Consider the following 53,756-nt stretch of genomic DNA (forward strand, 5'->3'; position numbering starts at 1 on the left):
ATCGACGTGACGCTGCGCGGCACGGCCGGCCAGTCGTTTGCGGCCTTCCTGGCCCGCGGCGTGACCTTCCGTCTCATCGGCGATGGTAACGACTATGTCGGCAAGGGCCTGTCGGGCGGCAAGATCATCGTGCGTCCGCCGGAAAATGCGAAGATCGTGGCCGCGGACTCGATCATCGTCGGCAACACGGTTCTCTATGGCGCGATTGCCGGCGAGTGCTACTTCAACGGCGTGGCCGGCGAACGCTTCGCCGTGCGCAACTCCGGTGCGGTTGCCGTTGTCGAGGGCGTGGGTGACCATGGCTGCGAATACATGACCGGCGGTGTCGTCGTCGTCATCGGCAAGACGGGCCGCAACTTCGCGGCTGGCATGTCCGGTGGCGTGGCCTATGTCCTTGACGAAGAGGGCGATTTCGCCAGCCGTTGCAACATGGCCATGGTCGAGCTCGAGCCGGTTCCGGAAGAGGACGACATGCTGGAGAAACTGCACCACCATGGCGGCGACCTCATGCACAAGGGCCGCGTCGACGTTTCCGGCGACATGACCCGCCATGACGAGGAACGCCTCTACCAGCTGATTGCCAACCACCTGCATTACACAGGTTCGGCACGGGCAAAGGCGATCCTCGACCATTGGGCAGACTACCGTCCGAAGTTCCGCAAGGTCATGCCGGTCGAATACCGTCGTGCGCTTGAGGACATGGAACGCATGAAGATGGGTGTCGCGGCTGAGTGAATTGTTGCAACTCCGTCTCTGTGATATGACATTGGCATATGACGTTGAACAGACACGGAGGCTGCGATGAACGATCAGTCGGATGTCGTGAAGATCGCCCAGGTTTTCAACAATGGAAGAAGTCGGGCCATCCGCATTCCAAAGGAGTTTGAGTTCGAAGAAGAGCGCGTTGAAATCCGCAAGGCCGAAAATGGCGATCTGATCATCCATCCCGTCCGGAAAAAGTCGCTTCTCGAAGTGCTTGATGAACTCGAGGTGCTGGATGAAGATGAGATGATGCCGGACATCGAGGACCCGCCGCCGGAGCCTGTTGATGTGTTTGACTGGCTTGACGACAAATGAGGTATCTCCTCGATACGAATGCCATGTCGGAATTGATGCGGGGGCCGGTGAACAAGGTGGCATCAGCCATTGCCACGGTTGGATCTGACGCGGTTTGCACGAGCATCATTGTTGCCAGCGAGCTGAAATTCGGGGCGGCGAAAAAACGGTCGGCGAAGTTGACGGCAAACCTTGAAAAGGTGCTGGCGACGATCGTGATCGAGGACTTCAAGGCGCCTGCGGACGCAGCTTATGCGGAACTCAGGGCAGCGCTCGAAAAGGCAGGAACGCCGATCGGGCAGATGGACATGCTGATTGCCGCACATGCGCTTGCGCTCGACGCAACGCTGGTGACGGCCAATGAACGAGAATTTTCCCGGGTGCCGGGGCTGAAGGTTGAGAACTGGATGAAATAGGCGCCGCGCGCGCCGCCAAGGGGACGCTGGAATGATCGTCACGACGACGAACACGATAGAGGGACGCGAGATCGTCGATTACAAGGGCATCGTCACCGGCGAGGCAATTCTTGGAACGAACGTGTTTCGCGACTTCTTCGCGAGCATCCGCGATATTGTCGGCGGGCGTTCGGGGTCTTACGAGCGGGTTCTGCGCGATGCGCGCGAGACGGCGCTGGCCGAGTTGCAGGGCGAAGCGTCCCGGCTCGGCGCCAATGCGATTGTCGGTGTCGACATCGACTATGAAACGATTTCGACCGGTTCCAGCGGGTCGATGCTGATGGTTTCGGCCTCCGGCACTGCCGTTGTGGTCCGATAAACAGGTGGGAGTAATATGGGCAAGGTAACAGGTTTTCTGGAAATCGACCGGCAGGTGGCGAAGTATCAGACGGCGTCTGATCGTATCCGTCATTTCCGCGAATTCACGATCCCCATGTCGGATGCGGAAGTGCAGAAACAGGCTGCCCGCTGCATGGATTGCGGCATTCCCTTCTGTCACGGCGATACCGGCTGCCCGGTGCATAACCAGATCCCGGACTGGAACGACCTCGTCTTTAGCGGCAAGTGGAAAGAGGCGATCGCCAACCTCCACTCGACCAACAATTTCCCGGAATTCACCGGCCGCGTCTGCCCCGCGCCTTGCGAGGAAGCCTGCACGCTGAACCTTGAAGACGCGCCCGTCACCATCAAGACGGTGGAACAGGCGATTGCCGACAAGGCCTATGAGCTTGGCTATATCGTGCCGCAGCCGGCAACGGTGAAGACCGGCAAGCGCATCGCCGTCATCGGCTCCGGCCCGTCCGGCATGGCGGCTGCCCAGCAGCTGGCACGCGCCGGCCATGAGGTTCATGTCTATGAGCGCGAGTCCAAGGCCGGTGGCCTGCTGCGCTATGGCATTCCGGACTTCAAGATGGAGAAGAACTTCATCGACCGCCGTGTCGAGCAGATGCAGGGCGAGGGCGTCACCTTCCATTATGGCTTCAACATCGGCGTCGATATCCCGACCGAGAAGCTGATTGCCGAGCATGATGCCGTGCTTTATTGCGGCGGTTCGGAAACGCCGCGTGAAGCGGGCATTCCGGGTGCCGATCTCGCCGGCGTGCATGATGCCATGCCCTATCTGGTGCAGCAGAACCGCCGCGTCGGTCGCGAAGACATCGACAGCGTCGGCTGGCCGTCCGATCCAATCCTCGCCGGCGGCAAGCATGTCGTCGTTGTCGGTGGTGGCGATACCGCGTCCGACTGCGTCGGCACGGCCTTCCGCCAGGGCGCCGTTCGCGTCACCCAGCTCGACATCCGCCCGCAGCCGCCGGAAAAGGAAGACAAGCTCGCCGTCTGGCCCTATTGGGCGACGAAGATGCGTACCTCCTCTTCGCAGGCTGAAGGCGCGGTTCGTGAATTCCAGGTCGGCACGCTCGAATTCGTCGGCGAAGATGGCATCCTGACGGGCGTGAAGTGCGTCCAGGTTGACGAGAAGCGCAAGCCGATCGCCGGCACGGAATTCATCATCAAGGCCGATCTCGCCTTCATCGCCATCGGCTTCCGTGGTCCCTTCACCGACAGCGTCCTCAAGGAACTCGACGGCAAGATGGCGGTTTCGACCGACAAGCGCGGTTCGCAGAACGTCATTGCCAATACGCGCGATTACAAGACCTCGGTCGACAAGCTGTGGGCTGCCGGCGACGTCCGTCGCGGCCAGTCGCTGGTCGTCTGGGCGATCCGCGAAGGCCGTCAGGCGGCTGCTGCCATCGACGAGTCGCTGATGGGCGTGACCAACCTGCCGCGCTGATCGCAGCAAGTTTCGCAGAATTTGAAGCCGCTCCTTCGGGGGCGGCTTTTATTTTGTCCTGATCTTGTAGTCGTCCACGCGGCCTTCCGGCGGCGTGCCGGTGTCGCCATGCAGGACGAGCCTGTCGCGGGCGTTGGGGGCGACAAGCGGGCCGGTCGCGTTGCTGGCGATGCGGGCGGCGAGTGCGTTGCTGCCGTCGAGCGACGGATCGGTCATGCTGATTGGTTCGGTGCGGGTGATGGCTGCCGGTGTCGGTGCGGCGGGCATCGCCAGATCGGGCAGGCCGTAATCCGAGATCGGCGGATTGGCGACGCCGGGCGGAAGCGGCGCGGCGGTGTCGCCGAGGACGCGGCGCAGCGGCTTTTCCACATAGAAGGCGGCCTTGGCGCGGCCGGCCTTGGTCAGGCTCACGCCGTCCGAGCCGCGCAGGCGGGCCTGCTGGCCGTCAACGCCGGAGCCGGTGGCGGTGAACTTGCCGTCGGCGTCGATAAAGCCTTCCCAGATGTCGATGAACGTGCCGCCGGCTGCTTCCACCTGTCGGCGGAGCATGAGGTTGATCGTCACGATATCGGCCGTCAGCGAGGGGGATTGGAAGGGCGGCGCGCCTACCCAGAAGACCGGGACCTGCCGCTTCGTCGCAAGCGACGTGAGTTCCGCGACGCGGCGCTCATATTCGGCGGTCCATTTGGGGGTATGGAATTCTTCGCGCGTGCCGTCGACCACCATCTTCTGGCGGTCGTTCGATCCGAGCGCGACGACGACTGCCACCGCCTTGGTTTCATCGAGAAGGCCGGGAAGCGATGTGATCCAGTCGCGGTGATCATTACGCACGAGGCCCGATGCGCCGTCGGTCTTTTCATCGATGACGACGCCCGGTTCGCCTGCAAAGGTATCCAGCAGTCCGTCGCCCACGGAGCCGGCCATGAAGTCGCCGATGACCAGCACATGCTTGGCAGTGTCGAGCTTCTGCACGGGCGCGCCGGGCTTGCTCGTGTCGATGTTCAGGATCGACGACGACTTGGGCTTCGGTTTGGGCTTGCGCTTGGCCGGTGCGGCGGGAGCCGCCTGTTCAGGCGCCTTGCGGCTGCCAAACAGGAGGTCGAAGAGGGTGCGGTGTCTTTCCTGCGCCAATGCCGGGCCGCCGCCGTAGATAGCTATGGCAAAAAGGCTGAGCAGGACCGCGGCTGCAAGCCGGGCGGGCGTCAATCGGGGCATGAAAAATCCGGCGCGTTTCATCGTGCCGGATGTCTTATCATGGAACAGTTTGCAATCAAACGGGAAGAGCTTGCGCGATCAACGCCGCAGATGCTGAAGCAGGGTCTTGGAGGGTTCGGGTTCGCCGCTCAGGCCCTTGCGCTTCATGAAGGCTTCGATGGCCGTCTTGGAGCCCGAGCCCAGGTTGCCGTCAACCTCGCCGCTGTAATAACCGAGCGCCTTGAGACGCGACTGGATTTCGAATTTCTCCTTTGCATCCAGCGCACCTTCCGGACGGGGCCAGCTCGTGACGAGGCCGGCGGATCCGCCCAGCTGGTCGGCGAGCATGCCGACGCCGAGCGCATAGTTGTCGGAGGCGTTATAGCGCTTGATGACGTAGAAATTCTTCGTCAGCAGGAAGGCAGGACCGCCGTCGCCGGCCGGCATTTTCAGCGTCGCGCGCTCATCCTTGAACTTGATGCCGCGGTCGCCGGGGCGGCGGAAGCCGAGCTTTTCCCATTCGGCGATCGTTTTCGTCTTGCCGGCAAGGCTGCTGGCGCGGCCGGGCGCCACGACCTCGTAGCCCCAGGTGCGGCCGTTCTGCCAGCCGTTCTTGTGCAGGAGATTGGCGGCGGTGGCCAGCGCATCGGGGATGGAGTGCCAGATGTCGCGCTTGCCATTGCCATCGGCATCGATGCCGTAGATGAGGTAGCTGGTCGGGATGAACTGCGTGTGGCCCATCGCGCCCGCCCAAGAGCCGGTCATCTCGGACGGCTTGATGTCGCCGGCCTGGATGATCTTCAGCGCGGCAATCAGCTGCTTCTTGGCATAGCCGGCGCGCTTGGGATCGGCATAGGCGAGCGTTGCAAGGGCCTGGGGCACATAGTGCAGCTTCTCGGTCTTGCTCAGCACGGCGCCATAGTTCGATTCCATCGACCAGATGGCGACCAGAATATTGCGATCCACCCCAAAATATTTCTCGATGTTCTGAAGCGAACGCATATTCTTCGCTTCGGCATCCTTGCCCATCTTGACCGTGTAGGGGTTCACCCGGCTGTCCAGGTAGTCCCAGATCTGCGTGGTGAATTCCGGCTGGTACTGGGCTTTCTGCAGCACCTCCGGATCGGGGCTGGTGATGCCGGAAAAGGCAGCGTTGTAGGTCTGGGAGGTGATCCCGGCCCGGGCGGCTTCCGGATAAAAGGCGCGAATCCATTTCTCGAAGCGAGCGTCAGCCAGGGCTGCCGTCGGGGCGAGGGCAAGAAAAACGGCTGTAATTCCACCAAGTATGGCGGATGTCATGGAATTGCCTTGTGCATGCTTCATTGGATCGCTCCTGTGTTTGGGACACCGGGTGAGACACACAAAGTTACAAACAGGACCTCAACAAATTCTTTACCATGCTGAAGATTTTTTGTTAGGTCTCGTTTTTAAGAGAGGGTTCAAATCCTGGTTTTTTAAACATGCAAGCTTATCGAGAGCTTGCAACTCGTATGATTCTTGCACAAGGCCACTTCATGACTCAGTCGAATAAAGTCCGCAAAGCTGTGTTTCCTGTCGCCGGTTTCGGGACCCGCATGCTGCCTGCCACCAAGGCCATGCCGAAGGAAATGATCACAGTCGTCGACAAGCCGGTTCTCCAGTATGTGGTTGACGAAGCGATCGAGGCCGGTATCGAACATTTCGTGTTCGTGACGGGACGAAACAAGGCGGCGATCGAGGATTATTTCGACATCCAGTTCGAGCTGGAGCGGACGCTGAAGGAACGCAACAAGAAGGCCGAGCTTTCGCTGCTGGAAGACCAGCGTCTTCCGGCGGGTGCCGCGAGCTTCACGCGCCAGCAGGAAGCGCTTGGCCTGGGCCACGCCGTCTGGTGCGCCCGCGACATCGTCGGCCACGAACCTTTCGCGCTGCTTTTGCCCGACATGCTGATGAAGGGCGAGGTCGCCTGCATGAAGGGCATGATCGATCTCTTCTCCAAGACTGGCGGCAACATCGTCGCTGTCGAGGAATGCGATCCGGCGCTGGCGCACAAATACGGCATTGTCGGCGTTGGCGCCGAGATGGATGGCGGGTTCCGCATTTCCAGCATGGTCGAAAAGCCGCCGCAGGGCACGGCCCCGTCGAACCTCTACATCAACGGCCGCTATATTCTGCAGCCGGAAATCTTCGAGATCCTGTCGACGCAGGAACGCGGCGCCGGCAATGAAATCCAGCTGACAGACGGCATGCTGAAGCTTGCCAAGACGCAGGAATTCTTCGGCTATCGCTTCAAGGGCCGCACGTTCGACTGCGGGATGAAGGAAGGCTATGTGTTGGCAAACGTTGCCTATGCACTCGACCGTCCGGACATTCGTGCCAGTGTGGAAAGTGACCTCAAGGCCCTTCTGGCAGCGCTGAAATAATCAGCGCTTGACGCGAAGCTCCGCAATCGCGCTCCAGGACCGGGTATCCGTCCCGGTCTTCACGTCGGTATAGTTCCAGGCAACCGTTCCGGCGAGTTCCAGATAGCGGCTGAGCGACCAGTTGAGGCCGGCGGTCGCCGCCCACTCGGTCTGATCCGAGGCGATACCGTTCGGCGAGAAATGGCGGAAGGTCGTTCCGGCTCCGACCGTTCCGACGAGGTTGTCGATCATCTGCTGTGAAACGGCCGTGCTGATCGTATAGTAGGTCGAGCCGCTCACGCCGGCCGTGGTCGACGGATCGACGCCCGTTGCGAGCGTCAAGTTGACATCCGTGCCGCGGATCGGCGACCAGTCAATCTTTCCGTCCACCGTGAAGGCATCGATCTTCGACAGGCGCGCGTCGGTGTAGCGGACCTGCTTGTAGCCGGCCGCGATTTCGCCGCGCAGCTTTTCCGTGAAGTCGAGCTGCACGCCGGCCTTGGCGGCATAGATGTTGGCATTGCGGTTATAGCCGTTGCGGTCGAGCGTCTGGTCGCTGATGGCGCGGTCGATCGAGCCTTCCACGAAGGGAATGAGCGCCGGCGAGATTTCATAGCCAAGGCGGACGCGTCCCCCGACGGTCGTCTGGTTGCGGTCGCTCATCGACATCAGCGAACCATCGGCGAGCGTCGCGGCGGTATAGACATTGCGCGTGACGGTGCCGGCGACCGTGCCGCGGAACTTGCCGAATTCGCGGGTGACGTCTGCGCCGCCCTTGAACGTGTGGATGCCCGACTGGGTGCTTGCGCCGACGATCGAGTTGGGATCGGTCGAGCTTTCACGGGCGAAGCTGTAGCCGGCGGTCAGGTTGGCAATGGTCAGCCGGTCGACATCCAGCCGCAGCTTGCTGTCGACACTGGCGGTCGGCTTGGTTGCGCCGCTGCCGCCGATATTGGTCTGCCAGACGCCCGTGGCGGAAATGCTCAGCTGGTGCAGCGACCAGTCCGACATGATGTCGGCCTTGCCGGTCGTCTGCAGGAAACTGCGGGTGGTCGTCGTCGATCCGTATTTCGTGCTTTCGACGCCGATGCCTTCGCCAATGCTCGGGCGGATGATGAACGAGCCGACGCGCACGCCCGGCGCATCAATGTCCTCGCGGCGGGGCCGCAGATTGTCGATGGAGCCGGTGCGCGTGTTGTCGGCCGGCTCGCGGAAATTCATGCGGCCGAACGTGTCCGGATCGGGGGTGGCGGCCGTCGTGGTGCCTGCGGCTGCAGCGGTCCGGGCAGGGGCCGGCGTGGTCATTGCTGGCGCCGTGTCGTCGGTTGCCGTTGCCGTATCGCCGGTGCGAAGGGCGAAGGTGGAGGACGTGTCTCCGAAATTGCCGCCGGGGGCCGCAGCGTTTGCTGCCGGATCCTGCGTAGCCGTTGCCTGGACAACGGTCTGGGCATTGGCTGCCGTGATTGCAAACACGCTCGCGGCGCCGGCAAGGAGCAGCCTCGTCAGGGCGGGCAGGCGAAGGCGGGTGCGATTTTCGGTCGGCATGTGATGACGCGGCTTTCAGTATGATTTGTTTTCAAACCGTAAATTATTTCAACATGGTAAACAGTCGGTTGACGCGGAGGGCCGGGAGGTCGAAAAAGAGTTTAATTCTTGGGAACTCGGCGTGCTGTGAACCTTGCGATTTTGACAGGCGCATCGAAGAGACTATATAGAACCTCGCTTGCCCGGGCCTGTCGCAGTGGTTGCAGGCGCAAGGGCAATATTTCCCGCCGGACACCGGACGCGTTCCGGATGTCAAAAAGGGGCGGGCGCAGAAGGCGCGCTAGCATGATCGACAAGCCGTTCACGACCGATAGGGTAGACATCACCGCCGCCGGCAAGCGCACCGTGGAAACCGGCATGGCCGGTCTTGCGGCACTGGCGCGCGCCATGGACGGCCCGCTCGGCGAGGCCTTCGCCAAGGCCGTCACGCTGATCGGCGAAAGCACGGGCCGCGTGATCGTGACCGGGGTGGGCAAGAGCGGCCATATCGGTTCGAAGATCGCCGCCACCTTCGCCTCGACCGGCACGCCGTCCTTCTTCGTGCACCCGGCGGAAGCCAACCACGGCGATCTCGGCATGATCACCCGTGACGATGCGATCCTTGCCATGTCGTGGAGCGGCGAGACTGCCGAAATGCAGGGCATCATCGCCTTTTCGCGGCGCTTTTCGATCCCGCTGATCTCGGTGACGTCGGGTGAGAAATCCGCTCTGGCGCGGGCTGCCGATGTCGTGCTGCTGCTGCCGAAGGAAAAGGAAGCCTGTCCGCATGGGCTCGCGCCGACGACGTCGACGATGATGCAGCTTTCGATCGGCGATGCGCTGGCGATTGCGCTGCTTGAGGCGCGCGGCTTCTCGGCTTCCGATTTCCGCACCTTCCATCCGGGCGGCAAGCTCGGCGCGTCGCTGACCCATGTGTCTGAGATCATGCATACGGGCGACGAGATCCCGCTGGTTGGGCTCGGCACGCTGGTTCCCTTCGCGGCGATGGTGCTTTCAGAAAAGCGCTTCGGCTGCGTTGGCGTCGTCGATGGCGACGGCTGCCTCGTCGGCATCGTGACCAATGGCGACATGGCCCGCAACATGAGCCGCAACCTTCGCGACACAAAGGTGGAAGAAATCATGACGCGCGGCCCGAAGACGGTGGGTCCCGATACGCTCGCCATGACCGCCATGGCCGTGCTCAACGATCACAATATCTCGGCTCTGCCGGTGACTGTAGGCAACAAGGCCGTTGGGATCGTGGGATTTCACGATCTGCTGCGGATCGGCGTGGCTTAACCCAATGTGAGAAGGGGGATCGCGGATGGATCGCTCGATCTTCTTGATTCTCATGGGCTGGGTGCTTCTAGGGACTGCCGTCTATTTGGGACCCCAAATCTGGTTCTATGCTCACAGTTCACCCGATCCCTGTGCAGGCCTTTCAAGGGAGCTTTCCGATGCAAGCGCCGAGCCTGCTCGTGTGACGGTAGCGCTGCAAACTTTTGTTATTCCGCTTGAAAATACGACGATCCCCCGAATTCAAAACCCCAATGGGCAGCCTTCGGTAACGCCATTTCAGCGGTGCAAGTACGTCAATGCTGCCTCGAAGCAGGGCTATGTGAAGGCTGGTTTCCATCTTCCGGGTGCGAGAAAATTCTTCTCTGCGTCCGTCCGGGAGGCTCAGTACTACGACGGTGATCACAGCTTCATCGAATTGACGATATATCCTCTATCGCTTGAGAAGAATTCCGATAGGCGGAACACACCGATCAATGAAGTCGAGCGATTGTCTCGTGGGCGATACATAGAGAAAAACGGAGAGAAATTTCTGGCCTTTGGAGAAAATACATTTTCAAGAGCCGATCTATATTATGAAACTGATAGCGAAGATAAATTCTATATTGAATGCCCTATGGATTTGCCTGGAAAAATATGTGACGGGGGCGTGGTCAATAAGAGCTTGAATTTATATGCGAATATTCAATTCGTGGCCTTTGAAGAAAAACTGGATCCGGTCTTTTTCATTTCAAAAGTCGGGAATGAACTGAGGTCTTGGTCCGTCGGTGCCGCGCATTAGCTGGGCAATCGGCCTGACGGCAGCCCCGGAGTAGGCTGGGTGTTCGCGTCTTAGGTGGATTTTTTACAAAGCCGGCTCTGTGGGCGCTAGCGCTGACGGTGATTTACCGTGCTCATTCCGCCTCCACCCGCAATTCACTTCCCGATGCGCTGACGATCCGCACCTTCGCACCCTCCGGCTGATCCGGCCCTGACACGCTCCACGTCGTGTCGCCGATCTTCGCGCGTCCACGCCCGTTCTCGATCGCCTCGGTCACGGTGACGACCCGCCCAACAAGGCTTTCGCCGCGCTGGTTCAGATGGGGTTCGTCGCTTTCCGTCCCGCCGCGCTTGAGGACCGAACGTCCGACAAGCACCGCGACGAAGGAGAGCACGACGAAGGTGACGACCTGGACCTGCCAGGGCCAGATCGCTGATCCCCAGAGGATCAGTGAGAGGATGCCGGTGGCGATCCCGGCAAGGCCGATCCAGAACAGGAAAACGCCGGGTACGACGATTTCCAGGATCAGGAGCACGACACCCAGAACCCACCAGCTCCACGGTCCTGCGCGGGCGACGAGATCGCTGATCATGGCCTTAGCTCTCGCGCGTGGGAGTGACAGGCGGCGTGACGACCGGGGTGCTGCGGGGACGGGCGGCAGGCGCTGCTGGGCGGGGCGCCGGGGCGGCCTGATCGCCGAAGACTTCGCGGGCAATCTGGCCGATGCCGCCGAGCGAGCCGACGAGGGCGGAGGCTTCCATGGGCATCAGCACGACCTTGGAATTCGGGCCGGAGCCGATCGCCTGCATGGCTTCGGTGTATTTCTGTGCGACGAAGTAGTTGATCGCCTGGATGTCGCCGGAGGCGATGGCTTCCGAGACCATCTTGGTTGCCTTGGCTTCAGCCTCGGCCTGCCGCTCGCGCGCTTCGGCGTTGAGGAAGGCGGACTGGCGCTGGCCTTCGGCCTCCAGAACGGCTGCCTGCTTGGCGCCCTCGGCGCGCAGGATCTGCGCGTTGCGCGCGCCTTCGGCTTCCAGAACCTGCGCGCGCTTTTCGCGCTCGGCCTTCATCTGCCGACCCATGGACTCCACGAGGTCGCGCGGCGGCTGGATATCCTTGATCTCGACGCGGGTGATCTTGATGCCCCACGGGCTTGCGGCATCATCGACGACATGCAGCAGGCGGTCGTTGATCTTTTCGCGGTTCGACAGGAGTTCGTCCAGATCCATAGACCCCATGACGGAGCGGATGTTGGTCATTGTCAGATTGAGGATGGCCTGCTGGAGATTGGAGACCTGATAGGCGGCCTGTGCGGCGTTGAGCACCTGATAGAAGGCAACGGCGTCGGCGGAGACGGAGGCGTTGTCCTTGGTGATGACTTCCTGGGTGGGAACGTCAAGCACCTGCTCCATCACGTTCATCTTGTTGCCGAGGCGGTCGATGAAGGGGATGATGAGATTGAGGCCTGGCTCCAGCGTGCGCGTGTAGCGCCCGAAGCGCTCGACCGTGTAGCGATAGCCCTGCGGCACGGTCTTGATGCCGGAGTAAAGGAAGATGATCGCCAGCACCACGATGGCGATGATGGTGATGTCTGAGCCCGAAAAGTCCATGAAAGTCCCTCCAGCATGCGTCGCGCGTCTTCGCGCAGTTGTCGGCGCATGCTGCATCAAGAACGTGGGAATGGCGATGTTTATTTCAAGGTGGGGTGGGGGAAATTGGCCGGGTCGTGTGCCTACGGCTTTCGAGGGCGCGTTTGCAAGGTCACGCCGAACCCACACACTCCGTCATGCCGGACCTGATCCGGCATCCAGCCAGCCCGCGTCTGCGGGCTGGGAAGACCCTTACAAAGGAGTCCTTTCGCGCGATGGACATCGCGCGTCCGGATCCCGGCTCAAGGCCGGGATGACGGAGGAGAGAGGGTTGACGGAAGAACGGGGCGCTTAAACCCAGCCCTGCAACTCCCGCCGCAGCACCTTTTCCAGCACGTTCATGCCATCCACGCTGTCGTTCAGGCACGGAATATGGGTGAAGTGTTCGCCGCCATTGTGCTCGAAGGTTTCCTTGGCCTGTTCGGCGATTTCTTCCAGCGTTTCCAGGCAGTCGGAGACGAAGCCGGGGTTGAGGACGGCGATGCGCTTGGTGCCGGTCTTCGCCAGTTCCTCGACCGTCTTGTCGGTATAGGGCTGCAGCCATTCTTCCGGGCCGAAACGGGACTGGAAGGTGACGCGGAACTTTTCCTTCGTCCAGCCGAGCTTTTCGCGCACCAGACGCGCCGTCTTCATGCACTGGCAGTGATAGGGGTCGCCGGCCTTGAAATAGGATTGCGGGATGCCGTGGAAGGAGGCGAGAACCACTTCCGGCTCCCAGTCGAGCGTGGCGAGATGCGCGGTGATCGAGTTGGCCAGCGCCTCGATATAGGCGGGCTCGTCGTGATAGGGCGGCACGGTGCGGATCGCCGGCTGCCAGCGCATCTTCTGCAGCTTTTCAAACGCCTTGTCGTTGACGGTCGCGGTCGTGGCGGCGGCATATTGCGGATAGAGCGGGAAGAGCACGATGCGCTCACAACCGGCGGCCTGAAGCGCCTCGATGCGCGACGCGATCGACGGGTTGCCGTAGCGCATGCCCCAGTCGACCACGACATTCGGCAGGTCCTTCAGGCGCTCGGCCATCAGCTCGCCCTGCGAGCGGGTATAGGTGCGCAGGAAGCTTTCGTTGCGCTCCTTGTTCCAGATCAGCTCATAGGCCTTGCCGACCTTGGCGGGGCGGCGGTTGAGCACGATGCCGTAGAGGATTGGATACCAGAACAGCCGCGACCATTCGATGACGCGGCGGTCGGTGAGGAATTCTTCCAGATAGCGGCGCATGGAGGCCTTGTCGGTGCCATCGGGCGTGCCGAGATTGACAAGGAGAACGCCGACCTTTCCGAAGGCGACTTTCGGGTGGTCGGCAGGCAGGGCGCCAGGCATCATGATCTGTCTCTTCCGCTTTCGAATACTCTCACGCCCATATAGGCGAATTCGTTGCCATTTGTATTGCTGGCATGCGGCTATACGACAAAAAAGCGCGGATGGTTGTCCGCGCTTCTCCGAAATCAGACCGGATTGTGTGCTGCTCAGATCGCCTTGCGGGCGAGCGAGAACTGCGCGCCGGAATCGGTCGTGCAATTGAGCTGGTTCGGTGTGACGAGGGCGCAATTGACGCGCGACTGCGTGTTGCGGACCAGCGAGGTCATGTTGATCTCGACCACCTTCGGCGCGCTGCTCGTGTAGGTGCCCGAGGCCAGCAGCTGGTTGGTGTCGGTCGTCCGGGTGCTGAACGTGCCGGCCTGGAAGCTCGATACGATCCCGTTCGGGTCGATCCACTGGCCTTCGACGCTGGTGGGCTGCTGCTGGATCGGCGGCAGCGAACGCGGTGCCGGCGACGACATGCACCCGGCGAGCGCAAGGCTGGAGCCGAGGATAAGGCAGATGGACGATTTCTTCATGGCATTCTCCGGCATGTTCACGGACCATGAAAGGCTGACGCTCGCGGCGTCTTTATGGCCTTTCCGGCGAATTAAACGTGTCAGCGCGCATTTTTGCATTGTTGCGATCGGCGCGCCCTGGATGCGATTCCTGTCCCACGTCAAGATTGCAGCGCCGCCCCGGTCAAATCAAGACCGGGGCGGCGAATTTACATATTATCCTATGTATTTCAGAGCGGCCGCAAGCAGGGCTTAGAACTGAACGAGGATGTTCTTGAACTGCCACGGGTCCTTTTCGTCGAGCTTCTCCGGGAAGAGGCCGGGGCGACCGTCCAGCGGCGTCCAGTCGGTGTAGTGACCTTCGACCGGGCCGAGATAGGGCAGCTGGATGTCGAGGCAGCGCTTGTAGTCCATCTCGTCGGCTTCGACGATGCCGGCCGTCGGATTTTCGAGCGCCCAGACCATGCCGGCGAGAACGGCAGAGGTTACCTGCAGGCCGGTGGCGTTCTGATAAGGCGCGATGCGGCGGGTTTCGTCCAGCGACAGGCGCGAACCGTACCAGTAGGCGTTCTTTTCGTGGCCATAGAGCAGCACGCCGAGTTCGTCGACGCCATCGACCAGTTCGTTCTCGTCGAGAACGTGGAGAACCGGCTGCTGATGGCCGCCATTGCCGAACATTTCGTGCAGCGACAGAACCGCGTCATTGGCCGGGTGATAGGCGTAATGGCAGGTCGGGCGGAATTCGGCTTCGCCGTCCTTGTCCTTCACGGTGAAATAGTCAGCGATGGAGATCGACTCGTTATGCGTGACGAGGAAACCATATTGCGGGCCGGGCGTCGGGCACCAGGTGCGCACGCGGGTGTTGGCGCCGGGCTGCTCGAGATAGATGGCTGCCTTGCAGCCCTTCTTGTGCTTCTTGGCGTTCTTAGGCATCCACTTTTCGTGCGTGCCCCAGCCGAGTTCGGACGGCTGCAGGCCTTCCGAGATGAAGCCTTCGGCCGACCAGGTGTTCCAGAAGACGTTCATCGGCTTCGGGTTGATCGTGCGCTGCGTGTCGCGCTCGGCAATGTGGACGCCCTTGACGCCAAGCGTCTGCATGAGCTTGGCCCAGCCTTCGCGGTCGTCGGCGGCCGGCTCGTCGATCTGGGTGCCGGTGTCCTTGGCGAGGTTGACCAGCGCCTGCTTGACGAACCAGGAGACCATGCCGGGGTTGGCGCCGCAGCAGGATACGGCCGTCGTGCCGCCCGGGTTCTTGGCCTTTTCCTTGCGCACGGTTTCGCGCAGCGCATAGTTGGTGCGCGCTTCGTTGCCGAGCGAGTTGTCGAAATAGAAGCCGAGCCAGGGTTCGACAACGGTGTCGATATAGAGCACGTCGAGCTTGCGGCAGAATTTCATAAGGTCGAGCGAACCGGTGTCGACCGACAGGTTGACGCAGAAGCCCTGGCCCTTGCCTTCGGTCAGAAGCGGCTTCAGCAGCTCCTTGTAATTGTCCTTGGTGACATGTTCCTTGATGAGGCGGATGCCGCGCTCTTCCAGCAGGTGCGCATCTTCGCCACGCGGGTCGATGACGACCATGCGCGACTTGTCGAACTTGAAGTGACGTTCGATGAGCGGCAGCGTGCCGCGGCCGATCGAGCCGAAGCCGATCATCACGATCGGGCCGGTGATTTCGCCATGGATCGGGTATTGAACGTCAGACATCTGGTCCGTGCTCCTGAAAAAGGGCCTGCAAACGATGCAGGACAGGTTGGCGGGCCCCGTTATCAAGGCCTGTGCGCGCTCTAATCACATAATCGAGTCACAATAAAGTACAAACGGAGGCTTCCGCCGGGCGGCCGCGCCGAAACCCCGGTCTTCACTGTATATTTCGCAGAAATGTCATGAGCTTCTGGCGCTTCTCCGTCATGCCCTTGTAGGCGAGTTGCGCGTCGCTCATGGCCTCCAGCCGTGCCGCAAGCTGGGCGGCGAGCTCCGGACGCGCGGTGACGGTGGCGATCGGGTCCTGATAGATTCGGATGGTGAACAGCATCGCCCCCGTCTCGGGCAGCTTGCGCAGCGTCTGGCGCTCGACGCGGATGAAATTCGAGGCGGGATCGAAACTCTTGCGGGCAAGCCGTGCGCCCTTTTCCGGCGGCCAGTCGAGATCTGCTTCCGGATAGATCGACCAGTTGAAGCGCTCCACCACACGGCCGGGCTCGATGCGGTCGAACATGCGGTTGATCAGCCCGTCATTGCGGCTGCCTGGCTCGAAATCCGGCACGGGGCCATGGATTTCGCCGATGGTCTTGCCGGCCTTCTCCTTGAGCGACCATGAAGAAGGGAAGGCGACAGTGCCAGCCGCCACCCGCCAGCCGCCCTCGCGGTTTTTTAGAATGACCAGATCGTCGGCGACAAGCGCGCCGGCAAGGAGAAGCGGGGGCTCTGCTGCGTCAAGTGCGACACGGCGGTCGAGGAAGGCGAGCGTGTCGCCCTTGCGGGAATAGTGAGGCGCATGGTCGCCGAGCAGATGCGCGACGAGGACAGTCAGCGCCTCGGACTGGGCGGTTTCCGAACCGTCCACCGCCTGGAACACGGCATCGCGATCTTCGCCGAGAACCCGATCCTTTTCCGCCAGATACCGCTCCAGATCGCCATCCGTTTCGATCCAGAGTTCCGGCGCAATCTGTTTCAGCCCGATCGCAAAGGGCTCGGACGAGCCGTCATATGGCGTGAAGCGGGGCTTTTGCATCGAAGAGTGCCTTTCAGGCGGATTTCTCGATTTCCTTCAGCGCCGCGCTTGCCAGAAAGGCCGAGCGCGTCAGCCCACGGCGTTTTGCGGCTGCGTCGATGGCGGCGAGCGTTCCCGCCTCCATGGTGATATTGGCGCGGACGGTGCGCGTGTCGTCCCGCACCAGCGGGATGCGGACGAGAAAGGCTCCCTCCTTCAACTCGGCACGAACATCGTCGCGTGCCAGAATATCGGCGTGGGAGGAGGGTTGCGGAAGTGTTTCGTCTTCCGCCCAGAGTGTCAGCGCCTCGATTGCATTCGGCACGATATCGTCCTCGTCGTCGGCGGCGGAGAAGACGGAGGGCAAATCCGGGAAGCTGACGCCAAAGGCGCTTTCGGGGTCTTTATGCACAAGCGCGATATACCAGGTCATGTCCTCAACTCCTCAGATCCAGCCGGCCTGCCTGGCAATCGCGCGGGCGGTGCCGAGCGGCAGGTCCTTCTTCGGATGCGGCACGATGACGGTCCTGCCAGCTTTTCGAAACTTGTGATGCGAACCGGCGACCGCAACCAGCTCAAAGCCTTCCGCTTTCAGCCGCTTGATGATCTTGCGCGAGTCCGTTTCCAAGTTCGCCTCCGGGCGTGTGTCAATATATACACACCGGATCAGCCCTTCAAGCCGTCGAAGCCTTCCGCCGTGGTGGTGAAATTGACCTCCATGATGTCCAGATCGGCGATGCCGTGGACGGCGAAGGGGTCGTTGGCGCAGAGCGCTTCGATCTCGGCGCGCGCGCCTCTTGCGAGGATCACGCCGCCGGTGCGTGGAACCTTGCGGCCGGAGGCGATGAAGGTGCCGGCTGCATAGTGGGCTTTCAGCCAGTCCATATGGGCGGCCATGTGCTTGTCGGCTTCTTCGGTCGGTTTCTTGTAGGTGAGCGAGATGATGAACATGGGCTATTCTCCGATAAGTTCCGCACGGATCAGGCCGCGCAATGAGTTGCCGACGAAGAGGGTTCGGCCTTTGAGGTCTTCCGGGCGCAGGCGGTGGTTATAGGCCTTGCGGGCGCAGATCAGCGAGGTGCGCAGGACGCCGGCGAGGCAGCCGGAGGAGATGGGCGGCGTCATCAGGCGGCCTTCGTCGTCTTCCACGAAGAGATTGGTGATCGTACCCTCCGCGAGCTCGCCCTTTTCGTTGAGGAGGATGACTTCGTTGATCGTGTCGGACGGAAATTCGGCGCGGGCGGTTTCGTAGAGCGCGCGGTGGGTTGTCTTGTAGCGGATTAGCGGGTCTGTCGAGGCGGTGCGGGTTTGGGCGATGGCGATGCGCCAGACGGTGTCTTCGGGCTGGAGGGTGAAGGGGGCTGATGTGATGGTGATTTCGCCTGTGGGGGAGAGTTCGAGGCGGAGGCGTTGGAGGCTTGCGGGTGCTCCAAGGTACGACGCCAGCGTCTCTTCCGCCTTGTCCGCGCCGATAAACCCCAGCCGTCGTGCCGAGGTCTCCAACCGCTTCAGATGCAGGTTCAGCCGGGCGATGCCCTCGCCCGGTGTGTAGCGCATCGTCTCAAAAAGGGAGAAGTCGGTCACCTTGCGATTTCCTCGTCACCCACAGCGAAGCGGGCTTTCAGAAGCGCTTCGGCATACTCGTCCTCGGCCTTCGAATCGAAGACGATGCCGCCGCCGACGTTGAAGGTGGCCTTGCCGTCAGCGAAGAGTGTGATCGTGCGGATCGCCACGTTGAAGAGCATTTCGCCGGAGGGGGCGATATGGCCGATGGCGCCGCAATAGGCGCCGCGCGGGGTCTGTTCGAGCCGGTGGAGGATTTCCATCGTCCACATTTTCGGCGCGCCGGTGATCGAGCCGCAGGGGAAGAGGGCGGCGAAAATGTCGGTCAGCGTCGTGTCGGGCAGGAGCTTGGCCCGGACATGGCTGACCATCTGGTGCAGCGTCGGATAGGTCTCGATGTCGAACAGTTTGGGCACGGACAGCGTGCCGACTTGCGCGATGCGCGAGATGTCGTTGCGCAGGAGGTCGACGATTATGCGGTTTTCGACCTGTGTCTTTTCATCCGCCTTCATGGCTTCGATGATGGCCGCGTCCTCCGCCGGCGTTGCGCCGCGTGCGGCAGTGCCTTTCATCGGATGCGTCTCGATCCAGCCGTCCGCGTCTACCTTGAAGAAGAGTTCGGGCGAGCGGGAGAGGATGACAGGGCCGCCGAGATTGACCAGCGCGCCGTATTTCACCGGCTGGCGTTCGGCGAGCGCTTCGAAGGCGTCGAGCGGATCGCCATGCCATTCGGCGTCGATCGGGAAGGTCAGGTTGCCCTGATAGCTGTCGCCCTTGCGCAAATGGTGGTGCAGCGTTTCGAAACGGGACTGGTAGGTTTCGAAATTCCAGCGGGCGCGGGGGGAGGTCAGGAAGGGGAGGTTGGAGCCGGCAAGGGAAGAACCCCTGATCCGGTCCTTCGGGCCACCTTCTCCCCGAGGGGAGAAGGTGGCCGCACCCGTGTCGGGTGCATCGAAAATGCCGAAGAGGAGATAGGGCACGTCGCCGCCGTCTTCCGCCAAACGCTCGATACGCGGCTCGAAGAGATGGCCGGCTTCGTAGGAGAGAGAACCGGCAAGCCAGTGGCCTGCCTTGTGTGCAGCCTGCAGTCTCTCTAGTGCTTCGAAGAAGTCCGCCTTGCGGTCAACGCGGACGATCTCGCGCGGCCGGGCGAACAGCATCGTTCGGTCGGCAAGATCGTCGCGGAGAAGCAGGAAGGGGTCGGATGGGGCGCTCATTACGCCTTATCTAACGCCTCCAGCTCATCGATCAGCCCTTCGATCATCGACAGACCCTTGCCCCAGAACGACGGATCGGAGGCGTCGAGGCCGAAGGGGGCGAGAAGTTCGGAATGATGCTTCGTGCCGCCGGCCTTCAGCAGCGCGAAATACTTGTCCTGGAAGCCTTCGGCCGCGTTCTGGTAGACGGCGTAGAGCGAGTTCACCAGGCAATCGCCGAACGCATAGGCGTAGACATAGAAGGGCGAGTGGATGAAGTGGGGGATATAGGACCAGTAGGTCTCGTAGCCGCCGCCGGACAGGTCGATCGCCGGGCCGAGGCTTTCGGCCTGCACCGACATCCACAGTTCGCCGATCTGGTCGGAGGTGAGTTCACCCTCCTTGCGGGCGGTGTGGACCTTGCGCTCGAATTCGTAGAAGGCGATCTGACGCACGACCGTGTTGATCATGTCCTCGACCTTCTGGGCGAGCATGGCCTTGCGTTCTTTGCTGTCTGTCGTCTTGTCGAGCAGCGCGCGGAAGGTCAGCATTTCGCCGAAGACGGAGGCGGTTTCGGCAAGCGTCAGCGGGGTTGCGCACATCAGCGCGCCCTGTCCGCCGGCGAGAACCTGATGCACGCCATGGCCAAGCTCATGCGCCAGCGTCATCACGTCGCGCGGCTTGCCCATATAGTTGACGAGGACATAGGGATGCGCCGAGGGCACTGTCGGATGCGCAAAGGCGCCCGGGGCCTTGCCGGGGCGGACCGGCGCGTCAATCCAGTTACGGTCGAAGAAGGTCTTCGCGATGCCGGCCATGTCGGGCGAGAAGGCGCCATAGGCGGAGAGAACGGTTTCGCGCGCCTCGTCCCAGGAGATCGTGGCATCCGGCGTTTCGGGGAGCGGCGCGTTGCGGTCCCAGAAGTTCATCTTTTCCATGCCGAGCCATTTCGCCTTCATCGCATAATAGCGATGCGACAGGCGCGGATAGGCTTGCTTGACGGCGGCGGCCAGTGCATCGACCACTTCGCGTTCGACGCGGTTCGCGAGATGCCGGCTGTCGGCAATGTCTTCGAACTTGTGCCAGCGGTCGGAAATTTCCCTGTCCTTGGCGAGCGTGTTGGTGATCAACGTGAAGGTGCGGATATTGGCGGCGAAGGTGGCGGCGAGCGCCCGGGCTGCACTTTCGCGCTTCTTCGGGTCGCCGCTCTGCAGGAGGCTCAGCGTCGCCTCAAGGCCAAGCGTTTCGCCGTCAACGTCGAAGGTCAGCGTTGCCATGGTCTCGTCGAAGAGACGGTTGAAGGCGGCAGCCCCCGTCATCGACTTTTCCATGAAGAGCTGTTCGATGCGGTCTTCCAGCTGGTGCGGCTTTTCCTTGCGCAGATCGCGGATCCAGGGCGCGTAATGGCCGGCCAGTGGATCGTTGGCGATGGCCTGTTCAATTGCCGCATCGTCCACGCGGTTCAGTTCCAGCGTGAAGAAGAGAAGGTGGCTGCCGAGATCGGTCAGCTTGGCCTGTACGTCTCCGTAAAGCTTGCCGTTGGCCGGATCGGCGGTGTTGGAGAAATAGGTCAGCCCTGCGAAGGAGGCGATGCGGCCGAGGATATCGTCCAGCGCATCATAATCGCGGATCGCGGCACCCAGACCGGCATCGCCGGATTTCGTGGCGGCGTCTGCCAGCTTGTCCTTCCAGCGGGTTTCGAAGGCCAGCGAGTCCTGCGTTGCCTTTTCAAGCGCTGCCTTGAATTCCGGGCTGTCCTTCGAGGGGAAGAGATCGGTGAGGTTCCAGGAAGGCAGATCGCCCAGTTCCGGCTTGATCGCGGCTCCCGTCGTTGCACTCATTGAAACGAGGTTTCCTGCGCGTTCGAAGGTCCGGTTCAGCATGTCGCCGCTCTCCCTATGTCGTTGGTCATTACGTCGATTGAATGCGTTGCGGATCGATAAAATGCAAGCATTTCCGAAAATGGGGTGTTTAGGGGTGCTGTGCCAAGGTGACGCGACGAAAAATGCAACGTGCCATCAAGAAACGCACGAAGGGAGAATGTCCGTGGTAGCCCAGATTCTTGTTGTGGATGATGATCCGGTTCAGCGCCGCCTTCTCAAACACGCGATCGAGCAACATGGCCATGAGCCCCATATGGCCGAAAACGGCCGCGTGGGCCTGGAATATCTGAAAGACGTGGTCGACCGCATCGACGTTGTCGTTCTCGACCTGATGATGCCCGAGATGAACGGGCTGGAATTCATGGCGGCGCTCGCCAATCTCGGCACCGACATTCCGGTGATCGTGCAGACCGGGCAGGGCGGCATCGAAACGGTGGTCGAGGCGATGCGCGCCGGCGCGTTCGACTTCGTCGTCAAGCCTGTCTCGCCCGAACGTCTGGGTTCTGCCATCGGCAATGCGCTGAAGCTCGACCAGAAGGAAGCGCGCGCCAAGGCCGGCCGCCGTTCGCGCTCGTCGCATGTCCGCTTCAGCGATATCGTTTCGGCAAGCCCGGCAATGGATCGCGTCATCGATCTGGCGCGCCGCGCCGCCCATTCCGACATTCCGGTCGTTCTGGAAGGCGAATCGGGCGTCGGCAAGGAAATGATCGCCAAGGCCATCCAGGCCGGTTCCGACCGTTCGGGCAAGCCGTTCATCACCGTCAATTGCGGTGCGATCCCGGCCAATCTGGTCGAAAGCATTCTCTTCGGCCACGAGAAGGGCGCGTTTACGGGCGCGACCGAGCGGCATGTCGGCAAGTTCGCCGAGGCCGATGGCGGCACGCTGTTCCTCGACGAGATCGGCGACCTGCCGCTCGACACGCAGGTGAAGCTGCTCCGCGCCGTACAGTCCGGCGAGATCGAAACGGTTGGCGCGCGCCAGACGCAGAAGGTCGATGTCCGCCTGATTTCTGCGACCAACAAGGATCTCATTGAAGAGGTCAAGGCCGGTCGCTTCCGCGAAGACCTCTATTATCGCCTGAATGTCTATCCGATCGCGATTCCCTCGCTGCGCAAGCGCAAGGAGGACATCCCGGTTCTGGTCCGTGCGCTGGCCGAACGTCTGGCGCATGAGCAGAAGCTGCCGCAGCCGCTCGGCGTCTCGCCGCGGGCACTCGCGCTCCTGACCGCCTATGACTGGCCGGGCAATATCCGCCAGCTGGAAAACGCCATGTTCCGCGCCGTCGTTCTGGCGCAGGGCCATGAGCTGGACGTCGAGGATTTTCCGCAGATCGCGGCGCAGGTTCCCGGCTATTCCATCAACGCCGATGGCGCCATCTCCTGGGGCGGACCGGTGCGCCACCAGCCGCCGATGCTCGTCGAAAAGCAGCCGCGCGTATTTCCGGACTTTTCAGAGAGATATGAGACGCAGGAGGCAGCCATGCCCAGATCCGGCGAAAAGGACGCCGACATCATTCCGAGCCTTGGCGATGACGGCGACGTTCGCACACTGGCAGAAGTCGAGGAACAGCTCATCCGCTTCGCGCTGAAATTCTACCGCGGTCAGATGAGTCAGGTGGCGCGCAAGCTCGGAATAGGACGCTCCACATTGTACCGGAAGCTCAAGGACTACGACATTGATCCCGATCACCCTTTCCGGGATGTTGCCTAAGATTAACTAGGGCCTAAAGAATCCGGTCGAAAGGCCGGGTTCTGCGTTTCCATTTGACGAATTTTTCACTATATAACTATCGCTGTGTTGACTGTGGCGTTTCTGCCATCGTCTTACCGCATTTCCATCCCATGTGGGATGCGAGGGAAATTCGCTTTTAATGGGGACGTCCATTTGTCGGTCATTTCAGATGCCAAAGGGCGGATGCGTTGGGTTGCGCCCTTGAGGTCTGTGACGTCAAGACTGCGTGAGGTGGCCGTCCGCGGCATTGCAGCCCTGACTCTGGCCGTTGGCCTGACGGCAGCTGTCGCCGGGGCCGCGCAGGCAGAAACCCGCTCCCTGAAGCTCTATTTCGTCCATACCGGCGAACGCGCCACGATTACCTTCAAGCGCAACGGCAAGTTCGATGCCGATGGTCTGGCCAAGCTCAACCGCTTCCTGCGCGACTGGCGTCGCAACGAGCCGACGAAGATGGACCCGCGCCTCTTCGATCTGATCTGGTCGGTCTATCAGAAGAGCGGATCGAGCGATTACATCAACGTCCTTTGCGGCTATCGCTCTCCCGGCACCAATGAACTGCTGCGCAACCGGTCGCGCCATACGGGCGTTGCGAAGGAAAGCCAGCACATTCTCGGCAAGGCGATGGACTTCTACATTCCCGGTGTTCCGCTGGAGCGCCTGCGTGAAATCGGCCTGAAGCTGCAGATGGGCGGGGTCGGCTATTATCCGACGTCAGGCTCGCCGTTCGTTCACATGGATGTCGGCGGCGTTCGCGCCTGGCCGCGTGCATCGCGCGAGACGCTGGTGCGCCTGTTCCCCGACGGCAAGACGATCCACCTTCCGACCGACGGCAAGCCGCTGCCCGGCTATCAGGCCGCCATGGCCGACTACAAGCGCCGCATGGGTTCCGACACTGTCGAGATTGCCTCGTCCGGCGGTGGCCGCAAGAACCTCTTCCAGATGCTGTTTGGCGGTGGTGACGAAGACGAAAGCCCGGAAGCCATCACGGACAATGCGCCGCCCAAGGCGCAGCCGCCGAAGGCAGCGCCGCCTGCCGCTCCGCCCGTACAGGTGGCGAGCGCAGAGCCTGAGCCGCAGCCGAAGCAGACCTTCATCGAGAATATTCCGAGCACCACGGTGGCGAATGCCCCGGTCCCGAATGTCCGGCCGTCCGTTGTCGGCGGGCAGGGTGCCGATCTGGAAACGGCGCTTGTTTCGCCAGCCAGAAGCTCCGCCACCGATGCCATGGCGTCTGTCCTGCAGCCGCCGGCTGCGGGGAATGGCGACTATGCCGATCTCGGTGACTACAAGATCCCGGTTCCGCAATTGCTGGGTGACCGCAGGCAGCCGGGCGAGGCCGATCTTGCCGCCGTTCCGCTGCCGGGAACGCGGCCTGACTTCCAGGTCGCTTCCGTTGCGCCTGACGCCTCCGTAGCGCCGCTTCCAACGGCTCTCCCGCCGCAGACGGCTGATGCAGGGGGCAATGCGCCGAAACCCGCGTCCGGCAGTGACGAGATCGCTGCCATGATCCGCCGTATGTCCGGCGAGGATGCAAGTGCTGCGCCTGCAGCACCCGTTCCTGCCGGCAAGCCGCAGCAGGTGGCTCTTGCCGAACCGCCGGCCACTGCCAACAAGCAGCTGACCCGTTCACTGAAGGCAGATATCCGCCCGGCTCTGGCCGAGCAGGCCTATCAGCCGAAGAAGGGCGCACGCCCGAACAAGACGGACGCGATTGCCGCCCTGCGCGGGTCTCACTCGCAGCCGTCTCAGCTGACGGGCGAGATGATCGAGAAATGGGCGCTGGCCGCCAACAATGCGCAGATCGTTGCGCCGAAGCCTGCCGATGGGGTCAATCGCCGGGATGCCGATGCGGATGCAAGGGCAGCCAATGTGGCGAGCTCCGAAAATCGTCCCGCGACCTTTGATCCGGCCCGGTTCTCCGGCGCTGCCCCGGTCGCCCGGCCGCAGTGATTTCCCTGCATATCGCATGACATGAAAAGGCCCGCACGAAGCGGGCCTTTTGCATGATGGGTGTTGCCGATGAGGACGGCTTATTCCATGCCGAGAGCGGCCATGTAGGTCTGGAGGATGGTTTCTTCCTCGATACGCTCGTTGGCGTCCTTCTTGCGCAGGCGAACGATCGTGCGCATGGCCTTGGTGTCGTAGCCGCGGCCCTTGGCTTCGCCGTAGACATCCTTGATGTCGTCGCTGATCGAGGACTTTTCTTCTTCGAGGCGTTCGATGCGCTCGATAAGCTGGCGCAGTTCTGCGGCGGCGACGTTTTCGACGGCTTTGGTTTCTTCTTCCATGTCATGCTCCTGCATTGGCCACGGCCGCATGAGGTCGGGCTTGGGGTCGTAGTTGGGCGCGTCGAGACCGCACGCCACGGGATGCGGTGACGTGCCGCGAAGGCGGTCCGAGGTCAAGGGGGATGTTGCGGTTCTCCGCGTTATTCTTTGGGGCGGTTCACTTCGAAGGCCGCCTGCTGGTCCGGCGAGGTCTCGCGCTGGTGAAGCTTCTTCCAGTCGTCATAGGGCATGCCATAGACGGCCTCACGCGACTGGTCCTTCGTCACCGGCAGACCGGAATGGCTGGCGGCTTCCAGATACCAGTTGGACAGACAGTTGCGGCAGAAGCCGGCAAGGTTCATCAGGTCGATGTTCTGCACGTCCGGGCGATGCTGGAGATGGGACACGAGACGGCGAAAGGCGGCCGCCTCGAGTTCGGTCTGCTGTTCCTTGGTCAGTTCGGCCATGGGGCGTCTCCTTCCTTGCGTTTCTGTCTTATTCGTATGCACCGGTGCGGGACTGGAAGATCTGGTACTCGTGCAGTTCCGGCATGGCGTTCATCTCGGCGAAGATCGGGGCGAGCACGCCCGCCCATTCGTCGACGCCGCGCCGGTCGCCGATCAGGTCCTGCCGGACTTCGAGCAGCACATGCGGGATGCCGTTGCGCATGCAGTGACGATACATCGTATCGCCTTTCAGCGCGCCGTCATAGGGTTCGTTGTCGCCTGTGACATAGCCGCGGTTTTCCAGCGCGCGGATGAGCGGATGTACCGCCCGGTGGTCGGTATCCCACAGAACACCGGCCTGCCAGGGGCGGCGGAAGCCCTTCCAGTAGGGTGTGAAGGAATGCAGCGAAATGACGAGCGGGGCCTTGCCGCAGGCCATCCCCATCTCTGCAATCGCCTTGTCGACGGCCATGTGATAGGGGCGATGCCAGGTCTCGATGCGGCGGCGGCGCTCGGCCGGCGTGATCGGATGGTTGGCCGGGATGATGGCGCCGTCCGAAAGCTTCATGATCAGCGTCGGATCGTCCTCGCCCCGATTGGGGTCGATGAGGAGCCGCGAGAAGCAGGACAGCACCGCCGGCGCATCCAGCATGGCCGCCAGACGTTCGGTCAGCGGCTCGATCCCGATATCGTAGGCGATGTGGCGGCCGAATGCTTCCTTTGGCAGGCCGAGTGCGTCATAGTCGGCCGGAACGTGATTCGTGGCGTGATCGGCAATGATCAGGAGCCCGGCGGCGGAATTTCCGCCGATCCTTCGGTAGGCCTGGTGATGTGTCATAAAGCGCCCGTGACCGGTATTGCAAGAATTGTCATTATAGCGACAATTAGTGATGGCATGGCAGGGAGTGTGGTTCAAGGCCAGAAATGGCTTGTTTACTTCAGCGCGCTTTCTCGGCTTGACGCAATACTAATCGATTGAAACCCTCATTGACATTCGGGCTATGGCAGCGCACAACGACAAGACCACCCATCATGGAGCCACAACGGAAACCGTGACCCGTTCAACTCGAAACCCATCCCCCAACCGTTTGGTCAAGCGCCTCGCAGCGCCGGCCGTGCTGTTTACGCTCGCGTTTGCGCCTGCCTTCCTCCCGGCAAGCGAGGCGCGCGCCGACTTCCGGGTTTGCAACGGAACGCAGAACCTCGTTGGCGTCGCCATCGGCTATCGGGCCAGCGAAGGCTGGATCACCGAAGGCTGGTGGCAGGTGCCGGCAACGACCTGCGCCACGCTGATCGAAGGCGAACTCAAATCGCGCTATTATTATCTTTACGCCGAGGATGCCGCCCGTGGCGGGCGCTGGACCGGCGACGTGAAGATGTGCGTGGCGGAAAACGAGTTCAAGATCGTCGGCGTCAAGGATTGTTTCGCACGCGGCTACCAGCAGATGGGCTTCAAGGAATATGACACCGGCAAGCAGGGGAGCTGGATGGTTCAGCTCACTGATACGTCGGGAACCCAAGAAAGCCAGAGCAAATGAGACGCAACCGTAAGGTCAAGATCCTAGCCACACTCGGCCCCGCTTCTTCTGAAGAGGCCATGATCGAAAAGCTGTTCCTGGCGGGCGCGGACCTTTTCCGCATCAACATGAGCCATGCCAGCCACGACGTCATGCGCACGCTGATCGCGCGCATCCGCAGCGTCGAAAAGCGCATGGGCCGGCCGATCGGCATTCTCGCCGACATTCAGGGTCCGAAGCTGCGCGTCGGCAAGTTCGCCGATACCAAGGTGACGCTGACCCCCGGCCAGACCTTCACGCTCGACAACAATGAAGCCCCTGGCGACGAAACGCGCGTCTTCCTGCCGCATCCGGAAATTCTGGAATCGGTGAAGGTGGGCGACCGCCTGCTGATCGACGACGGCAAGCTGCATCTGCAGGCCGTCAAGTGCGACGGCAAGAGCATCGTTACCGAGGTGATTTCCGGCACGTCGATCTCCGACCGCAAGGGCGTCAGCCTGCCTGATACGCTGCTCGCCGTCGGTGTGCTGACCGAAAAGGACCGCGCCGACATCGACGCCGTGCTGGCGACCGACGATGTCGACTGGATCGCCCTGTCCTTCATCCAGCGTCCGGAAGATCTGGCTGAGGTGCGCAAGTTGGCGCGCGGCCGCGTCGGTCTCATGTCGAAGATCGAGAAGCCGCAGGCACTGGAGCGCATCGAGGAAATCATCGAGCTCTCCGACGCACTGATGGTCGCCCGTGGCGACCTTGGCGTTGAGATGCCGCTCGAATCCGTTCCGGGCATCCAGAAGCAGCTGACCCGCGCCTGCCGCAAGGCCGGCAAGCCGGTCGTCGTTGCGACCCAGATGCTGGAATCGATGATCACTGCGCCGGTTCCGACCCGCGCCGAAGTCTCGGACGTGGCGACCGCCGTGTTCGAAGGCGCCGATGCGATCATGCTGTCGGCCGAGTCGGCCTCCGGTGCCTATCCGGTCGAGGCTGTTGCGACCATGGCCTCCATCGCCCAGAAGGTAGAAGAAGACCAGTATTTCACCGGCATCATCCATGCCCAGCGTTCAGAGCCGAACCCGACGGGTGCAGATGCGATTTCGCTCGCTGCCCGCCAGATCGCCGAGACGCTGAAGCTCAACGCGATTGTCTGTTACACGGCGTCCGGCACGACCGGCCTTCGCGCTTCGCGTGAGCGTCCCGCCATGCCGATCCTCACGCTGTCGCCGATCGTCAAGACGGCGCGCCGCCTGTCGCTTGCCTGGGGCCTGCATTGCGTGGTCACGGAAGATGCGACGGACCTCGATGACATGGTCAATCGTGCCTGCCGCATCGTGGTCAGCGAAGGTTTTGGTGGCCCCGGCGACCGCATCATCATCACCGCCGGCGTCCCGCTCGGTACGCCCGGTTCGACGAACATGCTGCGCATCGCCTATATCGGTTCGGACGGCGTGTCGGGCATCTGACAAGACGCTCAACAACATTCAGAAGGCCGTGCGTTCTGCCGAACGCGCGGCCTTTTCAGTTTGCGCCGTTGCTCTTGACCTGTTCGAGGCCCAGCACTTTCAGCGCGCCGGGGTGGATGCGGATGCGGATATCGCGCGGCAGCGGCATGAGCTCGCCGTCGAGCACGCAGCGCGCGGTCGGCGTGCGGCGGGGGAAATGCAGTTCGACTTCCTGCACCAGTTCGGAATGCACGGCGATATTGTCCTTGAGCTTTCCCCGGAACAGATCGAAGGCGAGGTGAAACGCACCGCGCCAGTTCAGCCGCTTTGCCAGATAGAGGCCGAGATGGCCACCATCGAGCCGCTCGGAAATCAGCATCGGGCTCGGGCCGAAGGCGTTGTTCGAGACGGAGATCGCCGAGACCTTGAGGCTCTCTTCCTTGCCGTTGATCTTGTAGGTGACGTCGAAGCCCGGAGGGTCGAGAAGGACGCCGATGGATGAGCGGATGTTGGCGGCGATCTTGCCGAGGCGGGACTTGTAGGCGATCTTCTCGCGCAGGCGGATCATGCGTGCATGCATGCCGGCGCTGAACTGGTGGACGAAGGGATTGCCATTGGCATCGCCGATATCCGCGTCGATGACGTTCCACTTGGCCAATATGGATGGAACCGCGTTGACGTCGAGAGGGAGCCCGATGGCGCGGGCGAAAAGGTTCATCGTGCCGGCCGGTATGACGCCGAGAGGGTGGCCGGTTTTCCAGGCGATCGCCGCCGCGGATGAGACCGACCCATCGCCGCCTGCAATGATCAGCGCGTCCATCTGCGGATCGGCTGCTGCTTCCTCCAGTGCGGCGACAACCTCGCGGCCGGCAACGATGTGGCAGACGACGTCATGCCCCTTGGCGGTGAAGGCTTTTTCCAGCAGGTCCGCATAGGCCTTGAGGTCCATGGTCCTCAGGGTGCCGGCATCCTTGTTCAGAACTGCAATCGCTCGCATGTCACCTCTGCATCATCGCTCGCGGAATGCGGAGCCGACGTTGCGGAACGTCCGCAACCTCCAAACAGATAAGGCGCCCCTCCGATATCCGGAAGGGCGCCTCGCAAAATTAACGCGCCGTCGTGTCGAAGGTTCCCGGCAACCGGCCTCAGAGCTTCGGTACGGGACGGTGCGTGACTTCCAGCAGTGCCTTGTGGATGTATTCGTTGCCCGCGATGACCGAGCCGGTTTCGAGCATGTTGGTCTTGCCGTCGAAGTCGGAGACCCAGCCGCCGGCTTCCTTGATCAGCAGAATGCCGGCTGCGATGTCCCAGGCGGCAAGGCCGGTTTCCCAATAGCCGTCACAGCGGCCGGCGGCGACATAGCCGAGATCGAGCGAGGCGGCGCCAAAGCGGCGGATGCCGGAGACTTCGCCCATGACGTGACGCAGTTCGACGAGGAACTTGCCGTGGTTGCCACGGCCGAGATGCGGCACGCCGCAGGTGATGACGCTGTCGGAGAGTTCCTTGCGGGCGGCCACGCGCAGGCGACGGTCGTTGAGGAAGGCGCCGCCGCCCTTTTCGGCGGTGTAGAGTTCGTCCGTTGCCGGGTTGAAGATGACGCCGGCGACGATCTCGCCATTGCGCTCCAGAGCGATGGAGACGGCAAACTGCGGAATGCCGTGGAGGAAGTTGGTCGTGCCGTCGAGCGGATCGACGATCCAGCGATGTGCGCCGTCGGTGCCCTTGATCTCGTCGCTTTCCTCGCCGAGGAAGCCGTAGGTCGGGCGGGCCTTCAGGAGTTCGTCCTTGACGATCTTTTCGGCCTTGCGGTCGGCCTGCGAGACGTAGTCGCCCGGCCCCTTGACCGAGACCTGGAGGTTCTGCACCTCGCCGAAGTCGCGCGATAGCGACTTGCCGGCCTTGAAGGCGGCCTGGACCATGACATTGAGAAGGGCTGAACGAGCCATGAGACGAATTCCTTTGTCAAAAAACAGACGAGGCAGGCGATTGCCTGCTCCCGTCGATGCCGCGGGCGGGGTTACTCGGCGCGGCGGAGATAGGTGAGTTCGTTGGTGTCGACGAGAACGCGCTCGCCCGTCGCGATGAAGGGCGGAACGAGAATACGGACGCCGTTTTCCAGAATGGCGGGCTTGTAGGAGGATGCCGCCGTCTGGCCCTTGACGACCGGATCGGCTTCGATGATTTCGAGAACCAGTTGGTCGGGAAGGGCAATGCCGATCGGCTTTTCGCCGTAGAGCTGGACCGTGACCATCATGCCGTCCTTGAGGAAGCGGGCGCGGTCGCCGACGAATTCCTGCGGCAGTTCCAGCTGCTCGTAGCTTTCGACATCCATGAAAACGAGGGCGTCGCCCTGCTCATAGAGATACTGGAAGTCCTTCTTTTCGAGAAGAACCTGCTCGACCGTGTCAACGGTGCGGAACCGCTCGTTGAGCTTGGTGCCGTCCATCAGGTTCTTCATCTCGACCTGATTGAATGCGCCGCCCTTGCCGGGCTTGACCGTATTGCATTTCACTGCCACCCAGAGCCCGCCGTTATGCTCGATAACGCTGCCCGGGCGGATTTCGCCGCCGCTGATCTTCATTTCCTGAATGTCCATGCTGATGTGTCGCGGCCGCAGGACCGCAGTGAGGCTTCCAAGACCACAAAATGCAGAAATATTCAAGCTCAAAGCGCATGCCGAAAGAGCGGTCGGCCTGGCCGTGCCGGCCGCTCTCCGGCTCGTCGACACGGCGGCGATAGCCTTGTCGACGAAGCAGGCAAATGAAGGCGCCGCAGAATATTGCGGAGAGCGAAGCTTGAAACCGTCCCGTTCGCCCCATGACCTTGGCTGGCCATGCCACCCCACCCGAAGGCAGATACCTTCTCTCAAATCAGGACGGATTTTTCAACGTAAACAGATTTTTAACCTTAAGCGTCAGCCTTAACGCCGGCCCCGGTCAGCGCAGGCGGATGAGGCGTTGCTGCTTGTTGGCCGCTTCGATCGCCGCCTTCTGCTGCTGGTCGGTCAGGCCCTGGAAGGCATCTTCAAGATGCTTGTCTTCGCGGCCGGCGCGGCGGGAAAGCACATACCACTTGCCGGCTTCGGCAACGTCCTGCTTGGTGCCGATCCCCTGGATCAGGAGATGCGCAAGCTTGTTCTGTGCGACGACATTGCCGGCGGAGGCGGCGCGATACATCCAGGCGAAACCGGCATCCTGGTCACGCGGGAATTCGATGCCGTCGATCAGCCAGATCGCCATGTCGAGTTCGGCCGTGTCATAGCCGGCCTTGGCGGCGCGCTGCAGCCAGTCCTTGGCGCTGTCGCGCTTCTCCTTGGGCAGTCCGGGCAGGTTCAGATAGATCTGCGACAACGCATATTCGGCGTCAGCGATGCCCTTGGCGGCGGATTTTTCGTAATAGGGCAGGGCGTCGCGCAGGCCCTCTTCGCCGGGCTTCTTGGATACGAGGATCTGCGCCCAGTTGAACGCCGCCAGCGGATTGCCTGCATCGGCCGCCTTGTGCATGAGTTCGTCGGCGCGCGCCTTGTCCTGCTTGACCAGGCGGCCTTCCATCAGAATGAGCGCGTAGCGGAACATGGCCGAGGGATCGCCGCCATCGGCTGCCTTCGAATACCAGAAGAGCGCCTTCTGGATGTCCTGCTTCACACCCATGCCGCGGGCCAGAAGCTCTGCGATCAGTGTCTGTGCCGCCGGGTCGCCCAGCTGGGCGCGCGGAAGCGCCTTGTCGAGCGCGGTGATGTAATAGCCGCGCTGGAAGGCGCCATAGGCTTCGTCCACCTTGCCGGTGAAGGCCTTTTCCGGGGGGAGATCGGGCAGGCGAAGGCCCATGCGGTCGTAGAGCCCGGTTCCTGCGGAGGGCGCTTCGTCCGGCTTCGACAGCTGATCGACCGGCTTGCCGTCCGGCCCGATGACCTTGCCGTCGAGCGGCGCGTCCTTGGCGATGGCGGGGGCGCCAGTCGGCTGGGTCACGCGCGAGGTCTTGGCCGATTCGCCATCCGGCGGGCCTGCATCGTCATCGGCAATCCCGTCCTGCAGATTGACGCCCGGCAGGTCGTCGGTCGCAAACGCCGAATGCGCCACGCCGCCCATCAAGGCTGCCAGCGCCAATGCCCATGCCGTTCGACGAATAAGAAGGTTCCCACGCATGGTGACTATATCTTACTCAAACCTTGGCGCTTTTTCGTCAAGAAGCGCATTGACCTCTGCAACGACGATCGCGGCCCGTCCGGGCTCTGCAAACACGGCGGTCGAAAGCGCCGCGAATTCGGCGCCGGTCTCGGCAATCGCCAGCACCGAGGCCGGGTCCGTGCCGCCCATGACGACGCAGGGGATCGAGACCATCGAGGCCCACCACTCGCCGAGCGCGAGGTTCTTCGGGTGTGGCTCCGGCTTGATGTCGCCGCCGATCTTGCCGAAGAAGACGTAGTCGGGATCGAGTTCGCCGACTTCAAGCGCCTGATGGCGGTCGCCGACGCGGCCGGCACCGACGATCAGCTTCGGCCTGAATTTTTCGATGGCGTCGGTGAGTTCCGCCAGCGGCCCATCGATGTGCATGCCGTCCGCCTTGGCGCGGCCGGCGATACGGCTGTCGCCGACGATGAGCGCGGCAGCGCCCGCGGCCTGAATGACCGGCACGAGAGCCTCGGCATGGCGCTGGAAATCGTCATCCGAACGTCCGTAACCCGGAATGATGACCGTGGCGACGTCACCGCCCTTGAGCGCGTCGGCGACGATGCTTGCGCGCTCGCCGGCATCTTCGATGTCGGGGGCGATGAGAACAAGGCGGCAGCGGTATCTGATAGTCGACATGGTGTGGCGGAATCCTTTGGGCGTATGGCCCCGATGGGCATCGGCTTGTTTCGTTGCCAGGCGAAGGGCCCTTGAGCCCGGTCTCGCAACGAAGTCCGTGATGATCTCATATACAAGCTTCGCCGCGGTCGCAAAGGTCTCGTTGCGTCTCGCGCCTGTTCAAGGTTATACTGCATGTGCTCACGAACTGAGCAAGCAGATTGAGAAAGATGCAAGTCTCTCAAAACGCGTCACTTTATTCGTTTGCACTGCACAAAATCTCTTGCCCGGCGGCAAGGTTTATTTTAGGGTCCGTGCATGTCGAAGCCCGATGCATTTTCAGCAATTGCCGATCCGAACAGGCGCTACCTTCTTGAAGAGCTGCGCCGTACCCCGCGTACCGTCAACGAGCTCGCGGAAGGCCTTCCCATCAGCCGGCCGGCCGTATCCCAGCATCTGAAGGCGCTGCTCGACAGCGATCTTGTCAAGGTGACGGCTAAGGGAACGAAGCGGATCTATTCGATCAACGCGCAAGGCTTCAACAAGCTCAATCTTTGGCTGGATCAGTTCTGGGCCTGACGCCCGGCGAGCTGCGGCACTGTCGCGCCAGATTTCCCAAAAAATAAAGCCACCGGAACCGCTACTCCGCAAGGGGTATGCCGAATTCCGGTGGCGTATCTCTGTTTCAGCAAAGGCCGGTCTCACTGCATGAAACTCGTGCCGGGCTTTGTTGTTACTCTATTCGCCAGACAGGCGGGGCGTGAATGCAGGTGTCAATGAACGGATGAGCGAATGCGCTCGATCTCATCCTTAATGCGCAACTTGCGCCGCTTGAGTTCCTTGATCTTGGTCGTATCAGATGAAGGCTGGTTCATCGCCGAGTGGAGTTCCTCCTCAAGATCTCCGTGTCTCTTCGTAAGCGTTGCAAGATGAGCCTCAATATTCATGCGGCACGTCCTTCCTTCCCTAGTGGCCCGCACCCTGTATCGCCTCAGGGTACCCCAAGCCGTAACACCCGAAAGTGTGTCACAGAATTGTAATCTTGTCGAAGGCGAAATCATGGCTAGGGATAACTTCCCGTAAACGCTTTTTTTGTGATAGGAGCCGCGTGCGCAATTTTTGTGTATGATGTTAAGGCGCTACAGAACGGGGAATGGGGATGGCAGACCAGGATCAGGCGGAATTGCGGATGTCGGCCGCGAAGCTCAGGCAGGAGCATGAAGACTACGACGCCGCGATCAATGCCATGATCACCGTCGGCTGTGACGCGCTTCGCATCCAGCGGATGAAAAAGAAGAAACTGGCGATCAAGGACAAGCTGACCAAGGTCGAAGACCAGATCATCCCGGACATCATCGCCTGAGATGGAGCACGACATGACCTATGCCGGCCCGCCGCCTGTCGCCATCATCATGGGAAGCCAGTCTGACTGGGAGACCATGAAAAATGCCGCCGACACGCTGGACATGCTTGGAATTCCATATGAATCGCGGATCATTTCGGCACACCGCACGCCCGACCGCCTCGTGTCCTTCGCCAAGGGCGCGCGCGAAGAGGGCTTCAAGGTGATCATTGCCGGTGCCGGCGGTGCTGCGCATCTGCCGGGCATGGCAGCCGCGATGACGCCGCTTCCGGTCTTCGGCGTTCCCGTCCAGTCGAAGGCGCTGTCGGGTCAGGACAGTCTTCTGTCCATCGTTCAGATGCCTGCCGGCATTCCCGTCGGCACGCTTGCCATCGGTCGAGCGGGTGCGGTCAACGCAGCCCTTCTGGCCGCCGCGGTGCTGGCCCTGTCGGATGAGGACATCGCGCTGAAGCTCGATGACTATCGCGCGCGGCAGACCGCATCGGTCGCCGACTACCCTGTGGATAATAGTTGAAGCCTATGAAGACGATCGGCATCATCGGGGGCGGCCAGCTTGGACGCATGCTGGCCATGGCCGCCGCCCGCCTGAATTTCAAGACTGTCATTCTGGAGCCGCAGGCCGATTGTCCGGCAGCCCAGGTGGCCAACCGGCAGATCGTCGGGGCCTATGACAATCCGCATGCGCTGGCGCAGCTCGCGGATGCCTGCGATCTCGTGACCTACGAATTCGAGAACGTGCCCGTCGACGCCGCCGAGACGCTGGCGGCGAGCCGCCCTGTGTTTCCGCCGCCGCGGGCGCTTGCAGTGTCGCAGGACCGGCTGACGGAAAAGGAATTCCTCGCCTCCTGCGGTATCCCGACCGCGCAGTTCCGCCGTGTCGACAGCCAGGACGATCTCGTCGCCGCACTTGCCGCCTTTGGCGGGGAGGGCGTGCTGAAAACCCGGCGCATGGGCTATGACGGCAAGGGCCAGCGGGTGTTCCGTAAGGGCGACGATCCGGAAGGGGCCTATGAGTCGCTCGGAGGCGTGCCGCTGATTCTCGAAAGCTTCGTTGCCTTCGAGCGGGAAATCTCGGTGATTGCGGCGCGCGGGGCCGATGGAAGCTTCGCGGCTTACGATCCTGCGGAGAATGTCCACAAGAATGGCATTCTCCACACGTCCACGCTGCCTGCCTCTGTTTCGTCCTCGACGGCTGCGGCCGCGACCCGTGCTGCGAAGGCTGTTCTCGACCATCTCGGCTATGTCGGCGTGATCGGCGTCGAGTTCTTCGTCGGCTCCGATGGTTCGCTGATTGCCAATGAAATGGCGCCGCGCGTGCACAATTCCGGCCACTGGACCGAGGCTGCCTGCATTGTTTCGCAGTTCGAGCAGCATATCCGGGCCGTTGCCGGCCTGCCGCTTGGCGATCCCGCCCGGCATTCGGATTGTGTGATGCAGAACCTGATCGGTGATGATATCGAGACGGTCGAAGACTGGCTGAAGACGAAGGACGCACTCGTGCATCTTTACGGCAAGGCGGAAGCGCGCCCGGGCCGGAAGATGGGGCATGTCACCGTTTTGAAACGTTGAAAATGCAGTGTTACAGGTTGTTGACCGTTGACATGGCGGTTTGGGAACTGTATCACGCCGCCAACCTGAAGAGCGCGCCCGTCGGCGCGCTTTTGATTGTATAGATTGTGATGAAGAAACGGCAGCGTTTCTTCCAACCACGCGGATCAGAAAAATGAAGATCAAGAATTCGCTCAAGTCGCTGAAGGCTCGCCACCGCGAAAACCGTCTGGTTCGTCGCAAGGGCCGCATTTACATCATCAACAAGCTGAACCCGCGCTACAAGGCTCGTCAGGGCTGATTGCGCGCCGCGCGCCTTCGCAGACATTTGGTCTCGGGCGTGATGCAGCATAATTTTGTTGATCTTCGACCATGGCGGAGTACGATCTCCGCCATGCGTTTTATTGCGACCCTGATCCTGCCCGTGCTGATTCTGTCCGCCGCCGCTGCGCCGCCAGCGTCCGTGCCAGTTGTGCAGGAGCCGCCTCCGCTTGAGGCCGTCTCGCCTTCCCAGAAGCTCGACAAGCTGTTTGCCCAGTTGAAGCGTCTTCGTGACCCTTCGGCCGCTCAAGGGGTCGTCGCCGAAATCTGGGGTGTCTGGAATATTTCCGGTAGCGCCACCGTCGATCTCATGCTCCGTTCCGCCGATGCTGCGGCCGGAAAGCAGGAATATGCGGCGGCGCTCGACTATCTGGACGAGGCGATTGCGCTGAAGCCCGACTATGCCGAAAGCTGGAACAAGCGGGCGACCCTGCATTTCAAGACCGGCAATTACGAGCGCTCCATGGCCGATATCGCCCAGGTTCTGGCGCGCGAGCCCCGGCATTTCGGCGCGCTGTCTGGCATGGCCGCGATTCTCGAAGACGCCGGGCGGGATGCGGCAGCACTTGCGATCTGGGAGCGGGTCATCGACCTCTATCCCGCCAATCGCGATGCACAGGGGCATGTGCGCACGCTTTCCGAAAAGCTGGATGGAAACAAGACCTGATGCCGATCCGGCCGGCCTGTTTTCCCGTAAGGTCTTTCGTGCTCCATCCTGATATTTGAAATGTTCCCGATATGCTGAAAGCCCTTCTGGCGCTCCTGGTGCTTGTTCCACTCGTTGCTCTTGCCGGCGGTTTTGTCTTCACCGAGTGGAAGACATCGCAATTCGAGACCGTCTATCCGAACATGGGAACGCGGACCGATGTCGGCGGCTATTTTCTGAACAGCGTCGACGTGCCGCCGGGCCCCAATGCCGACCTGCCGCCGATCGTCTTCATTCATGGTGCCAGCGGCAATCTTCGCGACCAGTATTTTGCTTTCGAAAAGCCGCTCGAAGGCCGCGGACGGTTGATCTTCGTCGATCGGCCCGGCTATGGCTATTCCGATCGCGGCGGGCCGGAAAACGATACGCCCGCCGGGCAGGCGGATGCGATCGCCCGGCTCCTGGAGAAGAAGGGCATCGACCGCGCGATCATAGTCGGGCACTCGCTGGGTGGGGCAATCGCCGCCAGTTTCGGCGTGCGCCACCCGGACAAGACAATCGGCCTGCTTTTTCTCTCGGCAGCAACCCATTCGTGGAACGGCGGCGTCGACTGGTACTACGATCTGGCGGCAACGCCGGTGATCGGAACGGTCTTCCGCTACTCGTTGCTGCTGTCTGTCGGCCTCGGCCGGATCGAGAGTGGCAGCCAGGCGGTGTTTGCGCCCAACCCGATGCCGCCGCGTTACGTGGCCGAGACGATGCCGGGCATGATTCTGAGGCCCGGCGCGTTCTATGCCAACGCCGTGGATGTCTCGGGCCTCAACAGCTTCGTGAAGACCATGGAGCAGCACTACAGGGAGATTGCGGCGCCCACGGTGATCATCACCGGCGACAGCGACGACATCGTCGCGGAGGAGATCCACTCCGTCGGGCTGAAGCGCGACATCGCGAATTCTGAGCTGCTGTGGCTCAAGGGCGTGGGCCACAAGACCGATTATGTCGCCAATGGCCTGGCGGTGGCGGCCATCGAGCGCCTGGCCGGCAAGCCGCGCGATCTGCAGGCCATGGCCTCGGAATTTCATGCGCCGCAGAGCCAGCAGGCAGCCTCGGCAAAATAGGCCGGCTCGGACGTCAACCAAGCTGTGCAAGGCACGGGGGCGCAAACGCTTTTGCGCTTCATTTCAACGCATTCTTCCACTAACCTCGCCTCAAATTGTCGGAGGTGGATAGTCTATGTCGGATCTGGATGTGGCGGTGGAACGGGAGCGGGTCGTCCAGAACGAGTGCTACGTCCAGAAGCTGTCGAGTCCCATGGCCTATTTCTGGCCGATGGCGATCTTCATTATCCTCGCCGCCTTCGTTGCCGCCATTCTCTACCGACAGGCCCATGCCGCCTTCATCTCGAATCCGGGCCTGAACAGCCTGATTCTCGGCGTGCTTCTCATCGGTATCATCCTGAATTTCAGCCATGTGCTGAAGCTCCGCCCCGAGGTCCGCTGGTTCAATGCCTTCCGCGCCGCCGGGAGCATCGAAAAGGCCGGACGCGCGCCGATCCTGCTTGCGCCTATGCGCATGCTGCTCGCGGGCAATCGCAACATGGCGATTTCGGCCGTGGCGCTGCGTTCCATCCTCGATTCGATCGCAAGCCGCCTTGATGAGTCGCGCGACACGACGCGCTACCTCACCGGGCTTCTCGTCTTCCTCGGCCTGCTCGGCACGTTCTGGGGGCTTCTCGGGACGATCGGCTCGATCAGTTCCGTCATCCAGTCGCTCAGCGTCGGCACGGGCGATACGGCCGATGTGTTGAGCGCGTTGAAGGAAGGCCTGTCGGCGCCGCTTTCGGGCATGTCGACCGCCTTCTCGTCCTCGCTCTTTGGTCTCTCGGGCTCGCTGGTTCTGGGCTTCCTCGACCTGCAGGCCGGCCGCGCGCAGAACCGGTTCTACAACGAGCTCGAAGAATGGCTCTCGTCGGTGACGGATGTTTCGAGCGACATGGGCGTTCAGACCGCCGGCCCGGCGTCGCCGCTGATGCCGCTGCAGGCGCAGGACGAAATCCGGCTCGTCACCCAGCAGCTTTCGCGGCTCGCCAGCGAAAGCGCTTCCAACCAGCGCGCGACGACTGCCATGGCCAATCTGGCCGAGGGCATTCAGGGGCTGGTGAAGAACATGCGCACGGAGCAGCAGATGCTGCGCGACTGGATCGAGGCCCATCAATCCGAATCGCGCGATCTTCGCGTGGCGCTCGAGCGTCTCGTGAAGGCGCTGGAGGAGAAATAGGATGGCGCTCGCCCGCCGCCGCCAGCAGCGGCATATCGATTACTGGCCGGGCTTTGTCGATGCGCTCTCGACGCTGCTTCTCGCCATCATGTTCCTGCTCACCGTCTTCGTGCTGGGACAGTTCTTCCTCAGCCGCGAAATATCCGGCAAGGACGCGGTGCTGAACCGGCTGAACAGCCAGATCAACGAACTGACCCAGCTTCTGGCGCTCGAGAAGGGCAACAAGCAGGATATGGAAGATCAGCTTGCCTCGCTGCAGGCCTCGCTCTCCCAGTCCGAGGGCGAAAAGTCGCGGTTGCAGAAGCTGCTCGATGCCGGCTCCGGCATTGCATCCGGCGCGCAGGCACGCATCGGGGCGCTTTCCGGCGAGCTTGACGCGGAGAAGCAGGTGAGCGCGCGGGCGATGAGCCAGGTGGAATTGCTGAACCAGCAGATCGCGGCGCTACGCGCACAGATCGCTGCTGTTGAGGGCGCGTTGCAGGCGGCCGAGTCGAAGGACCAGGCGTCGCAGGCGCAGATCGCCGATCTCGGGCGGCGGCTGAATGTCGCTCTGGCGCAGAAGGTGCAGGAACTGAACCGCTACCGCTCCGACTTCTTCGGGCGACTGCGGGAAATCCTCTCCGATCGCGAGAATATCCGGATCGTCGGCGACCGCTTTGTCTTCCAGTCGGAAGTGCTCTTCCCGTCGGGTGGAGCTGAGCTGAATGATGCCGGCAAGGCCGAGATGCTGAAACTGGCACAGGCGATCATCGAGCTTGCCAAGGAAATCCCGCCGGAAATCAATTGGGTGCTGCGCGTCGATGGCCATACCGACAATGTGAAGCTCTCCGGCACCGGCAAATATGCCGACAACTGGGAGCTTTCATCCGGCCGCGCGACGTCGGTCGTCAAATATCTGATCAGCCAGGGCGTTCCGGCGGACCGGCTGGTGGCGGCCGGCTTTGGCGAATATCAGCCGATTGCGCCGGGCGATACGCCGGAAGCACGCGCGCAGAACCGCCGCATCGAACTGAAGCTCACCGAGAAATGATCCGCGAGGCGATCACGCCTCGCCGAGGAAGGATTTCGCCAGCGCCTCCGGCAGGCGGCGCGGGCGGCCCGAGGCGTTGACAACGGCGATGATGACCTTGGCGGCGATCAGAAGCGTTTCGCCGCGCATGATCCTCTGGTTCAGCACCATTTTGGCGCCGCCGGCCTTTTCCGTCACCGTCTCGATCGTCAGGACATTGTCCATGCGGGCAGGCGACTTGAAGTCGATTTCCATGCGGTGGACGACAAACATCAGGCCTTCGCCGTCCATCTGATGCAGCGCACTCTGCTCGACGCCGAGGCAGCGCAGATAATCGGTGCGGGCGCGTTCCATGAAATGCAGGTAGCGCGCATGATAGACGAAGCCGGAGAAATCCGTGTCTTCGTAATAGACGCGCTGTGTCAGCTTGTGGCTGCCGTCGGCGGAAAGGTCGCCGGCAAGGGAAAAGGTCTCGGTCATTCGGGCACGCTCTCGCGGTGGATCAGGTGTTCGCTGGTTTGCGGCAGGTCTGCAATGCGGGCCGGAATGAAATCCGGCTGCAGGGGCAGGGCCTCAAGCCGTGCCTTGTCGGCCGGAACCCATTTGAATTCAAGATCGTTCTTCGCATCGCGCACGCGGTGGACGATCTCTTCCGTCCGGAAGGGGAAGTGTTCCGGCATCTGCATCAGATAATAGACGCCGATCTCATGCCATTTGCGGTCTTCGAAGGAGAAGAAATTCTCGACGGTCCAGAGATGGCGGACGAGGGTGACGTTACAATCCGTCTCTTCCTTCATTTCGCGGATCAGCGTTTCGGCCGAGCTTTCGCCGACTTCCGCCGTGCCGCCCGGGAAGGTCCAGAATTTCTCGTGCGTCGCGCGGTGGACGAGCACATGGCCGTCACGAAAGGCGATGCCGGCGATGCGCATGTTGAAGAGGCGGCTGGCCAGCTTGATGCGGATGGTCTTGCGCGTCATCTGTCAGCCTATGTCAAGCACGACGATTTCCGGCCATGCGCCGAGCCGGAAGGGAATGGCTGTGCAGCCAAGCCCACGCGAGACGACGAGATGCCGGTTGTTCTCGACGATATGGCCGCCGCGAAAACGCGTGCCGTAGCGTGAGTTCATGGCTGGCGACCAACCGAAAATGTTGACCTGACCGCCATGTGTATGACCGGAGAGGGTCAGCGCTACGCTTTCCGGAACGTCCGGGAAAACATCCGGCTCATGCGCCATCAGGATCACCGGCGCGTCATCCGTCACCTTGGCAAGCGTTGCCGGAAGATCATCGACGCCGCCGTTGCCTTCACGCCCCGGCGGGTGCTGGAAGAGAAACGCCAGCTGATCGCCAAGACCCGCAAGCCAGAACGGCTTGCCGTCCTTTTCATGCCGCGTCGCATTGTTGATCAGCAGGTTGATTTCCGCTTTCTCGAAGGCATGGCCGATTTTCGGCATCAGGCGGGGATCGCGGGTGAAATTCCACGATTGCCAGTAATCGTGATTTCCAAGGACGGCATGGACGCCAAGGGGGGCCGAAAGCCGGCGGAGGCAGGTGGCGATGTCATCTTCCGGCAGCGCGGTCCCGAGTTCGGGCATGGCGTTCACATAGTCGCCGAGCAGCAGGATCATGTCACCGCCGAGCGCGTTGGCCGTGTCGCAGATACCGGCGACGCGGTCGAGCTCCATCCAGTGCCTGGTGGTGTGAATGTCGCTGAGGAGAACGAGGCGGAGCTTCAGCCCGGGCGTCCAGCGGGGCGGCGTGAAGGCGTAGTTGCGGATGCGCGGCGTTCCCATGGCCTCGGCCACCGTGCCATAGCCGAGAAGTGCCGCGGCGGACGCAAAGGCTGTCGCCGCGAGCTTGAGGAAACCGCGTCTGGTGATCACTCGTCGTTGTCCTGGAAAAGGCTGATCTGGGTTTTTTCGATATCTTTGGGCGGGTTGAGCCCCAGATGCTTCCATGCATTTGCGGTGAGAATGCGACCGCGCGGCGTGCGCTGGATGAAGCCCTGCTGGATCATGTAGGGCTCGATGATGTCCTCGATGGCGTCACGCGGCTCGGAAAGGCCGGCGGCGATCGTCTCGATGCCGACCGGACCGCCGCCGAAATTATGCGCGATCATGGCGAGATAACGCCGGTCGAGCTGGTCGAGGCCCATATTGTCGACATGCAGCCGGGTCAGCGCCTCGTCGGCGATCTGGCGGGTGACAGCCTCGGCACGGGCGACTTCGGCGAAGTCGCGCACGCGGCGGAGCAGCCGGCCGGCAATGCGGGGTGTGCCGCGGGCGCGGCGGGCGATTTCATGCGCGCCATCGTCCGTCATGCCGAGCCCGAGCAGCCGGGCGCCGCGGCGAACGATCAATTCCAGCTCGTCGACCGTGTAGAAATTGAGCCGCACCGGGATGCCGAAACGGTCGCGCAGCGGCGTCGTCAGGAGGCCAAGGCGGGTAGTCGCGGCCACAAGGGTGAACTTCGACAGGTCGATCTTGACCGAGCGCGCGGCCGGGCCTTCGCCGATGATCAGGTCGAGCTGGAAGTCTTCCATCGCCGGATAGAGGATTTCCTCGACCGCCGGATTGAGGCGGTGGATTTCATCGATGAAGAGCACATCGCGCTCTTCGAGATTGGTCAGGAGGGCGGCGAGATCGCCCGCCTTGGCGATGACCGGGCCGGAGGTCGAGCGGAAATTGACGCCGAGCTCCTTGGCCATGATCTGCGCGAGCGTCGTCTTGCCGAGACCGGGCGGGCCGACGAAGAGGACATGGTCCAGCGCCTCGCCACGGTTCTTGGCCGCCTCGATGAAGATCTTGAGATTGGCGCGCGCTTCCGCCTGGCCGGTGAACTCGTCCAGCGTCTGCGGGCGCAGCGCCGTGTCGAGGTCTTCGCCGCGCTTCTCGGGGCTCAAGAGCGGATTTGGCTGGTTCATGTGGTCGATCCCGTTTCAAGAACGGCTTTAGCGGTGAAAGCGGACGAAGGAAAGGCCGGCCTCACCGCGACAGTTCCTTGAGGCCCAGACGGATGAGCTTGGCGCTGTCTGCCCCTTCGCCACCATTCTTGAGCGCCGCAGCAACGGCATTGGCGGCTTGGTCGCGGGAATAGCCGAGATTGGTGAGCGCGGAGACCGCATCGGCGACCGGGGCGCTGGCGACGCCTTCGCCAATTTCCTGCTTGAGGCCCATATTCGCGGCTTCGCCGGCAAAGGCCGGGGCCTTGTTCTTGAGCTCCGTCAGGATGCGGATCGCAACCTTGGGCCCGACGCCGGGGGCGCGGGAGATTGCGGTCTTGTCCTGCAGTGCGATGGCATTGGCAAGTTCTGAGGGCGTCAGCGTTGTGAGAACCGCGAGCGCCACCTTCGAGCCGATGCCCTGCACCACCTGCAGCAGGCGGAACCATTCGCGCTCCAGCGGCGTCGTGAAGCCGAAGAGCTTCAGCTGGTCCTCGCGGACATAGGTTTCGATGAACAGCACGACAGCCTCGCCGACATTCAGCTTCGAAAGCGTTCGGGCGGAGCAGAAGGCGAGGTAGCAGACGCCATGCACATCGACGAGAACGTAATCCTCGCCGATTTCGTCCACGGTGCCTTTGAGTTTGCCGATCATGGGAAAAGTCTTTCAGGGATGGGTTTCGGGCGAGATGATCTCGAGGTCGGGGAAATAGGCGCGGTATCTGTTCGGATCGCGGGTGAGAAGCCGGTGCGCACGGATCGTTGCATGTGCGCCGATCAGGAAGTCGGGCAATGTCCGCTCGCGTGCACCGCCCTGCCGGCGGTACATGACATGGGCCAGGCCCGCCTTGTAGGCGGCTTCGAACGGCAGCGTTTCCTTGATCAGCCCGAGCGGGGCGGTCAGCACAGACATTTCGCGCTCGCTGCCCGCCAAGCCGGCAAGTTCCGCCCAGACAATCGGGGACAGAACGAAGCTTGCTTCGCGCCGTAACTGCTTCAGCATATTGCCGGACCAGCTGGTGTAGGCGCATGGCCTGCCGAAGATGTCTATGAAGATATTGGTATCAATGAGGACTGACGTCATCGCGCGGACCTCGCAGCCATTCCATATAGTCCTCGGTCGTCATGTCGCCGACATCGAGCGTTCCGCTGACAGCATTCAGCCATTCGTCGAAGCCCTGATCGTTCATGTCTGCTGACGCCGACACAAGCACCAGACGAGGCCCCTTGTCGTCGGCCACGAACTCCACCTCCGCGCCGGGTTTGATCCCGTAGCGGTCGCGAATGTCCTTGGGGATGGTCACCTGACCTTTTTCCGTCACGCGCATGGTAATACCTCTGAGGTATTACTTTGCAGGTCCTTGAGAACAAGTCAAGAACATTCAGCCTGCGAGCATGGCCAGGCGGCTCGCCGTCGCGCCGCGATTGTGGGCGTGGCAGATGGCGATGGCGAGCGCGTCGGCGGCGTCGTTGCCCTTGAATTCGGCCTTGGGCATCAGGACTTTGAGCATCATGTGGATCTGCTGCTTCTCGCCGTGGCCAACGCCGATGACGGATTTCTTGACCGCGTTCGGGGCGTACTCCGCGACCTTGAGACCGGCGCGCGCCGGCACCAGCATGGCGATGCCGCGTGCCTGGCCGAGCTTCAGCGTGGCGACGGCGTCCTTGTTGACGAAGGTCTGCTCGACGGCGGCTTCATGCGGCTGATAGGCGTGGATGATCTCGGCCAGTCCGTCATGCAGCTGGCAGAGCCGCGAGGCGAGGTCCATGTCGCCGTCGCTGGTGACGGTGCCGGAGGCGACGAAGCGGAGCGAATTGCCAAGGCTTTCGATGATGCCCCAGCCTGTGCGGCGGAGCCCCGGGTCGATGCCGATGATGCGAATCATGTCTTTCATGGCCGCACGTTAGGACAGAAATCCTGCGCTGCCCATGTCATCTCGGCGCTGAAACCGGGTTGTCGGGCGACCGTTCATCGTTTGAAACGCCCTGAATATCGATTTTCTCTAATTAAGTACCCGTCATTAACCATAGAGTAAGCGCATCCGATGGAAGAATGTATCCACAAATGCTGCGCTGCGATGACCCTTTGCCTGGAGCATCGCGGCGGAGATTTTCCCTATTGTGGATGGTGGATCGATGAGCCGAGTGTTCAATTCAGTCAGGGCGCGTGTCACGGGCCTGTTCGTGCTGCTCACGGTGCTGTCCGGTGCCGTGCTTCTGGCCATTGCCTATCTCGGCAGTGCCGGGGTGTTTCAGCATCAGGCCTCCGTGGCGCGGGAAGCGACGCTGACCTTCCGGGCCGACATGCTTTCCGAACGGCTGGCGCAATTGCGTGGCCAGGCGGAATCCATTGCCCGCATCGAAGCCCTGCAGCAGGATCTGACGAACCTGAAGAGCGGCTGGAAGACGGTCGAGAAGACGGCGGGCGATGCCGGCAAGGCTCTGATCGACGTCTATGTCACCCGCAATCCCAACCCCGCCGACAAGCGCGAGCTTCTGGTGAAGGTGGACGGCCCGAGCGGCTTCTATTTCTCCTCGCACGAGAAGACGCAAGCCGATGTCCAGACCTATCTCGCCAATGGTCCCTTTTCCGATCTGCTGATGGCCGACAATCAGGGCAACATCATCTACTCCTACAAGAAGACCGATACCTTCGCGCGCAATGTGGCCTCGGGCGATCTCGCCAAGTCGGGTCTCGGCATCGTCTACAGCCTCGCCAACAAGGCGGTGGCCGCGTCGAAGGATGGGGAGACTGCGGAGACTGTCTTCTCCGGTCTGGCGATCTCGTCGACGACCGGCAAGGCCGACATCTATTTCGCCGTACCGCTTCTGAAGCTGGGGGCGCCGCGTGGCATCGTCATCTTCCGGGTGGCCGACCGCGCCCTTGTCGACGTCATGACCAAGGCGCTGCCCGCCGATGGCGAGGCAGCTGTCAACATCATAGGCAGTGATGGCCAGGCGCTTGGCGTGTCCGATCAGGGCGCAATCGCTGCGGTGGATGCGAAGCCCTTCACCTTTGCCACGGATGCGCTGGCCGCCACCACGGCCTTCGAGGCCGACTTCCAGAGAGCCGACGGCCCGGCCCGGGCTTTCACAAAGCCGGTCGATATCTATGGCTATCGCTACGTGATTGCCGAGAGCGACAGCATTGAGGCGCTGCAGGCCGGATCCATGCATATTGCGCTGCTGATGGCGGGCGTCGGGGCGATTGTCATGATCGCCGGAGTGCTGGCATCCGCCTTCTTCCTCAAGCGCATGCTGTCGCCGCTTGGCGCTTTGGCCGAGGCGACGCAGGCGGTCTCTTCGGGTGATCTCGGAGCGACTATCCGCTTCCAGGATCGCCGCGACGAAATCGGCGTCATGTCCCGCGCGCTTCACAGCTTCCGCCAGTCGCTGCAGCGGCAGAAGGAGATGGAAAGCGAGGCCGCTCAAATGGCCGTCGATGCCGAGCGCGAACGCGACGCCCGGCAGGTAGAGCGCGAGGCGCAGGCGGCGGAACTGCAGGGTGTCGTCAGTGCGCTGGGCTCGGGCCTCGGCCGCCTTGCCGGCGGTGACCTTGCCTGCACGATCGATCGACGCTTCCCGTCCGAACTCGAGATGCTGCGCCTCGATTTCAACCGCTCGGTCGAACAGCTGCGCGACGCGATGCTGGCCATCGGCGGGAATTCGGCGGCCGTGCGTGAAGGGTCGAGCGAGATCCGCACCTCGGCCGACCAGCTTGCCGCCCGCACGGAACGGCAATCCATGTCCATCAGCCAGGCGGCAGCCGCGATCGATCAGGTGACCAAGGCGGTGCGCGAGCAGCTGGCCCGCGCCGAAGATGCCGCACGCATTGCCAAGACCGCCCGCAATGGGGCGGACGATTCCGCCGGCATCATGCGCAGCATGATCGAGGCGATGGAGAACATTCAGGGCTCCTCGCAGAAGATCAACCAGATCATTGGCGTCATCGACGAGATCGCCTTCCAGACCAATCTTCTCGCCTTGAACGCGGGCGTCGAGGCCGCCCGCGCCGGGGATAGCGGCAAGGGCTTTGCCGTCGTTGCCCAGGAAGTGCGCGAGCTTGCCCAGCGTTCGGCCAATGCGGCGAAGGAAATCACCGCGCTTCTGGCCAAATCCACCAGCGACGTCGAGGCCGGCGTGGCGCTGGTCGAGAAGGCAGGCACCGCCATTGGCGCCATTGGCGGCCATGTTGCCGACATCGACGGACGTATCCGCTCGATCATGGAATCGACCCGTGAGGAGGCAGACTCTCTGCGCGCCATCAACGCCTCCGTCGGCGAACTGGAAACCGCCACGCAGCAGAACGCGGCCATGGTCGAGGAAACCACCGCGGCGGTCCACAAGCTGGCGCATGAGGCCGGCGAGATGGACCAGCGGCTTGGCCAGTTCCGTCTGGAAGGCGAGCGTGGCGGGTATCGGATGGCCGGGTGAGGCTGGCCGTTCTCTCGACGCGGATCGTTCTGGCCTGGGCCGGCTTGCGCAATTCGTGCTGCTGACGCAATCTGTCATCGCCGTTGGGATGATGTTTGAAGAGCCGTCTCGCTCCGCATGAGGTCAACGTTTGGAGGAGACGGGCGTGCCAGCTATCGACATCCTGATCGCTTTTGTTCTGACGACGGCGGCTTTTGCCTTCATTCCGGGTCCGGCCATGCTCTATGCGGCGGCGCGCACGATGGCCGGCGGTCGCAAGGCCGGGCTGATGGCGGTGCTGGGCATCCATATCGGGGCCTATGCGCATATCCTTGCGGCGGCGGCGGGATTGTCGGTTCTCTTCCATGCCGTCCCGGTGCTTTACGCTGCGGTCAAGCTTGCGGGGGCTGCCTATCTGGTCTGGCTCGGCATTTCGCTGTTTCGCGCAAAGGAAGTTCTACAGGGCGATCTTAAGCCGAAGACCGAGAAGACGGCGCGCAAAGCCTTTTTGCAGAGCATTGGCGTCGAGGTCCTGAACCCCAAGACGGCCATCTTCTTCATGGCCTTCCTGCCGCAATTCATCGACAGTGCGGCTCAGTTCCCGATCTGGATGCAGCTGGCCATTCTGGGTGTCATCGTGAATGTGATTTTCACTCTGGCCGATATTGTCTGTGTCCTGCTGGCCGGTCTCATCGTGTCGCGGCTCAAGCAATCCTCAACCGCGCAAAGGCTTGTGCAGCGCACCGGCGGCGTGGTTCTCGTCGGGCTGGGCACGCATCTGGCCCTGCAAAAGAGCTAGCCCTCGTGTGGCGGGTGCCTTGCCGTCGCCCCAGCCAAACTTTTTCGTCAAGTAAGTCGGCCTTACGGCTTGGGTTCGGGAGGTTCGGTGCCTAGATATAGGCTTCCATCCCGAAAGGCCCCTCCGATGACTTCCTTTTCCGTTCTTGATCTTTCCACCGTCAGCGAAGGTGCGACCGTTTCCGATGCGCTGGAGAACACGCGGCGCATGGCGATGACGGCGGAGGAGGCGGGTTACAAGCGCTTCTGGCTCGCCGAGCATCACGGCATGGCGGGGATTGCCAGTGCGGCGACTTCGCTTGTCATCGCGCATGCAGGCTACGCGACGAAGCGCATCCGCATCGGCTCTGGCGGCATCATGCTGCCCAACCACTCGCCCTATATCATTGCCGAGCAGTTCGGCACGCTGGCCGCGCTCTTTCCGGGCCGCGTCGATCTCGGACTCGGCCGCGCGCCGGGGACCGACATGGCCACCGCCCGTGCGCTTCGGCGCGACATGCAGGCGGCATCCGAGCGGTTTCCGGACGACATTCTGGAGTTGAAATCCTGGCTTGGGCCGCGCGTCGAAGGGCAGCGGGTCATCGCCAATCCGGGCATGGGGTCACAGGTTCCTCTCTATATCCTGGGCTCCAGCCTCTATAGCGCCCATCTGGCGGCGGCCCTTGGCCTGCCTTATGCCTTCGCCTCGCATTTCGCGCCGGACCAGCTTTTCGAGGCAATCGATATCTACCGCGCGCGCTTCCAGCCCTCAGACCAACTTGACCAGCCCTATGTGATGGCCGGCGTCATGGGCGTGGTGGCCGAGACGGACGAGGAGGCCGCCTACTATTTCACCTCCGCCCAGCAGCAGTTCGTCAACCTGCGCCGAGGCCGCCCCGGCAAATATCCGCCGCCGGTTGCCGACATGGACGAGCACTGGACGCCGATGGAGCGGACGATGGTGGAACACACGCTGCAATTCGCCGTCGTCGGCGCGAAGGATACGGTCGAGACGAAGCTCAAGCGCTTCATCAAGGACACGGATGCCGACGAAATCATCGTGTCGTTCACGATCTTCGACGTCGAGAAGCGTCTGGAGGCGGTGAAGGCGATTTCGGAAATGGGTGTGTTCGAGGCGGCGTAAGGTTGTTCTTCAGCGGCGGCGGCTGGGACCCTTCGAGGCCTGCGCTTCGCTTCGGCACCTCAGGGTGAGGGCGGGGGGCACCAACGGGTTGCTTCCGGCATCCGACACTGTTTGCGGCTCGTATTTTTGGGCCACGACGCTGCAAAACAAAAGACGCCCTCATCCTGAGGTGCCGCCCAAAGGGCGGCCTCGAAGGATCATGCAACAGGTCGTAGCGTCAAAGATTACACTCCCAAGTTGACACTCAGCCGTCAATCAGCTCATTTTGTCTGGGCCAGCTTCATCCGGAGGGCGGGGATGGATGTGACGGTCTATATTCTCAGATGCCGCGACGGCTCCTATTATACCGGACTGACGAAGCAACCGATTGAAGCGCGTCTATGGGAGCACAATGCCGGTATCTACGACGGCTACACGGCAAAACGCCGTCCGGTCGAGCTGGTTTTTTGCGAGACATACGACCGCATTATCGATGCCATTGCGCGCGAGCGGCAGATCAAGGGCTGGAACCGCCAGAAAAAGGAAGCGCTGATCGCGTTGAACTACGAGGCGCTCCCGGCGCTTTCGCGGCGCGGGCCTGTTGTCAAAGTCAATTCAGCCGGTGAGTGATGCGGCGGGGCCCTTCGAGGCCTGCGCTTCGCTTCGGCACCTCAGGGTGAGGGTGGGGTTGGTGTGCGCCAACGATTGCCTCCAGCGTCCAACACTGTCTGCGGCGTTTGCGGCTCGAATTTCTAGGCCACGACGCTGCAAAACAGAAGACGCCCTCATCCTGAGGTGCCGCCCAAAGGGCGGCCTCGAAGGATCATGCCACAGCTCGCAGCGTCAAAGAGTGCACACCTAAATTGACACTCAGCCGTCGATCAGCCCATTTTGTCTGGGCTAGCTTCATCCGGAGGGCGGCGTGCTGCGCGTCTACTTTAGATAAGCCCTGACCACATCGATCAGCTCGCCTGCCGCCTCATTCCGGTCTGCGGGTGTGAGGTCGGGGGCGGCGAGGTGGTGGTGGATGTGGTCTTCGATGACTTCGGCCATCAGGCCGTTGACGGCGCCGCGCACGCCGGCGATGAGCTGCATCACCTCGGCGCAGCCCTTTTCTTCTTCCAGCATGCGCTCGACCGCTTCCATCTGGCCGCGCAGGCGGCGGACGCGGTTGATGAGTTTCTGCTTCTCGCGGATCGTATGCGTCATGTCCCAGAGCCCTTGTCGCTGTCCGTCAGGCGGCGCGTGCTTCCACTTCCACCGTCACATGCGACAGATCGTGGATCGCTGCAAGCTTCTCGCGGTAATAGGAGGGCGCTTTCGGGTGGTCGGCGAGGATCGAGACAATGGCGCCATGGTGACCGGGGCCGAGCTGCCAGACATGCAGATCGACGATTTCCGCACCTTCCTGCGCCACGATCTCGCGGATTTCCTCCGGCAGATCCTCGTCGTCCGGCACATAGTCGAGGAGTGTCGCGCCGGTGTCGCGGATGAGGCTCCAGGACCAGTTTGCGATGACCAGCGAACCGACAATGCCCATGGCCGGGTCGAGCCAGGACCAGCCATAGAGGCTACCAAGCGTCAGCGCGAGGATGGCGAGGACGGAGGTGAAGGCATCGGCGAGAACATGGAGATAAGCGGCGCGGAGGTTCTGGTCTTTGCCGGCATGGTCGTGATGGTGGTGGTCGTGGTCGTGATCGTGGCCATGCGAATGGCCGTGGTGATGGTGATCGTCCTTCAGAAGCCAGGCGCAGACGAGGTTCACCGCAAGACCGATCACGGCAATGATAATCGCCTCGCGGAAGTTGATCGAGACCGGCGCGCGCAGCCGCATGAAGCTTTCCCAGGCAATCAGCAGGGCGATCATGGCGAGCACGATGGCGCTGGTGAAGCCTGCCAGATCGCCGAGCTTGCCGGTGCCGAAGGTGAAGCGCCGGTTCGTCGCGTGGCGGCGGGCGTAGAAATAGGCGAGCGCCGCGATCAGCATGGCGGCGGCGTGGGTGGACATGTGCCAGCCATCGGCCACCAGCGCCATCGAGCCATAGACGTTGCCTGCGATGATCTCGACCACCATCATCGTGGTCGTCACCGCAATGACGATCCATGTCCGCTTCTCGTTGCGCGCATGTCCTTCGCCCAGAAAAACATGATCGTGCTGCGCGGGCAGGGTGTCATGCGGATGAGCATGATCTGCGTGGTCATCATGCGAATGGAAATGGCTGCCGCTCATGATCGGTCTCCCTATTTAATATAGGGGGGTATATTATATTGGATCTGGTGGCAATCGGGGGTTCTCGCCATCGCCGGCTCGGCAATGGGACAGGCCAGAAACGCAAAATCCCCGGACGAGCCGGGGATTGCGCATGCGATGAAATGTCGATCGCGGATCAGGCCGAGAGCTTGGCCATGACTTCGTCGGACACTTCGAAGTTCGAGTAGACGTTCTGGACGTCGTCGTCGTCTTCGAGGTTGTCGATGAGCTTCATGAGCGACTGGGCCTTTTCTTCGTCCACCGGAATGGTGTTCTGTGGCTTCCAGACGGACTTGACGGTTTCGGCTTCGCCGAGCACGGCTTCGAGCGCCTTGGCGACTTCGTTCGTGTCCTCGAAGCCGCAATAGATCGTGTGGCCGTCTTCGCTGGACTCGACGTCTTCAGCGCCGGCTTCGATCGCAGCTTCCATTACCTTGTCGGCATCGCCAACGGATGCCTTGTAGGTGATTTCGCCGACGCGGTCGAAGGAGAAGGAGACGGAGCCGGTTTCGCCCAATGCGCCGCCGGCCTTGGTGAAGAGCGAGCGGACGTTGGATGCGGTGCGGTTGCGGTTGTCGGTCAGCGCCTCGACGATGACGGCGACGCCGCCCGGGCCGTAGCCTTCGTAGCGGACTTCATCATAGTTTTCGCCTTCAGCACCGGCAGCCTTCTTGATGGCGCGCTCGATATTGTCCTTCGGCATGGACTGGGCCTTGGCGTTCTGGATGGCCAGACGCAGGCGGGCGTTCATGGTCGGGTCGGGCAGACCTGCCTTGGCGGCAACGGTGATTTCGCGTGCGAGCTTGGAGAACATCTTGGAGCGCACGCTGTCCTGCTTGCCCTTGCGATGCATGATGTTTTTGAACTGTGAATGGCCAGCCATGGCACCCCTATGCGTATTTCATCCGGTTTTTCGAGATTTTGGGGCCTTATAAGGATTTTGAGGCGTTTCGTCCAGATACGGCGCGCACTCTTGCCCGGAACCATTTCACAGGGTCGCGGATTAACGAGGCAAGACCAACCGCCCAAGATGAAAGGACGTGCACCATGGTAAGCCTCTCCACCGCAAAGAGCGATCCCGAAAAGCTGATCTGGGATGAACTCGACCGGGTTTCTGCCGGCATGCTGGGTCTCGAGACCCACAGCTTCGGCCTGCAGCCGATGGCGCCGAACCTCGATATCGCAAACAAGACAATCTGGTTCTACACCAGCAAGGACACCGATCTCGTCAGCGCGATCACGCCCGGCGCCCAGGCGCTCTTCTGTGTCGTCGGCAAGGACCACGATTTCCATGCGATGCTGCGCGGCGCGATCAGCATCGATCCTGACCCGCGACGCATCGACGAATACTGGAACTCTGTCGTCGAGGCATGGTTTGAGGGCGGCAAGCAGGATCCGAACCTCACGATGCTCCGCTTCCAGCCCGACGAATGCAACTTCTGGGCCTCAACCGGCAACCTCCTGACCTTCGGCTGGGAAATCGCCAAGGCGAACCTCGATCCCGAGAAGGAACCCGATGTCGGCGTTCACCGGCATGTCGCGTTTGTCTGATCCAAAAGAAGGAGGCGGGGTTTCGGCCCCGCCTTCATTTCATGTGCGTTTGGACGAGAGGCACTTCAAGGCCCTCACCAGAAG

At 62.0% G+C, this 53,756-nt stretch carries 62 protein-coding genes and 1 pseudogene (2 of these 63 cut by a window edge); 27 read left to right on the forward strand and 36 right to left on the reverse strand.

Going from position 1 to position 53,756, the window contains the following annotated elements:
• The 5 genes from gltB to LQK84_RS13955 all read left to right on the forward strand — a co-directional run.
• On the forward strand, positions 1 to 735 hold the 3' portion of the coding sequence (gene gltB / locus LQK84_RS13935; RefSeq protein ID WP_230829335.1) for a glutamate synthase large subunit. The gene continues 3,993 nt to the left of window position 1, outside the view; only the last 735 of its 4,728 coding nucleotides appear in the window; its start codon lies off the left edge, out of view; it ends in the stop codon at positions 733 to 735.
• Between the two features lie 66 nt (positions 736 to 801).
• Positions 802 to 1,077, forward strand: a complete 276-nt coding sequence (locus LQK84_RS13940; protein ID WP_230829336.1) for an antitoxin — start codon at positions 802 to 804, stop codon at positions 1,075 to 1,077.
• On the forward strand, positions 1,074 to 1,472 hold the full coding sequence (locus tag LQK84_RS13945; RefSeq protein WP_230829337.1) for a type II toxin-antitoxin system VapC family toxin: 399 nt from the start codon (positions 1,074 to 1,076) through the stop codon (positions 1,470 to 1,472). The genes LQK84_RS13940 and LQK84_RS13945 overlap by 4 nt, the downstream gene beginning before the upstream one ends.
• A 31-nt stretch (positions 1,473 to 1,503) precedes the next feature.
• Positions 1,504 to 1,830, forward strand: coding sequence for a heavy metal-binding domain-containing protein (locus tag LQK84_RS13950; protein ID WP_230829338.1), 327 nt, complete (start codon positions 1,504 to 1,506; stop codon positions 1,828 to 1,830).
• A gap of 15 nt (positions 1,831 to 1,845) precedes the next feature.
• Positions 1,846 to 3,300 carry a glutamate synthase subunit beta gene (locus tag LQK84_RS13955; protein WP_230829339.1) on the forward strand — a complete coding sequence of 485 codons (1,455 nt, stop codon included), beginning with the start codon at positions 1,846 to 1,848 and terminating at the stop codon, positions 3,298 to 3,300.
• 48 nt (positions 3,301 to 3,348) lie between these two features.
• On the opposite strand, the gene LQK84_RS13960 is transcribed toward LQK84_RS13955, so the two are convergent.
• Together LQK84_RS13960 and LQK84_RS13965 are read right to left on the reverse strand one after the other, a co-directional pair.
• On the reverse strand, positions 3,349 to 4,515 hold the full coding sequence (locus LQK84_RS13960; protein ID WP_230829340.1) for an SGNH/GDSL hydrolase family protein: 1,167 nt from the start codon (positions 4,513 to 4,515) through the stop codon (positions 3,349 to 3,351).
• Positions 4,516 to 4,593: 78 nt separating this feature from the next.
• Positions 4,594 to 5,817: a lytic murein transglycosylase gene (locus LQK84_RS13965; protein ID WP_442966964.1), complete on the reverse strand. Its 1,224-nt coding sequence runs from the start codon at positions 5,815 to 5,817 to the stop codon at positions 4,594 to 4,596.
• Between the two features lie 191 nt (positions 5,818 to 6,008).
• Between LQK84_RS13965 and galU the strand changes: the two genes are divergently transcribed.
• Complete coding sequence (gene galU, locus LQK84_RS13970) at positions 6,009 to 6,896, forward strand: UTP--glucose-1-phosphate uridylyltransferase GalU (protein WP_230829341.1); 888 nt, start codon at positions 6,009 to 6,011, stop codon at positions 6,894 to 6,896.
• Here galU and LQK84_RS13975 read toward each other — a convergent pair whose 3' ends face one another.
• Entirely contained in the window at positions 6,897 to 8,420 is a 1,524-nt protein-coding gene (locus tag LQK84_RS13975; RefSeq protein WP_230829342.1) for an outer membrane beta-barrel protein, read from the reverse strand.
• Positions 8,421 to 8,705: 285 nt separating this feature from the next.
• On the opposite strand from LQK84_RS13975, the gene LQK84_RS13980 reads away from it, so the two are divergent.
• The gene (locus tag LQK84_RS13980; RefSeq protein WP_230829343.1) at positions 8,706 to 9,698 is read left to right on the forward strand and encodes a KpsF/GutQ family sugar-phosphate isomerase; all 993 of its coding nucleotides are present in this window, start codon (positions 8,706 to 8,708) and stop codon (positions 9,696 to 9,698) included.
• 25 nt (positions 9,699 to 9,723) lie between these two features.
• Positions 9,724 to 10,476, forward strand: coding sequence for a hypothetical protein (locus LQK84_RS13985; RefSeq protein ID WP_230829344.1), 753 nt, complete (start codon positions 9,724 to 9,726; stop codon positions 10,474 to 10,476).
• 112 nt (positions 10,477 to 10,588) lie between these two features.
• Here LQK84_RS13985 and LQK84_RS13990 read toward each other — a convergent pair whose 3' ends face one another.
• From LQK84_RS13990 to omp10, 4 genes are all read right to left on the reverse strand, one after another.
• Entirely contained in the window at positions 10,589 to 11,047 is a 459-nt protein-coding gene (locus LQK84_RS13990; RefSeq protein ID WP_230829345.1) for an NfeD family protein, read from the reverse strand.
• A gap of 4 nt (positions 11,048 to 11,051) precedes the next feature.
• Positions 11,052 to 12,065: an SPFH domain-containing protein gene (locus LQK84_RS13995; protein WP_230829346.1), complete on the reverse strand. Its 1,014-nt coding sequence runs from the start codon at positions 12,063 to 12,065 to the stop codon at positions 11,052 to 11,054.
• 330 nt (positions 12,066 to 12,395) lie between these two features.
• The gene (hemH, locus tag LQK84_RS14000) at positions 12,396 to 13,424 is read right to left on the reverse strand and encodes a ferrochelatase (protein WP_230829347.1); all 1,029 of its coding nucleotides are present in this window, start codon (positions 13,422 to 13,424) and stop codon (positions 12,396 to 12,398) included.
• 143 nt (positions 13,425 to 13,567) lie between these two features.
• Complete coding sequence (omp10, locus tag LQK84_RS14005; protein ID WP_230829348.1) at positions 13,568 to 13,939, reverse strand: outer membrane lipoprotein Omp10; 372 nt, start codon at positions 13,937 to 13,939, stop codon at positions 13,568 to 13,570.
• Between omp10 and LQK84_RS14010 the strand changes: the two genes are divergently transcribed.
• Positions 13,923 to 14,174 (forward strand): hypothetical protein, encoded by a 252-nt coding sequence (locus tag LQK84_RS14010; RefSeq protein ID WP_230829349.1) that lies wholly within the window; start codon positions 13,923 to 13,925, stop codon positions 14,172 to 14,174. The two genes, omp10 and LQK84_RS14010, sit on opposite strands and share 17 nt — an antisense overlap.
• Here the strand turns inward: LQK84_RS14010 and LQK84_RS14015 are convergent.
• The 8 genes from LQK84_RS14015 to LQK84_RS14050 form a co-directional block, all read right to left on the reverse strand.
• Complete coding sequence (locus tag LQK84_RS14015) at positions 14,171 to 15,619, reverse strand: homospermidine synthase (RefSeq protein WP_230829350.1); 1,449 nt, start codon at positions 15,617 to 15,619, stop codon at positions 14,171 to 14,173. The genes LQK84_RS14010 and LQK84_RS14015 overlap by 4 nt on opposite strands.
• 154 nt (positions 15,620 to 15,773) lie before the next feature.
• Positions 15,774 to 16,646 carry a heme-dependent oxidative N-demethylase family protein gene (locus tag LQK84_RS14020; RefSeq protein ID WP_230829351.1) on the reverse strand — a complete coding sequence of 291 codons (873 nt, stop codon included), beginning with the start codon at positions 16,644 to 16,646 and terminating at the stop codon, positions 15,774 to 15,776.
• Positions 16,647 to 16,659: 13 nt separating this feature from the next.
• Positions 16,660 to 17,058 (reverse strand): type II toxin-antitoxin system HicB family antitoxin, encoded by a 399-nt coding sequence (locus tag LQK84_RS14025; protein WP_230829352.1) that lies wholly within the window; start codon positions 17,056 to 17,058, stop codon positions 16,660 to 16,662.
• Positions 17,059 to 17,070: 12 nt separating this feature from the next.
• Positions 17,071 to 17,253, reverse strand: coding sequence for a type II toxin-antitoxin system HicA family toxin (locus LQK84_RS14030; protein ID WP_230829353.1), 183 nt, complete (start codon positions 17,251 to 17,253; stop codon positions 17,071 to 17,073).
• Positions 17,254 to 17,291: 38 nt separating this feature from the next.
• Complete coding sequence (locus LQK84_RS14035; protein ID WP_230829354.1) at positions 17,292 to 17,576, reverse strand: YciI family protein; 285 nt, start codon at positions 17,574 to 17,576, stop codon at positions 17,292 to 17,294.
• Between the two features lie 3 nt (positions 17,577 to 17,579).
• Positions 17,580 to 18,209, reverse strand: a complete 630-nt coding sequence (locus tag LQK84_RS14040; RefSeq protein WP_230829355.1) for an aminotransferase class IV family protein — start codon at positions 18,207 to 18,209, stop codon at positions 17,580 to 17,582.
• Complete coding sequence (locus LQK84_RS14045; RefSeq protein ID WP_230829356.1) at positions 18,206 to 19,405, reverse strand: aminodeoxychorismate synthase component I; 1,200 nt, start codon at positions 19,403 to 19,405, stop codon at positions 18,206 to 18,208. Before LQK84_RS14045 ends, LQK84_RS14040 begins: the two co-directional genes overlap by 4 nt.
• Positions 19,405 to 21,225, reverse strand: coding sequence for a M3 family oligoendopeptidase (locus tag LQK84_RS14050; protein WP_230829357.1), 1,821 nt, complete (start codon positions 21,223 to 21,225; stop codon positions 19,405 to 19,407). Before LQK84_RS14050 ends, LQK84_RS14045 begins: the two co-directional genes overlap by 1 nt.
• A 205-nt stretch (positions 21,226 to 21,430) precedes the next feature.
• On the opposite strand from LQK84_RS14050, the gene LQK84_RS14055 reads away from it, so the two are divergent.
• Both LQK84_RS14055 and LQK84_RS14060 read left to right on the forward strand, forming a co-directional pair.
• Positions 21,431 to 22,978, forward strand: coding sequence for a sigma-54-dependent transcriptional regulator (locus LQK84_RS14055; RefSeq protein WP_230829358.1), 1,548 nt, complete (start codon positions 21,431 to 21,433; stop codon positions 22,976 to 22,978).
• A gap of 231 nt (positions 22,979 to 23,209) precedes the next feature.
• Entirely contained in the window at positions 23,210 to 24,949 is a 1,740-nt protein-coding gene (locus LQK84_RS14060) for a DUF882 domain-containing protein (RefSeq protein ID WP_230829478.1), read from the forward strand.
• An 80-nt stretch (positions 24,950 to 25,029) separates the two neighbouring features.
• Here LQK84_RS14060 and LQK84_RS14065 read toward each other — a convergent pair whose 3' ends face one another.
• The 3 genes from LQK84_RS14065 to LQK84_RS14075 form a co-directional block, all read right to left on the reverse strand.
• Positions 25,030 to 25,287, reverse strand: coding sequence for a DUF2312 domain-containing protein (locus LQK84_RS14065; protein ID WP_230829359.1), 258 nt, complete (start codon positions 25,285 to 25,287; stop codon positions 25,030 to 25,032).
• A gap of 140 nt (positions 25,288 to 25,427) precedes the next feature.
• Positions 25,428 to 25,733: a DUF1244 domain-containing protein gene (locus LQK84_RS14070; protein WP_230829360.1), complete on the reverse strand. Its 306-nt coding sequence runs from the start codon at positions 25,731 to 25,733 to the stop codon at positions 25,428 to 25,430.
• Positions 25,734 to 25,761: 28 nt separating this feature from the next.
• Positions 25,762 to 26,550, reverse strand: coding sequence for an N-formylglutamate amidohydrolase (locus tag LQK84_RS14075; RefSeq protein WP_230829361.1), 789 nt, complete (start codon positions 26,548 to 26,550; stop codon positions 25,762 to 25,764).
• 316 nt (positions 26,551 to 26,866) lie between these two features.
• Between LQK84_RS14075 and LQK84_RS14080 the strand changes: the two are divergent.
• Both LQK84_RS14080 and pyk read left to right on the forward strand, forming a co-directional pair.
• Positions 26,867 to 27,250 (forward strand): annotated as a pseudogene (locus LQK84_RS14080) (DUF1036 domain-containing protein); the annotation flags it as partial.
• Entirely contained in the window at positions 27,247 to 28,686 is a 1,440-nt protein-coding gene (gene pyk / locus LQK84_RS14085; protein WP_230829362.1) for a pyruvate kinase, read from the forward strand. The pseudogene LQK84_RS14080 and the gene pyk, both read left to right, overlap by 4 nt.
• 55 nt (positions 28,687 to 28,741) lie before the next feature.
• Here pyk and LQK84_RS14090 read toward each other — a convergent pair whose 3' ends face one another.
• The 5 genes from LQK84_RS14090 to LQK84_RS14110 all read right to left on the reverse strand — a co-directional run bounded on the left by LQK84_RS14090 (position 28,742) and on the right by LQK84_RS14110 (position 33,473).
• Positions 28,742 to 29,662 (reverse strand): diacylglycerol/lipid kinase family protein, encoded by a 921-nt coding sequence (locus LQK84_RS14090; RefSeq protein WP_230829363.1) that lies wholly within the window; start codon positions 29,660 to 29,662, stop codon positions 28,742 to 28,744.
• A gap of 148 nt (positions 29,663 to 29,810) precedes the next feature.
• Complete coding sequence (locus LQK84_RS14095; protein WP_230829364.1) at positions 29,811 to 30,611, reverse strand: inositol monophosphatase family protein; 801 nt, start codon at positions 30,609 to 30,611, stop codon at positions 29,811 to 29,813.
• Positions 30,612 to 30,682: 71 nt separating this feature from the next.
• A complete protein-coding gene (gene efp / locus LQK84_RS14100; RefSeq protein WP_230829479.1) occupies positions 30,683 to 31,246 on the reverse strand; it encodes an elongation factor P in 564 nt (187 codons plus the stop codon).
• Positions 31,247 to 31,601: 355 nt separating this feature from the next.
• Entirely contained in the window at positions 31,602 to 32,810 is a 1,209-nt protein-coding gene (locus LQK84_RS14105; RefSeq protein ID WP_230829365.1) for a tetratricopeptide repeat protein, read from the reverse strand.
• A 12-nt stretch (positions 32,811 to 32,822) separates the two neighbouring features.
• A complete protein-coding gene (locus LQK84_RS14110; RefSeq protein ID WP_230829366.1) occupies positions 32,823 to 33,473 on the reverse strand; it encodes a thiamine phosphate synthase in 651 nt (216 codons plus the stop codon).
• Between the two features lie 297 nt (positions 33,474 to 33,770).
• On the opposite strand from LQK84_RS14110, the gene LQK84_RS14115 reads away from it, so the two are divergent.
• Entirely contained in the window at positions 33,771 to 34,031 is a 261-nt protein-coding gene (locus LQK84_RS14115; RefSeq protein WP_109856776.1) for an ArsR/SmtB family transcription factor, read from the forward strand.
• Positions 34,032 to 34,225: 194 nt separating this feature from the next.
• Here the strand turns inward: LQK84_RS14115 and LQK84_RS14120 are convergent, their stop codons facing one another.
• Complete coding sequence (locus LQK84_RS14120) at positions 34,226 to 34,399, reverse strand: YdcH family protein (RefSeq protein ID WP_230829367.1); 174 nt, start codon at positions 34,397 to 34,399, stop codon at positions 34,226 to 34,228.
• Positions 34,400 to 34,611: 212 nt separating this feature from the next.
• Between LQK84_RS14120 and LQK84_RS14125 the strand changes: the two genes are divergently transcribed.
• From LQK84_RS14125 to LQK84_RS14160, 8 genes are all read left to right on the forward strand, one after another.
• A complete protein-coding gene (locus LQK84_RS14125) occupies positions 34,612 to 34,815 on the forward strand; it encodes a YdcH family protein (protein WP_109856778.1) in 204 nt (67 codons plus the stop codon).
• Positions 34,816 to 34,828: 13 nt separating this feature from the next.
• The gene (gene purE, locus LQK84_RS14130; RefSeq protein WP_112627175.1) at positions 34,829 to 35,329 is read left to right on the forward strand and encodes a 5-(carboxyamino)imidazole ribonucleotide mutase; all 501 of its coding nucleotides are present in this window, start codon (positions 34,829 to 34,831) and stop codon (positions 35,327 to 35,329) included.
• A gap of 5 nt (positions 35,330 to 35,334) precedes the next feature.
• Positions 35,335 to 36,384 carry a 5-(carboxyamino)imidazole ribonucleotide synthase gene (locus tag LQK84_RS14135; protein ID WP_230829480.1) on the forward strand — a complete coding sequence of 350 codons (1,050 nt, stop codon included), beginning with the start codon at positions 35,335 to 35,337 and terminating at the stop codon, positions 36,382 to 36,384.
• A 154-nt stretch (positions 36,385 to 36,538) separates the two neighbouring features.
• Positions 36,539 to 36,664, forward strand: a complete 126-nt coding sequence (gene ykgO, locus LQK84_RS14140) for a type B 50S ribosomal protein L36 (protein ID WP_109856780.1) — start codon at positions 36,539 to 36,541, stop codon at positions 36,662 to 36,664.
• Between the two features lie 84 nt (positions 36,665 to 36,748).
• On the forward strand, positions 36,749 to 37,351 hold the full coding sequence (locus LQK84_RS14145; protein WP_230829481.1) for a tetratricopeptide repeat protein: 603 nt from the start codon (positions 36,749 to 36,751) through the stop codon (positions 37,349 to 37,351).
• Positions 37,352 to 37,422: 71 nt separating this feature from the next.
• A complete protein-coding gene (locus LQK84_RS14150) occupies positions 37,423 to 38,448 on the forward strand; it encodes an alpha/beta fold hydrolase (RefSeq protein ID WP_230829369.1) in 1,026 nt (341 codons plus the stop codon).
• A 115-nt stretch (positions 38,449 to 38,563) separates the two neighbouring features.
• Positions 38,564 to 39,607 carry a flagellar motor protein MotA gene (locus LQK84_RS14155; RefSeq protein ID WP_230829370.1) on the forward strand — a complete coding sequence of 348 codons (1,044 nt, stop codon included), beginning with the start codon at positions 38,564 to 38,566 and terminating at the stop codon, positions 39,605 to 39,607.
• A gap of 1 nt (position 39,608) precedes the next feature.
• The gene (locus LQK84_RS14160; protein WP_230829371.1) at positions 39,609 to 40,637 is read left to right on the forward strand and encodes a peptidoglycan -binding protein; all 1,029 of its coding nucleotides are present in this window, start codon (positions 39,609 to 39,611) and stop codon (positions 40,635 to 40,637) included.
• A gap of 12 nt (positions 40,638 to 40,649) precedes the next feature.
• On the opposite strand, the gene ybgC is transcribed toward LQK84_RS14160, so the two are convergent.
• From ybgC to ruvC, 8 genes are all read right to left on the reverse strand, one after another.
• Entirely contained in the window at positions 40,650 to 41,096 is a 447-nt protein-coding gene (gene ybgC / locus LQK84_RS14165) for a tol-pal system-associated acyl-CoA thioesterase (RefSeq protein WP_230829372.1), read from the reverse strand.
• Complete coding sequence (locus LQK84_RS14170; RefSeq protein WP_230829373.1) at positions 41,093 to 41,593, reverse strand: NUDIX hydrolase; 501 nt, start codon at positions 41,591 to 41,593, stop codon at positions 41,093 to 41,095. The genes ybgC and LQK84_RS14170 overlap by 4 nt, the downstream gene beginning before the upstream one ends.
• Before the next feature lie 3 nt (positions 41,594 to 41,596).
• The gene (locus LQK84_RS14175) at positions 41,597 to 42,499 is read right to left on the reverse strand and encodes a metallophosphoesterase (protein ID WP_230829374.1); all 903 of its coding nucleotides are present in this window, start codon (positions 42,497 to 42,499) and stop codon (positions 41,597 to 41,599) included.
• Complete coding sequence (gene ruvB / locus LQK84_RS14180) at positions 42,496 to 43,539, reverse strand: Holliday junction branch migration DNA helicase RuvB (protein ID WP_230829375.1); 1,044 nt, start codon at positions 43,537 to 43,539, stop codon at positions 42,496 to 42,498. Before ruvB ends, LQK84_RS14175 begins: the two co-directional genes overlap by 4 nt.
• Before the next feature lie 61 nt (positions 43,540 to 43,600).
• Positions 43,601 to 44,212 carry a Holliday junction branch migration protein RuvA gene (ruvA, locus tag LQK84_RS14185; protein WP_230829376.1) on the reverse strand — a complete coding sequence of 204 codons (612 nt, stop codon included), beginning with the start codon at positions 44,210 to 44,212 and terminating at the stop codon, positions 43,601 to 43,603.
• Positions 44,213 to 44,224: 12 nt separating this feature from the next.
• Entirely contained in the window at positions 44,225 to 44,641 is a 417-nt protein-coding gene (locus tag LQK84_RS14190; protein WP_230829377.1) for a type II toxin-antitoxin system VapC family toxin, read from the reverse strand.
• Positions 44,622 to 44,885: an AbrB/MazE/SpoVT family DNA-binding domain-containing protein gene (locus LQK84_RS14195; protein ID WP_230829378.1), complete on the reverse strand. Its 264-nt coding sequence runs from the start codon at positions 44,883 to 44,885 to the stop codon at positions 44,622 to 44,624. Before LQK84_RS14195 ends, LQK84_RS14190 begins: the two co-directional genes overlap by 20 nt.
• Before the next feature lie 54 nt (positions 44,886 to 44,939).
• The gene (gene ruvC / locus LQK84_RS14200; protein ID WP_109856790.1) at positions 44,940 to 45,452 is read right to left on the reverse strand and encodes a crossover junction endodeoxyribonuclease RuvC; all 513 of its coding nucleotides are present in this window, start codon (positions 45,450 to 45,452) and stop codon (positions 44,940 to 44,942) included.
• Positions 45,453 to 45,693: 241 nt separating this feature from the next.
• Here ruvC and LQK84_RS14205 point away from each other — a divergent pair, with 241 nt between their 5' ends.
• The 4 genes from LQK84_RS14205 (at position 45,694) to LQK84_RS14220 (ending at position 50,500) form a co-directional block, all read left to right on the forward strand.
• Positions 45,694 to 47,991, forward strand: a complete 2,298-nt coding sequence (locus LQK84_RS14205) for a methyl-accepting chemotaxis protein (protein WP_230829379.1) — start codon at positions 45,694 to 45,696, stop codon at positions 47,989 to 47,991.
• A gap of 145 nt (positions 47,992 to 48,136) precedes the next feature.
• Positions 48,137 to 48,769, forward strand: a complete 633-nt coding sequence (locus tag LQK84_RS14210) for a LysE family translocator (protein WP_230829380.1) — start codon at positions 48,137 to 48,139, stop codon at positions 48,767 to 48,769.
• Positions 48,770 to 48,895: 126 nt separating this feature from the next.
• Complete coding sequence (locus LQK84_RS14215) at positions 48,896 to 49,891, forward strand: LLM class flavin-dependent oxidoreductase (protein WP_230829381.1); 996 nt, start codon at positions 48,896 to 48,898, stop codon at positions 49,889 to 49,891.
• A 297-nt stretch (positions 49,892 to 50,188) separates the two neighbouring features.
• Positions 50,189 to 50,500, forward strand: coding sequence for a GIY-YIG nuclease family protein (locus LQK84_RS14220; protein WP_230829382.1), 312 nt, complete (start codon positions 50,189 to 50,191; stop codon positions 50,498 to 50,500).
• A 303-nt stretch (positions 50,501 to 50,803) separates the two neighbouring features.
• Here the strand turns inward: LQK84_RS14220 and LQK84_RS14225 are convergent, their stop codons facing one another.
• From LQK84_RS14225 to LQK84_RS14235, 3 genes are all read right to left on the reverse strand, one after another.
• Positions 50,804 to 51,079 (reverse strand): metal/formaldehyde-sensitive transcriptional repressor, encoded by a 276-nt coding sequence (locus tag LQK84_RS14225; RefSeq protein WP_230829383.1) that lies wholly within the window; start codon positions 51,077 to 51,079, stop codon positions 50,804 to 50,806.
• 25 nt (positions 51,080 to 51,104) lie between these two features.
• Complete coding sequence (dmeF, locus tag LQK84_RS14230) at positions 51,105 to 52,100, reverse strand: CDF family Co(II)/Ni(II) efflux transporter DmeF (protein WP_230829384.1); 996 nt, start codon at positions 52,098 to 52,100, stop codon at positions 51,105 to 51,107.
• 157 nt (positions 52,101 to 52,257) lie between these two features.
• Positions 52,258 to 53,004 carry a YebC/PmpR family DNA-binding transcriptional regulator gene (locus LQK84_RS14235; protein ID WP_230829385.1) on the reverse strand — a complete coding sequence of 249 codons (747 nt, stop codon included), beginning with the start codon at positions 53,002 to 53,004 and terminating at the stop codon, positions 52,258 to 52,260.
• Between the two features lie 164 nt (positions 53,005 to 53,168).
• On the opposite strand from LQK84_RS14235, the gene LQK84_RS14240 reads away from it, so the two are divergent.
• Positions 53,169 to 53,672 carry a pyridoxamine 5'-phosphate oxidase family protein gene (locus tag LQK84_RS14240; protein WP_230829386.1) on the forward strand — a complete coding sequence of 168 codons (504 nt, stop codon included), beginning with the start codon at positions 53,169 to 53,171 and terminating at the stop codon, positions 53,670 to 53,672.
• Between the two features lie 74 nt (positions 53,673 to 53,746).
• On the opposite strand, the gene LQK84_RS14245 is transcribed toward LQK84_RS14240, so the two are convergent.
• Positions 53,747 to 53,756, reverse strand: partial view of a TIGR00282 family metallophosphoesterase gene (locus tag LQK84_RS14245; protein WP_230829387.1) — the 3' portion only. Its footprint extends 812 nt past the window's final position; 10 of the gene's 822 nt are visible here — the last part of the coding sequence; its start codon lies beyond the right edge, outside the window — the gene reads right to left on this strand; the stop codon is at positions 53,747 to 53,749.

The sequence above is a fragment of the Rhizobium sp. C4 genome (genome assembly GCF_021026315.1).
Lineage (GTDB): Bacteria > Pseudomonadota > Alphaproteobacteria > Rhizobiales > Rhizobiaceae > Ensifer_A.

Coding starts and splice junctions, on each gene's coding strand:
- LQK84_RS14045 (WP_230829356.1), bottom strand. CDS start 19,405: ATGAGCGCCCCATCCGACCCCTTCCTGCTTCTCCGCGACGATCTTGCC.
- LQK84_RS14025 (WP_230829352.1), bottom strand. CDS start 17,058: ATGACCTGGTATATCGCGCTTGTGCATAAAGACCCCGAAAGCGCCTTT.
- LQK84_RS14160 (WP_230829371.1), top strand. CDS start 39,609: ATGGCGCTCGCCCGCCGCCGCCAGCAGCGGCATATCGATTACTGGCCG.
- LQK84_RS13945 (WP_230829337.1), top strand. CDS start 1,074: ATGAGGTATCTCCTCGATACGAATGCCATGTCGGAATTGATGCGGGGG.
- LQK84_RS14105 (WP_230829365.1), bottom strand. CDS start 32,810: ATGCGTGGGAACCTTCTTATTCGTCGAACGGCATGGGCATTGGCGCTG.
- LQK84_RS13985 (WP_230829344.1), top strand. CDS start 9,724: ATGGATCGCTCGATCTTCTTGATTCTCATGGGCTGGGTGCTTCTAGGG.
- LQK84_RS14125 (WP_109856778.1), top strand. CDS start 34,612: ATGGCAGACCAGGATCAGGCGGAATTGCGGATGTCGGCCGCGAAGCTC.
- dmeF (WP_230829384.1), bottom strand. CDS start 52,100: ATGAGCGGCAGCCATTTCCATTCGCATGATGACCACGCAGATCATGCT.
- ybgC (WP_230829372.1), bottom strand. CDS start 41,096: ATGACCGAGACCTTTTCCCTTGCCGGCGACCTTTCCGCCGACGGCAGC.
- LQK84_RS14205 (WP_230829379.1), top strand. CDS start 45,694: ATGAGCCGAGTGTTCAATTCAGTCAGGGCGCGTGTCACGGGCCTGTTC.
- LQK84_RS14240 (WP_230829386.1), top strand. CDS start 53,169: ATGGTAAGCCTCTCCACCGCAAAGAGCGATCCCGAAAAGCTGATCTGG.
- omp10 (WP_230829348.1), bottom strand. CDS start 13,939: ATGAAGAAATCGTCCATCTGCCTTATCCTCGGCTCCAGCCTTGCGCTC.
- LQK84_RS14050 (WP_230829357.1), bottom strand. CDS start 21,225: ATGAGTGCAACGACGGGAGCCGCGATCAAGCCGGAACTGGGCGATCTG.
- ruvC (WP_109856790.1), bottom strand. CDS start 45,452: ATGAAAGACATGATTCGCATCATCGGCATCGACCCGGGGCTCCGCCGC.
- LQK84_RS14115 (WP_109856776.1), top strand. CDS start 33,771: ATGTCGAAGCCCGATGCATTTTCAGCAATTGCCGATCCGAACAGGCGC.
- LQK84_RS14195 (WP_230829378.1), bottom strand. CDS start 44,885: ATGCGCGTGACGGAAAAAGGTCAGGTGACCATCCCCAAGGACATTCGC.
- LQK84_RS13995 (WP_230829346.1), bottom strand. CDS start 12,065: ATGGACTTTTCGGGCTCAGACATCACCATCATCGCCATCGTGGTGCTG.
- LQK84_RS14015 (WP_230829350.1), bottom strand. CDS start 15,619: ATGTCTGACGTTCAATACCCGATCCATGGCGAAATCACCGGCCCGATC.
- purE (WP_112627175.1), top strand. CDS start 34,829: ATGACCTATGCCGGCCCGCCGCCTGTCGCCATCATCATGGGAAGCCAG.
- LQK84_RS14110 (WP_230829366.1), bottom strand. CDS start 33,473: ATGTCGACTATCAGATACCGCTGCCGCCTTGTTCTCATCGCCCCCGAC.
- LQK84_RS14135 (WP_230829480.1), top strand. CDS start 35,335: ATGAAGACGATCGGCATCATCGGGGGCGGCCAGCTTGGACGCATGCTG.
- LQK84_RS14225 (WP_230829383.1), bottom strand. CDS start 51,079: ATGACGCATACGATCCGCGAGAAGCAGAAACTCATCAACCGCGTCCGC.
- LQK84_RS13980 (WP_230829343.1), top strand. CDS start 8,706: ATGATCGACAAGCCGTTCACGACCGATAGGGTAGACATCACCGCCGCC.
- LQK84_RS14035 (WP_230829354.1), bottom strand. CDS start 17,576: ATGTTCATCATCTCGCTCACCTACAAGAAACCGACCGAAGAAGCCGAC.
- LQK84_RS14155 (WP_230829370.1), top strand. CDS start 38,564: ATGTCGGATCTGGATGTGGCGGTGGAACGGGAGCGGGTCGTCCAGAAC.
- LQK84_RS13965 (WP_442966964.1), bottom strand. CDS start 5,817: ATGAAGCATGCACAAGGCAATTCCATGACATCCGCCATACTTGGTGGA.
- ykgO (WP_109856780.1), top strand. CDS start 36,539: ATGAAGATCAAGAATTCGCTCAAGTCGCTGAAGGCTCGCCACCGCGAA.
- hemH (WP_230829347.1), bottom strand. CDS start 13,424: ATGATGCCTGGCGCCCTGCCTGCCGACCACCCGAAAGTCGCCTTCGGA.
- LQK84_RS14020 (WP_230829351.1), bottom strand. CDS start 16,646: ATGCAAAAGCCCCGCTTCACGCCATATGACGGCTCGTCCGAGCCCTTT.
- LQK84_RS14190 (WP_230829377.1), bottom strand. CDS start 44,641: ATGACGTCAGTCCTCATTGATACCAATATCTTCATAGACATCTTCGGC.
- efp (WP_230829479.1), bottom strand. CDS start 31,246: ATGAAGATCAGCGGCGGCGAAATCCGCCCGGGCAGCGTTATCGAGCAT.
- LQK84_RS13940 (WP_230829336.1), top strand. CDS start 802: ATGAACGATCAGTCGGATGTCGTGAAGATCGCCCAGGTTTTCAACAAT.
- LQK84_RS13960 (WP_230829340.1), bottom strand. CDS start 4,515: ATGCCCCGATTGACGCCCGCCCGGCTTGCAGCCGCGGTCCTGCTCAGC.
- ruvB (WP_230829375.1), bottom strand. CDS start 43,539: ATGAACCAGCCAAATCCGCTCTTGAGCCCCGAGAAGCGCGGCGAAGAC.
- LQK84_RS14095 (WP_230829364.1), bottom strand. CDS start 30,611: ATGGCTCGTTCAGCCCTTCTCAATGTCATGGTCCAGGCCGCCTTCAAG.
- LQK84_RS13975 (WP_230829342.1), bottom strand. CDS start 8,420: ATGCCGACCGAAAATCGCACCCGCCTTCGCCTGCCCGCCCTGACGAGG.
- LQK84_RS13950 (WP_230829338.1), top strand. CDS start 1,504: ATGATCGTCACGACGACGAACACGATAGAGGGACGCGAGATCGTCGAT.
- LQK84_RS13990 (WP_230829345.1), bottom strand. CDS start 11,047: ATGATCAGCGATCTCGTCGCCCGCGCAGGACCGTGGAGCTGGTGGGTT.
- LQK84_RS14010 (WP_230829349.1), top strand. CDS start 13,923: ATGGACGATTTCTTCATGGCATTCTCCGGCATGTTCACGGACCATGAA.
- LQK84_RS14120 (WP_230829367.1), bottom strand. CDS start 34,399: ATGAATATTGAGGCTCATCTTGCAACGCTTACGAAGAGACACGGAGAT.
- LQK84_RS14150 (WP_230829369.1), top strand. CDS start 37,423: ATGCTGAAAGCCCTTCTGGCGCTCCTGGTGCTTGTTCCACTCGTTGCT.
- ruvA (WP_230829376.1), bottom strand. CDS start 44,212: ATGATCGGCAAACTCAAAGGCACCGTGGACGAAATCGGCGAGGATTAC.
- LQK84_RS14215 (WP_230829381.1), top strand. CDS start 48,896: ATGACTTCCTTTTCCGTTCTTGATCTTTCCACCGTCAGCGAAGGTGCG.
- LQK84_RS13955 (WP_230829339.1), top strand. CDS start 1,846: ATGGGCAAGGTAACAGGTTTTCTGGAAATCGACCGGCAGGTGGCGAAG.
- LQK84_RS14065 (WP_230829359.1), bottom strand. CDS start 25,287: ATGGAAGAAGAAACCAAAGCCGTCGAAAACGTCGCCGCCGCAGAACTG.
- LQK84_RS14090 (WP_230829363.1), bottom strand. CDS start 29,662: ATGCGAGCGATTGCAGTTCTGAACAAGGATGCCGGCACCCTGAGGACC.
- LQK84_RS14170 (WP_230829373.1), bottom strand. CDS start 41,593: ATGACGCGCAAGACCATCCGCATCAAGCTGGCCAGCCGCCTCTTCAAC.
- LQK84_RS14070 (WP_230829360.1), bottom strand. CDS start 25,733: ATGGCCGAACTGACCAAGGAACAGCAGACCGAACTCGAGGCGGCCGCC.
- LQK84_RS14220 (WP_230829382.1), top strand. CDS start 50,189: ATGGATGTGACGGTCTATATTCTCAGATGCCGCGACGGCTCCTATTAT.
- LQK84_RS14075 (WP_230829361.1), bottom strand. CDS start 26,550: ATGACACATCACCAGGCCTACCGAAGGATCGGCGGAAATTCCGCCGCC.
- pyk (WP_230829362.1), top strand. CDS start 27,247: ATGAGACGCAACCGTAAGGTCAAGATCCTAGCCACACTCGGCCCCGCT.
- galU (WP_230829341.1), top strand. CDS start 6,009: ATGACTCAGTCGAATAAAGTCCGCAAAGCTGTGTTTCCTGTCGCCGGT.
- LQK84_RS14235 (WP_230829385.1), bottom strand. CDS start 53,004: ATGGCTGGCCATTCACAGTTCAAAAACATCATGCATCGCAAGGGCAAG.